The sequence below is a fragment of the Arthrobacter sp. RIT-PI-e genome (genome assembly GCF_001187915.1).
Taxonomy (GTDB): Bacteria; Actinomycetota; Actinomycetes; order Actinomycetales; family Micrococcaceae; genus Arthrobacter_D.
The window spans coordinates 1-41344 of the sequence record NZ_LGIU01000062.1; the positions used below are offsets into that span (position 1 = coordinate 1).

The following is a 41344-nucleotide window of genomic DNA, read 5'->3' on the forward strand; positions in this document are numbered from 1 at the left end:
CAGCGCACCAACGCGATTACCACCTGGAACATCCACTACAACTACCATCGAGCACATACTGCGATCGGGAACCAACCCCCAGCCACACGCCTGCACGACAGCGTCGCCAACGTCATGACACAGAACATCTAGCCGCGGTCGGCGTACTCCTGCCGCAGCTCACTGGTCTTCGCGATGTACTTGTGCCACACCAGCAGCGCCGGCGGGAAGGCGAGCTCCACGACCATGAGAATGATCAGCAGGTAGTTCGGGGTGCCGGAGAACGCCCAGGACAGCACGCGCCCGATGCCCCCGATGAACACCATGAGGCAGACGAGCCACAGCATGTTGGCCCACTGGAACTTGATGGCGATGGTGATGAACGCCGCCCCCACCCCCACCATCATGGCCGAGAAGAAACGGAACTGGTTCTCGAGCGTCGGGTTGACCGGGGTGGCGTCCGTGTCGGGAAGGCCGGCGGTGCCGAGGATCAGGTAGTAGGCGCCGAAACCGGCGATCACGAGCCCGACGAGGACGACGACGGTGCGGAACACGTTCCAGTCCCCGCCGGTGCCGCGTGCCGCGCCCTTGCCGGAGGTACCGGAGGCGACTCCCGCGGGGCCGGACTGCTTCTGCGCGGCCTTCGTGCTCCTGCCCGCCGCGGGCGTGGTAGCGGGAGCCCTGCCCGGCGCGGAGGAGGACCGCCCGCCCTGCACGCTCGGCCGTCCGGCCGGCTCGGGGCCCCGCACCGGGGTGCCCGGAGCACCGGCGGGCGGTGCGGCCTTCGACGGACGGCCGGTGCCGCGCTCGGCCGGATCGGTGTTCTCGGGGCTGTTGCTGGTCATGTCGCTCCCTGGTGCAGGCCGTGATCTCTAGCTTCCAGCGTCATACTCTCACGCCTCGTGGCACGGTGACCGCCGATCTCCCGCCCGGCCCCCGGGACCCCACCTCGCAGGGGCTCGGCCCGCAGGACCACGCCCCCGGGAGACGGGTGGGCGCCGTCAGGTCCGCGAGGGCCGGTTCCGGCGGAGCCACAGGAATCCGAGGATCGGGAGGACCAGGGGCACGAACCCGTATCCCCTGCCGAACCCGGACCAGACGGTGTCGTGCGGGAAGGCCTCCGCGTCGAGGACGCTGAGCAGGCCCACCGTCAGCACGCCCACGAACTCCACCGAGACAGCCACGAGCGACACCCGGAAGGCGCGCACCCCGGGCCTCGCGAGGGAGAAGGTGGCCACCACGTAGACCACCGCGGCGACGGCGGAGAGGAGGTAGGCGACGGGCGCCTCGGAGAACTTCGTGGTGATCTGGAACGCCGCCCGCGCGGTGGCGGCCAGGGCGAAGACCCCGTACACCGCGATGAGGAGCCGCCCGGGCCCCGTGGCCCGGCTGGAGACGCCCTGCTCCGACGTCGCGTGGGAGGTCCCGGGCTCCCGGCGTCGCGCGGCGCCCTCCCCGCGGTGCTCCCCGCTGTTGCTCCTGCTGTCATTCCGGCTCACAGGCCCGCCACCCCGTCCCAGATCTGTTCCATGCGGAAGAGCATCACGAACACCGTGAGCCCGGCTGCCGCCAGCACGAAGTTGCTCCAGCGCGTCCGCTCCAGCAGCGCCCACCAGCAGGCGCCCACGGGCACCAGGAGCGCGGTGACGAGGTAGCCCCAGAACTCCCAGGCCTCCCCGAGCACCGGCTCCCCCGTGAGCTGGCGCACGGCGGCGGCCACCGTGTACACGAGGAGGAAGAGCTCGACGGCGGCCACCGAGAGGATCGTGATGTCGTTCGGCGGCCGGCGGAGGACGCCCGCACCGACGCACAGGACCGCCGAGAGCACGCACACCACGGTACCGGTCAGCAGGAACGGGTCCACGGTTACTCCCCGCCCGGGGCGAACACGAGCGCGGTCCGCGCTGCGCCACCGCGGTTCTCCAGCAGTGCCACGAGCGTACCGTCCGGCGAGAACGCCGCGACGGGCGTCCCCGCGCCCTCGGTGGGGGCGATCCTGCGGCCGTGCGAGACGTCGGTGGCCTCGGCGTCCGTCAGCTCGCGGACGGGGAACAGCGCCCGGCCGGCGTCGTCGAGGGAGAGGATCCGGAGGTCCCCGGCGAGCTGCTCGAGGGTGCTCGCCTGCTCGATCGAGTACGGACCCACCCGGGTGCGGCGGAGCGCGGTGAGGTGACCCCCCACGCCCAGGGCGTCCCCGAGATCCCGTGCCAGCGCCCGGACGTACGTGCCGGAGCTGCACTCGACCGTGACGTCCACGTCCTGCAGCCTGCCCCCGTTGACCCGCCGGATGCCGTGGACCTCGAAGCGGTGGACGGTCACGGGGCGTGCCGGGAGGTCCACCTCCTCCCCGGACCGCACGCGTGCGTAGGACCGCTCGCCCTTGACCTTGATGGCGCTCACGCTGCTGGGGACCTGCTGGATCTCGCCGGTGAGCGCGGTGATCGCCGTCCGGATCTCCTGCTCGGTGACGGCGGCGGCGATGCTCCCGCCCGTGACCTCGCCCTCGGCGTCGTCCGTGAGCGTCGACTCGCCGAGGCGGATGGTGGCGGTGTAGGTCTTCGAGGTGCCCACAATGAAGGTCAGCAGCCGCGTCGCGCGGTTCACGCCGACCACCAGCACGCCCGTGGCCATAGGGTCCAGGGTGCCCGCGTGACCCACTTTCCGCGTTCCTGCGAGGCGGCGCATGCGCCCGACGACGTCGTGGCTCGTCCAGCCCTGCGGCTTGTCCACGATGATCAGCCCGGAGTGGACCTGCCCTGAATTCACGCCTCCCAGTATATGGGCTCGGGCCCCGGCGTCCCGGCGCACGGGGACGCCGGGAGGAACGGGACGGGCGGGCGCGATAGCATCTCACCCATGCCCTCCGTCCCCGCCCACGTGGTGAACCTGCCGGTCAACCAGATCCGCGAGATCACCCAGGCGGCCTGGGCGACGCCGGACTCGATCGTCCTCAGCATCGGCGAACCGGCGTTCCCGGTGGCGCGCCACGTCCTCGAGGCGGCGATGGCCGCGTACGACCGCGACGACACGAACTACACCCCGAACGCCGGCATCGCTCCCCTGCGGGCCGCGTTCGCCGAACGGTTCGCCCGGCGCGCGGGCGTGGCGGAGGATCCCTCGCGCGTGTTCGTGGTGGCGGGCGCCCAGCAGGGCCTGCACCTCGCCCTCAGCACCCTGATCGGCGCGGGCGACGAGGTGCTGGTCCCGGATCCCGGGTATCCCACGTTCCCCATGACGGTGGGTCTGCTCGGCGGTGTCCCGGTGACCTATCCGCTGGTACCGGGGCACGGCTTCCAGCCCCGCATCGAGGACCTGGAGCGGCTCGTCACACCGCGGACCAGGGTGCTGATGCTGAACTCGCCGTCGAACCCGCTGGGGTCCGTGTTCGACGCGCCGCTCACCCGGGACCTGGTGGCCTTCGCCCACGAGCACGAGCTGTGGGTTCTCTCCGACGAGTGCTACGAGGCCTTCACCTACGACGTCCCGCACGTCAGCCCGGCCCGGTTCGACGCCGGCGGGCCGGAGGCCGTCCCCGGGGCCCGGGACGCCCGGGTCATCACGTCCCTGACCCTCTCGAAGACCTACGGCCTGACCGGACTGCGGATCGGGGCACTGATCACCCCGCCGGGCATGGAACTGCTGCTGAGCAACGTGATGGAGGCCTCCGTCTCCTGCGTCTCCGCGGCATCGCAGTACGCCGGGCTGGCAGCCCTCACGGGTCCGCAGGACTACGTGGACACGGCGGTGCAGCACTACCGTGCCAACCGGGACGCGGCCACGGCCGTGCTCCGCGACCTCGGCATCCCCTACCTCGATGCCCGCGGCGCCTTCTACCTGTGGGCCGATCTCTCCCATGCCACGGGCGGGGACGTCCGGGCGTGGACCCGGGCGTTCCTCGCGGAGAGCGGCGTGGCGCTCGCTCCCGGCACGGCGTTCGGGTCCGAGGGCGAGGGGTGGGTGCGGATAGCCCTGTGCGGGGACACGTCCGAGCTGGTGGAGGGCCTCACCCGTCTCCCACGGCCCTGACTCCCACCCGCCGATCTTCCCGCTCCCCCGGCGTCACGTCGTCGCCGAGCAGGGCCCCGGGGGTGGGATCGGGTCGAGGCACCCGGTTCGACGACGACGGCAGCCGCCCCGCAGGGACGGCTGCCGTCGACGATCGCTGCTCCGTAGGGAGCGCGGGCTCAGCGCTCCGCGTCCTCCGAGGAACGGTACGGGTCCGCGTCGCCGGCGAAGTCGGCACCCTGGGCGATCGCCGCCACCTCGGCGTCACGCTCCCGTGCCTTCTGCAGCAGCTCCTCGAGGTGGCTCGCGTTCACGGGCACCTCGTCGGGGACGAACTCGAGGGTGGGGGTCAGGCGGGCGGTGATGTTCTTGCCCACCTCCGAGCGCAGTACTCCACGGGCGGACTCCAGGGCCACGCGGGTGGCCTGCTGCTCCTCGGGGTCGCCGAGCACCGTGTAGTAGAGCGTGGCGTGCTGGAGGTCGTTGGTGACGCGCGCGTCCGTGATGGTCACGGCTTCCAGCCGCGGGTCCTTGACCCGCCGCCGGAGTGCCTCGGCCACGATGTCTTTGATGCGCTGCGCGAGCCGCGCTGCGCGGGCCGGATCTGCCATGACTGATACTCCTACTGGTCCTGATTCGGTGGGGCCCGGTGCCGGGTCCCTGGTCGGACAGCTCAGGCGCCCCGGAGGACCGGGGCGCCTGAGCTGGACTACCGCCTAGACGCGGGGCTTCTCCCGCATCTCGAAGGTCTCGACGATGTCGCCTTCCTTGACGTCGTTGAAGGACCCGAGGCCGATACCGCACTCGAAGTCCGTACGGACCTCGGTGGCGTCGTCCTTGAACCGCTTGAGCGAGTCCACGGAGAGGTTGTCCCCGATGACCTTGCCGTCGCGCAGGACACGTGCCCTGGAGTTACGTCGGATGATGCCCGATCGCACGATCGACCCGGCGATGTTGCCGAACTTCGAGGAACGGAACACCTCGCGGATCTCCGCGGTACCCAGCTGCACCTCCTCGTACTCCGGCTTGAGCATGCCCTTGAGGGCGAGCTCGATGTCGTCGATCGCCGCGTAGATGACCGAGTAGAAGCGCATGTCCACGCCCTCGCGCTCCGCGAGGTCGGCGACGCGCTCGGCCGGCTTGACGTTGAACCCGATGATGATCGCGTTGTCCACGGTCGCCAGGTTGACGTCGTTCTGCGTGATCGCACCCACGCCGCGGTGGATGACGCGCAGCTGCACGCCCTCGCCCACGTCGATCTTGAGGAGCGAGTCCTCGAGGGCCTCCACGGCACCGGAGACGTCACCCTTCAGGATGAGGTTCAGGGTGTCCACCTTGCCGTCGGCGACGGCCTGGTCGAAGTCCTCCAGGCTGATGCGCTTGCGGCGCTTGGCGAGGGCCGCGTTGCGGTCGGCCGCCTCACGCTTCTCGGCGATCTGGCGGGCGGTGCGCTCGTCGTCGGTGACGAAGAACGTGTCACCGGCACGGGGCACGTTGGACAGACCGAGGACCTGGACCGGGCGGGACGGCTCGGCCGTGGTGACCACGTCGCCGTTCTCGTCGAACATGGCGCGGACGCGTCCGTGGGCCGTACCGGCCACGATCGTGTCACCGACGTTCAGTGTTCCCGACTGCACCAGCACCGTGGCCACCGCACCGCGACCGCGGTCCAGGTTGGCCTCGATGGCGATACCGCGGGCGTCCTTGTTCGGGTTGGCCCGCATGTCCAGGGCAGCGTCCGCCGTGAGCAGGACGGCCTCGAGGAGTTCGTCGATGCCCATGCCCTGGAGTGCGGAGACGTGCACGAACATGGTATCGCCGCCGTACTCCTCGGGCACCAGTCCGTACTCGGTGAGCTGCCCCTTGACCTTGTCCGGGTTGGCGCCCTCCTTGTCCATCTTGTTCACGGCCACGACGATCGGCACGTTCGCCGCCTGCGCGTGGTTCAGCGCCTCGACGGTCTGCGGCATCACGCCGTCGTCCGCCGCGACCACGAGCACCGCGATGTCGGTGACCTTCGCACCACGGGCACGCATGGCGGTGAACGCCTCGTGACCGGGGGTGTCGATGAAGGTGATGGCACGCGTGCTGTCCTCGTGGACGTGCTGGATCTGGTAGGCACCGATGTGCTGCGTGATGCCTCCGTGCTCGCCCTCGACCACCTTGGTGTTGCGGACGGCGTCGAGCAGCCGCGTCTTACCGTGGTCCACGTGGCCCATGACGGTGACCACGGGAGGACGCGCCTCGAGGTCGTCGTCACCCTCGGCCTGGAGCTCGGCATCGAAGTCGATGTCGAAGCTGCTGAGGAGCTCGCGCTCCTCGTCCTCGGGCGAGACCACCTGGATCTTGTAGCCGAGCTCGGTGCCGAGCACCTCGAAGGTGTCCTCGTCCAGCGACTGGGTGGCCGTGGCCATCTCGCCGAGGTGGAAGAGCACGGTGACCAGTGCTGCGGGGTTCGCCTCGATCTTGTCGGCGAAGTCCGTGATGGACGAGCCGCGGCGCATGGTCACGACCGTGTTGCCGTCGCCGCGGGGTACGCTCACGCCGCCCAGCGACGGAGCCGACATCTGCTCCAGTTCCTGCCGCTTCGCGCGCTTCGACTTGCGCTGCTTGCCGCGACCGGCGCCGCCCTTGCCGAAGGCACCGGCGGTGCCGCCGCGTCCGCGGCCGCCCTTGCCGAAGCCTCCGCCCGCGGGTGCTCCGCTCGGGCTGTTCGGCGCTCCGCCGGGACCGCGGCGCGGCCCTGCACCCGCACCCGGTGCGCCGCGGCCGGGGGCTGCGGGACGCTCGGTTCGGTTGGGCATCATGCCGGGGGTGGGACGGGAGCCCGGTGCCCCGGCGGGACGCGGGGCGCCCGGACGAGGTGCACCCGGACGGGGACCACCGGCGCCGGCTGCGGGGCGGGGGCCGCCTGCACCTGCTGCGGGGCGGGGGCCGCCCGCACCTGCTGCGGGACGCTGGGGGGTCTCGTCACGACGCCCCGGACGCGGCATGCCCTGGGAGGGGGCGAACGGGTTGTTGCCGGGACGCGCCGGGCGCTCGGCACCGCGATCGGTCTCGCCGCGCCGTGAGCCCATGCCCTGGGAGGGGGCGAACGGGTTGTTGCCCGGACGCGGTGCGCCACCGGGACGTGCGCCCGAGGGACGCGTGGTCCCGGCCGAAGGGGCGGCCGGCGGGGTCGCGGGCCTCGGCGCGGGACGAGCACCGGGCGTGGCTCCGCCGGTGGTCTCCTGGGCCGGGGTGTCGGCCTCCCGCGGCGCGGGCGTCGGGTTCTCCGCGGGCGCCGAGGCGTCCGAGAAGGGCGATGCCTGGGGTGCAGCCGGGGCGGCCGGCGCTGCCGGCGCCGCGGAGGGCTCCGGTGCCGCAGGAGCCGCTGATGGTGCCTGGGCTCCGGGCTTGGGACCCGCGGGGGTCGGGGCGGACGGCGCCGGAGCGGCAGGCCGTGCGGGGGCAGCCTTGGGGGTGGCTGCATCGGGGAAGGCGCCGCGGAGTTTCTTCACGACGGGCGCTTCGATGGTGGATGAGGCGGACCGGACGAACTCGCCCAGTTCCTGCAGTTTCGCAACTGCGTCTTTCGAGGTGATACCGAGCTCCTTGGCGAGCTCATGTACGCGGACCTTGGCCACTTGTCTCCTGTCTCGGTCCGCACCGAGTCAGGCACGAACCATCTATTTCCTACTGCTGATCCCGGTTGCCGGAGCGTCCGGAAGATCGAATGCAGAGCACCACGGATCAATCATCGTGATGCACTCATCGCTGGGTTCTCATCGGGTTTCCATGAGGGTACTGACCCGCTTTCAGGGAGGACGATGGTGGTTCGGGACGTCACTGTCGACGTCCCAGGTATGCCGGGAAGTCCACTGCCAGCTGCTCAGTGTCCACCGGCCGGCGGAAGGCCCGGTTGAAGGCTTTCCGTTTGACGGCCGCTCCCAGGCATGCCGGGTCGGGGTGCAACCAGGCGCCCCGTCCGGACAGCCGGCGCCGCTCGTCGATGACGGCGTGGTCCTGCCCGTCGATCGTCCGTGCGACAACCCGCATCACATGTGACTGGCGATCCTTCCGCCGGCACCCCACGCAGGTTCGTTCCGGCGGGGATGCCGCGCGAGCGTCCCCGGGATGTTCCGGGCGCGGCGTCGCAGCAGTCCGTTCCATTCTACCCCTTCCGCTACCGGCCACCGACCCGTGGCTCAGTCCTTCGCGGGCTGGGCAGCGGCGTCGGAGGCGATGTCGATGCGCCAGCCCGTCAGCTTCGCGGCGAGACGGGCGTTCTGCCCCTCCTTGCCGATCGCGAGCGAGAGCTGGTAGTCCGGCACCACCACACGGGCCGAGCGGGTGGTCTCGTCCGTGATGGTCACCGACGTGACACGTGAGGGCGAGAGCGAGGAGGCGATGAACGCGGCGGGGTCGTCGTTGTAGTCGACGATGTCGATCTTCTCGTCGTTCAGTTCGTTCATCACCGCACGCACCCGCGTGCCCATCTCACCGATGCAGGCGCCCTTGGCGTTGACCCCGGGGATGTTCGCGCGGACGGCGATCTTGGTGCGATGACCGGCTTCCCGCGCCATGGCCACGATCTCCACCGTGCCGTCGGCGATCTCGGGCACCTCGAGCTCGAACAGCTTCCGCACGAGTCCCGGGTGCGAGCGGGACAGCGTGATGGAGGGGCCCTTCATGCCGCGCTGCACGCTTACCACGAAGGCCCGCAGCCTGGTGCCGTGCAGGTACTTCTCGCCCGGGACCTGCTCGGGGGGCGGGAGGACCGCCTCCACGGAGCCGAGGTTGACCTGGATCATGTGCGGGTTGGTGCCCTGCTGGATCATCCCGGCGATGAGCTCGCCCTCCCGCCCGCGGAACTCCCCGAGGATGTTCTCGTCCTCGGCGTCGCGCAGGCGCTGGAGGATGATCTGACGGGCGGTGCTGGCCGCGATCCGTCCGAACCCGCTCGGGGTGTCGTCGAACTCACCGGCGGGTTCGCCGTCGTCGTCCTTCTCCGTGGCCCAGATGGTCACGTGACCGTTCCGGCGGTCCAGCTCGGCGCGCGCGGTCTCCTGCGCGCCCGGGCTGCGGTGGTAGGCGATCAGCAGTGCCTGCTCGATCGTGGGGATCAGCTTGTCGAGCGGGATCTCGCGTTCCTGCTCGAGGAGTCTCAGCGCACTCATGTCGATGTCCATGTGGGCCTCTCTTAGGCGTGGTGCCCGGCGCGCAGGGCGTCCGGGGCGTCGTCGTGGCCGGCGTCGTCGGAGTCCTCGGGATGAGCGAACTCGACCTGCACGGTCCCCTTGCGGATCCTGGCGAACTCCAGGGTGAGCGGCTCGCCCTGCTTCGGCTTCATGCCCTTCTTCACGGGCAGCTGGGGGATCAGCCGGATCCCGGTCCCCGTCACGGTGTCCAGTCGCCCCAGGACCGCATCGCCGCTCTCGGGCTTCACCTCCACCATGCGCCCGAGGTTGCGGCGCCAGTGCCGGGGCTCGGTGAGAGGCCGGGAGACGCCGGGTGAGGAGATCTCGAGGTCGTACGGGCGGTCGTCGTCGTCGGGGTCCTCGTCCATCGCGGTGGAGAGGTCGCGGGAGAGGGCCGAGATCATCTCGAGGCCCACGCTGCCGGTAGCGTCCTCGGGCAGGTCCACGATCACGCTGATGGTGCGGTGCGGACCGGCGGTGCGGACCTCCACCTCCTCGAGGAAGAGTTCGTGCCGCTGGACCACGGGCTGCAACCGGATCCTCAGACGCTGCGCCTCGGCCTGTAGCTCGGCCTCCTGCGCCGACCCGCGGGTCGAGGCCTGATCGTGGTTCCCGGACCGGACCGCCATGGATGCCTCCTCCTCGATGATGTTGTCCATCAAGAGTACCGACATTCGCGGGTGCGGATGCATGGGGGCCGGAAGCCGGACACCTTCGTGGCATCATCGGTTCCTGTGGGATCACGGTGGCCGGCGGGCGGCACGCAGGAGCCCCGGGGCGCCACCGCGGCACAGGTGCTCCGGGGGTCGCTCGGGGCGCTCGGAGCCGTGGTGACCCCGCTGCTGATCACGTGGATCGCGGCCGATGCGCTGCCCGGGGCCCCCGTGGTGCCGGCACCCTCCCGCGCGGGGCAGGCCCAGCGCGACGCCGAGGAACGCTACCGCGCGCTCGCGGGCGATGCCCGGATCGTGGCGGGAAGCCCGACCGCGGCCGATCCGGCACTCGCCGTACGGCTCGGTGACCTCGCCGCGGACCTCGAGGCTCAGGCGGACGCCGTGGCGCCGCCCCGACCGGTGGAGCCCTCCGCGACGGAGGTTCCGGACGACGCCGCTCAGGCAGCTCCTGCGCCCTCCGTGGCCGACGTGCTGCAGCGCCTCGGCGACAGTGCGCCGATCAGCCTGCTCCCCGCCGCCGACGCCGATCCGGGCCCCCCCGGCGTCCTCGCCGCCGCCGGGGCGCACCCGCGGCGGCACCCCGCGCCCCTCGCCGAGGCCCTCGGGACAGCACCGCCCCTGACGCCGGCCGGGGTGTTCCCCGCGGATCACCTCCTCACCGGCACCGGGATGTTCGCGGATGCGGCCGCTCGCCTCGCGGCGGACCGGACGGACAGCGCGGACCAGGAGGACGACGGTACGGCGGACGGGGCGGCCGGCACCGCTCCTGCCGATGAATCCCTACCCGATGGCTCGCGGTCCGACGCCGGTACGGTCTCCGGGAAGTGCGCCGACGCCGATCGGCACGCCCTGCGGACGGTCCGGCTGGCCGAGGAGGGGGCCCGGTACGCGTACGAGGTGGCTGCCGCACGCCTGCCCGGTGAGCGGGACGCACTTCTCGGGCGTTCGGCCACCCACGCCGCGGCCGCCGAGGAGGCCGGCCGCCGGCTCGCAGCCCTGTGCGCCTCCTCGGACCCGGTGCCGCCGGGATTCGCCCTGGACGCGGGCTTCGACACGGATGCGCCGGCAGCGCTCGGACGGCTCGAGCAGCAGCACGTGGAGCTCTACGCGGGTTCGGTCCCGTCCGCGGGCCGGGAGACCCGGGCCTGGGTGATCGCCGAGCTGACGGCGGCGGTGCAGTGGACCGCTGCGGCGGGCTCCCCGCTGGAGACCTTCCCGGGTCTCGGTGCCCCCGCGACGGACACCCCGGAGGCCGCGGTGGGGGGCACCGATGGGTGAGCGTACGGGGAGCGGGGCGGGGGTCCCGGTGCTCCCGGAGCGGTTCGTCGCCGACGCCAGGGGCATCCCGGGCGGCGCGCGCTGGGTGCGGGACTGGCCGGGGCGCCTCCGTGAACGCCTCACGGCGTGGGAACTCGACCTCGACCTGCTCCCGGGTCGGGCACCGTGGGCCGGGCACTGCGCCGTCGTGCTCCCGGTCCGCCGGCGGCACCACGGCGGGCAGCCGGCCGTGCTCAAGCTCACCGTCCCCCACGACGAGGCGCTCACCGAACCGGACGCCCTCGAACTCTGGGACGGCCACGGGGCCGTGCGGCTGCTGGCGGCCTCCCGCGGTGACTTCGCCCTGCTCCTGGAACGGCTCGACGGCGATCGTTCCCTGCTCGACGTCCCACTCGACCGGACCCCCGCACCCTGGGCGGAGGTGTTCCGGGAACTCTGCATCCCCGCCGGGACCACCGCGGCATGGGCCGGCATGCCGCAGCTGGCGGCCGAGGCGGAGCAGTGGACGGACACCCTCCCGGAGCGGTGGCAGCACCTCGGCGAGCCCTTCCCCCGCTGGCTGCTCGAGGCGGCCCTGGATGTCTGCTCCGGACGCGGAATGGTGGGGCGCCGCTGGGACCGCGACGTCCTGGTCCACTCCGATCTCCACTACGCGAACCTGCTCCCCGTATCCCCCGGTGCGCTCGGCGGGTTCGTCGCGATCGACCCGAAACCGGTGGTGGGTGACGCCGAGTACGGGCTCGCACCGCTGCTCTGGAACCGGCTGGACGAGCTCGACGCCGCGGACCCCGCCGGGCACCTCGTGGCGCATGCCGCCGCGCTCGCTGCGGCGGCGGGGCTCGACCAGGAGCTGGCCATCGGGTGGACCGTGGTGCGCGAGGTGCGCAACGCGCTGTCCTACCTCCGCGACGGGGCGCGCGGCGACGCCGAGCGTTCCCTGTGGGTGGCGAGCTCCGTGCTCGGGCGCACGCTGGACGGGCTGCCGCCGGCAGGAGAGCTGACCGGGCTCTCAGACGCCTCCCTCCACCACCGGCTCCGACCGCGCTCCGCCTAGGAGCGGGAGAGGAGCGGGCGGAGGTTCTCCCCCCAGACGTCGTACCCGAGCCGGAGGACCAGCGCGCCCACCACCACCAGGAACACGATCCGGATGACCCTGCTCCCTGCGCTGATGGCCATGCGTGAGCCGGTGTACCCGCCGGCCATGTTTGCCACACCGAGCAGGAGCCCGAGTCCCCACAGCGCGGAGCCGCTCGGCAGGAAGAACATCAGGGCGCCGACGTTGGTGGCCACGTTCACGATCTTCGCCTTCGCGCTGGCCGCCAGGAGGGCGTAACCGAGCAGGGTGACCATCGCGATGAGGAGGACCGAGCCGGTACCGGGGCCGATCAGGCCGTCGTAGAAGCCGATCACCAGCCCGATGGTGGCCGCCGTGCCGTAGTGCCGCGCACCCCGGTGGCGGAGCTGCGTCAGGGTGCCCACGGAGGGCTTCAGTGCCGTGAAGAGCGCGACGGCGACCAGCGCCACCACGATGACCGGCTTGAACACCGAGGACGGCAGGGACGCCGCGAGGACGGCCCCGCCGAAGCTCCCCGCCAGGGCGATCCCCGCCATCGGCAGTGCCGTCCGGAGATCCGGGCGGGTGCGCCGGTAGAAGGTGGCCGCGCTGGTGGTGGGCCCGAAGATGGATCCCAGCTTATTGGTGGCCAGGGCCTGGACCGGCGTGATGCCCGGGACCAGCAGCAGCACGGGCAGCTGCAGCAACCCGCCCCCGCCCACGACGGCGTCCACCCAGCCGGCCGCGAACCCCGCCACCAGGACCAGCAGGAGGGTGGCGAGATGCAGCTCCTCGAGCCCGGAACCCACCGTCCTAGTGCTCGACGAGCCCGCGCAGCAGGCCCACGACGTCGTCCACCGCGACGTTCTGCGCCTGCCCCGTGCGGCGGTCCTTCACCTCGAGCACGCCCTCGGCGAGGCCGCGTCCCACGACCACGATGGTGGGGACCCCGATGAGCTCGGCGTCACCGAACTTCACCCCCGGGGACACCTTCGGGCGGTCGTCGTACAGCACCTCCAGGCCTGCCGCCTCCAGCTCCGCGGTCAGGGCCTCAGCGGCCTCGAAGATCTCCGCGCCCTTGCCGGTGGCCACGACGTGCACGTCGGCGGGGGCGACGTTGCGGGGCCAGATGATCCCGCGGTCGTCGTGGTTGGACTCCGCGAGGGCCGCGATGGCGCGGGGGACCCCCACGCCGTAGGAGCCCATGGTCACCGTGGCGAGCTTGCCGTTGGCGTCCAGGACCTTCAGCCCGAGCGCGTCCGCGTACTTGCGGCCGAGCTGGAAGATGTGACCCATCTCGATCCCGCGGGCGGCCACGAGGGGCCCGGAGCCGTCGGGGGCCTCGTCCCCCTCGCGCCCCTCCACGGCCTCGATCCCGCCGTCCCAGCCGAAGTCGCGCCCCGCCACGAGCCCGAACACGTGCGTGCCGTGCTCGTTGGCGCCCGTGATCCACGACGTGCCGGGAACCACGCGGGGGTCCACGAGGTACGTCAGGCCGGTGGTGGCCTCGGCGCCCAGCACGGCGGCGTCGAGCGAGAGCCCGGGGCCGATGTAGCCCTTCACCAGACCGGGGTGCTTCTCGAGGTCCTCCTCGGTGGCGGCCTCGACGGCCACCTCACCGCCGGTCCCCACGTGCCCGGCGATGGTCGCCTCGATGCGCTTGAGGTCCACCGAGCGGTCCCCGGGAACGCCGATGACGACGATCTCGCGCTCGCCGGCGGGCAGGACGGCGGCGAGCACCACGTTCTTCAGGGTGTCCGCAGCGGCCCAGGCACGGTCCTCGCGCGGCGCCGAGGCGTTGGCGTGGTCCACGAGCGTGACGATGGTGGGGGTGTCCGGGGTGTCCCGGACCTCCGCGGCGGGGGCATCGGGGAAGCCGACGGCGTCGGGCCCCACCGGGGTGACGGCCCCCCCGTTCGCCGTGGCCCCGCGGGCGGGGCGCACGAGGGGGTCCTCGCCGAGGGGCGTGGGGTGGAGGAACTCCTCGCTCCTGGACCCGCCCATGGCACCGGCGGTGGCGGGCGCGGGGACCACCCCGAGGCCGAGCCGTTCGAAGATCCGCAGGTACGCCCCGCGGTGCGCCTGATAGCTGGCCTCCAGGCCGGCGTCGTCGATGTCGAAGGAGTAGGAGTCCTTCATGATGAACTCGCGGCCGCGGAGCAGACCGGCGCGGGGGCGTGCCTCGTCGCGGTACTTGGTCTGGATCTGGAACAGGCTGACGGGGAGGTCCTTGTACGAGGCGTACAGGTCCTTCACGAGCAGTGTGAACATCTCCTCGTGGGTGGGTGCCAGGAGGTAGTCCGCATCCTTGCGGTCCTTGAGCCGGAAGATGCCGTCGCCGTACTCGGTCCAGCGGTTGGTGGCCTCGTAGGGCTCCTTGGGCAGCAGCGCCGGGAAGTGGACCTCCTGAGCGCCGATGGCCTCCATCTCCTCGCGGACGATCCGCTCCACCCGCCCGAGGACCTTCAGTCCCAGCGGCAGCCAGCTGTAGATGCCCGGGGCGGCCCGCCGGATGTAGCCGGCGCGGACCAGGAGCCGGTGGCTCGCGACCTCGGCGTCGGCCGGGTCTTCGCGCAGGGTGCGCAGGAAAAGGGTGGAGAGTCGTAGGACCACGCGGGCTTCCGTTCGTATTCGTCGTGCTCTGCTGTTCGTCCCTGCGGGCGGCGGGGAACCTGTACCAATCTAGCGGGTCCCTACACTGCTCCCGGCGCTGCTTCCGCACCTCGGAGCATGCGGGTGCGGATCAGAACAGGATGGTGGCGAAGGTGTCCACCTGGCGGAAACCGACCCGCTCGTAGGAGGCGATGGCCCGGGCGTTGTAGGAGTTCACGTACAGGCTCACCGTGGGGGCGAGGTTCCGGGCCGCCTCGGCCACACCGGCCATGTACCCGGCGCTCAGGCCCTTGCCGCGGTGGTCCGGGTTCATCCACACGCCCTGGATCTGCACCGCCTGGGAGCTCACCGTCCCGAGCTCGGCCTTGAAGATCACCGCGCCGTCGTCGTCGAACGCGGCGAGCGAGTGCCGGCGGCCGATCAGCGAGGCGACGCGGCGGCGGTAGTGCTCCGAGCCGCCGGTGAACGGCGAGTAGCCCACCTCCTCCTCGAACATCGCCGCGCAGGCGGGCAGCACGCGCTCGAGGTCCTCCGGGCGGCTGAACCGCAGATCGGGTGCAGGGGGGACGGCCGGATCGGCGTCGATCACCAGCAGCGGCTGGTTCGGGCGGACGTCGAAGGGATCGGCGCTGAAGTCCTCCAGGGTGGACCACAGGTCCATGACCCCCTCGGAGAGTCCGAAGATCGAGGAGAACGTCCTCCCGGAGCGTCCGAGGTGGTCACCGAAGATGGCACCCGTCTCGTCCGTCACGCCGATGGGCACCAGGTTCCCCCCGGCCCAGCAGGCGGCCCGGAGCTCGTGGTGACGGAACATCCCGACGATCTCCCCGCCGGCGAACGACGGCGCCGCGCTGCCCGAGGCCTCGAGGTGGGAGGCCACGAAGACGTTGGCCACGGGGTCCTCGTCCACGATGGACCACAGGTCCCGGGTGTCCTGCTCGCCGAGGACCCGGAAGGACCACGGCCCCTCCGGATCGGCCTGTGCTCTAGCTGACGGTAACCATGGGGCCACCTTGGCCAGCAGTTTCGCCATCGGACTCACCCATCTCCTCTGCGAGCCGCATCGCTTCCTCGATCAGCGTCTCCACGATCTGGTCCTCGGGGACGGTCTTGATGACCTCGCCGCGGACGAAGATCTGGCCCTTGCCGTTGCCGGACGCCACACCCAGATCCGCCTCGCGGGCCTCACCCGGTCCGTTGACCACGCAGCCCATGACGGCCACGCGCAGCGGCACCTCCATGCCCTCGAGCCCGGCGGTCACTTCCTCGGCCAGGGTGTAGACGTCCACCTGGGCCCGTCCGCAGGACGGGCAGGAGACGATCTCGAGCTTGCGCGGGCGCAGGTTGAGGGACTGCAGGATCTGGTTGCCCACCTTGATCTCCTCGACCGGGGGCGCGGAGAGCGAGACGCGGATGGTGTCGCCGATGCCCTTGGCGAGCAGCGCACCGAAGGCGGTGGCGGACTTGATGGTCCCCTGGAAGGCGGGGCCGGCCTCGGTGACGCCGAGGTGCAGGGGCCAGTCGCCCCGCTCGGCGAGGAGCTCGTAGGCGCGCACCATGATCACCGGATCGTTGTGCTTCACGGAGATCTTGAAGTCGTGGAAGTCGTGCTCCTCGAAGAGGGAGGCCTCCCACACCGCGGACTCCACGAGGGCCTCGGGGGTGGCCTTGCCGTACTTCTCCAGGAGGCGGGGGTCCAGCGATCCGGCATTGACGCCGATCCGGATCGAGGTTCCCGCGGCCTTGGCGGCGTCGGCGATCTGCTTGACCTGGTCGTCGAACTTCCGGATGTTGCCCGGGTTCACGCGGACCGCGGCGCAGCCGGCGTCGATCGCGGCGAACACGTACTTGGGCTGGAAGTGGATGTCCGCGATCACCGGGATCTGGGACTTCTTCGCGATGATGGGCAACGCCTCGGCGTCGTCCGAGGTGGGGCACGCGACGCGCACGATGTCGCACCCCGTGGCGGTCAGCTCGGCGATCTGCTGCAGGGTGGCGTTGATGTCCGTGGTGGGGGTGGTGGTCATCGACTGGATGCTGATGGGCGAATCGGATCCGACACCCACCGATCCCACCTTGATCTGGCGGGTCTTGCGCCGTGGTGCGAGGACGGGCGGTGGTGCTGCTGGCATTCCTAGATTGACCGAGGTCAAGACATTCTCCCTTGGTGGCGGCCCTGGGCCGCACGTCTGACGAAACTTCCCGTCCCATTATCCACCTGCCCCACGATCGGTGGATGCGAGGAGCGGGGGACGATCACACCAGGTCGCGGAAGGCCCCCACCAGGGCGTTCCACTCCGTGGTCCGCACCCCCGAGATGGCGCCCTCGCGGGCGAAGGGGTCCTGACCGACGAGCTGCGTGAGGTCCGCCTCCGTGTCCGCCGTGAAGATCAGGAGGGCGCCGCTGCCGTCGGCGAACGGCCCGGACGCCAGTACCCTCCCCTGCTCCACGAGTCCCTGGAGCCATTCACGGTGCTCGGGGCGGTGCTCCGTGCGGAGCTCCTCGGAATCGGGGTTGTACACGTACTCGACGGCGAAGATGCTCATGCGCTCACCCTACGTGAATCAGATCAGGTAGGTCCGGACCACGGCGCCCACGATCGCCGCCCACAGGAGGGAGGTGAGGGTGCCGATGATGAACCGCTCCGAGGCCGCCGGGGTCTCCTTGAGCTCCGCGTACCGGCCCAGGGCCTTCACGGCCACCACGTAGGCGATGCCCACGGGCTCCCCGGTGAGGATGGCCAGCGTCACCGCGATCCGCTCGAGCACCCCGATCACCAGACCACCGCGTAGCACCCCGGGAGGGAGGGTGCCCGCCGTGACGGAGGGTGGGGTGCGGGGAGGGTCGGGCAGATCGATGCGCGGGTTCCCGGGAGGTTCCGGGGCATCCTCCCGACGGCGCTGGGCGGTGTCCACCGAGCGTGCCAGGCGCAGCACGAGGAGGGTCACGGGCGAGCCGAGCCCTCCCGCCACGAGCAGGGCGAGCACCGTCCAGAGCGCGTCCACGGCACCCCTCCTCGTCGTCGTGCACCGACCGTGCGGATCCGGCACAATCGGTCCGCTCCATGTCTACCGCACCTCGCCCCCACGGTAGCGCGTGCCCGCGTCCGCCCAGGTCAGCAGGCGGACGACCGCCGGGCGGACGGCGAGCTCCTCGTGCCAGGCCGCACGTGCCGCCGCCTTGCTGACCGCCTGCGGGCTGATGCCGAGGGTGCGTGCCACGGCGGTCTGCGTACCCCGGACCCCCGGCTCGAGGAGGTCGAGGATCCGCCACTCGGCCGCCGACCGGCCCAGCACATGCCGCCCCAGCAGCGCGAGCACACCCTCCGCCTCGGCCGCCCCGTCCGGTCCTTCGACGGCCAGCGGGGCCCGTTCCCCGGTCCGCTTGGCGCGTTCCACCGCCGCGCGGGCAGCCACGAAGGCCGGGCCGCGGGCCTCCCGCGGGGAGGCCGGGAGCGGCTGCTCCACCTCGCCGATCCCCACGCCCACGTACCAGCCACCTGCCCGCAGGCAGGCGAGGACGACGTCGACCACGCCCTCCGCGTCCTGGAGTGCACCCTGTGCCTCGTCCCCCACCGAGCGTTCCCAGGGCAGGACGGCGTCGATGGGCCCGAGGAGGCGGAGCAGCTCGGGGACGCGGTCCCCGGAGGACCTGCTGCCGGCCTGGTCGATGGTGAGGACGAACATTCATCAACCGTATGAGGTTGACAATGCGATTACAACCGATTCAGAACAGGCTCACGGGCTTCACGATGTCCGCGTAGATCAGCAGCACTCCCATGCCCATGAACAGGATCGCCGCCACGTAGGTGAGCGGGAGGAGCTTGGCCATGTCGAACGGTCCCGGATCGGGCCACTTGAACAGTCGGGCCACCCCGCGGCGCAGCCCTTCCCAGAGGGCGCCGGCCACGTGCCCGCCGTCCAGTGGCAGGAGCGGGATCAGGTTGAACACGAACAGTGCCAGGTTCACGCTGCCCACCAGCCCGACCAGGGTCGCGGCACGGGAGGCGAGGGGGATCTCCTCCATCGCGGAGATCTCCCCCGCGATCCTGCCGACGCCCACCACGCTGATGGGTCCGTCAGGATCACGTGGGGCGTCCGAGAAGGCCGCCTGCCCCACCTCGTACAGGCGCTGCGGGAGCCGGATCACCACACCCGCCACGCGGACCAGCGAGTCGCCCACCGCGGGGAGCACCTCGGTGGCCGGCTGCCGCTGGAGCTCCTGGAGCGACGCCACGCCGATGAAGCCGACGTCCTGGGTGACCACCACGCCGTCGTCGTCCAGTGCGGGTACGCCGGCGTCGGTGATGACGGGGCGGGCGGTCAGCAGCGGGGTGATCGTCGAGTCGATCGTCTCGCCGTCGCGCACGTAGGAGAGGGGGACCTCACGGCCGGCGGCCTCCCGGATCCGGCCGGACAGCTGGTCCCAGTCGGTGACGTCCGAGCCGTCGAAGGTGACGATCCGGTCCCCGGGCAGGAGCCCGGCGTCGAAGGCGGGGGCGGCGGGATCGCCGGGCATGCACTCCTTCTGCCCGGTGGCAGCGCCCTGGGTCGCCGTCACCACGCACCGGTCCACGGCGGCCAGCGTGGTGGTGGCCTGCGCGGTACCGAACCCCATGATCAGCACGGCGAACAGGATCACGCCGATCAGCAGGTTCATCAGCGGCCCGCCCAGCATGATGACGATGCGCTTCCAGACGGGCAGCCTGTAGAACACGCGATTCTCGTCCCCGGGCAGCAGCTGCTCCGCCGCCACCTGCCGGGCGTCGTTGCTCAGCTGCTGGAACACCCCGGTGCTGGACTGCCGCACGGCATCCGTGTCGGACGTGGCGGGCGGGAACATCCCCACCATGGACACGTAGCCCCCGGCCGGGATCGCCTTGATCCCGTACTCGGTCTCGCCGCGCTGCCGGGACCACACGGTGCGGCCGAACCCCACCATGTACTGCGTGACGCGCACCTTGAACAGCTTCGCGGGGACCAGGTGGCCCACCTCGTGCAGGGCGATGGAGAGGAGGATGCCGACGACGACGAAGAGCACGCCGGCGATGAACAACAGGACTGTCACGATGTTTCCTTCGAGCCTTCCGGGCCGCCGGCCGTGCCCGGCCGCGATGATTCCCCGGAGCCACAACGCGCACGGGCACGGTTCCGTGCCCAGCGTTCGGCCTCGAGCACTCCGGCGAGATCGAGGCCCTGCCGGCCGGCACCCAGTGCGCGGTGGTCCTCCACCACCGCGGCCACGGTGTCCACGATGTCGGTGAAGCCGATGACGCCGTCGTGGAAGGCGTCCACCGCCTCCTCGTTGGCCGCGTTGAACACCGCCATGCGGGTGCCGCCGTCGCCCGCGGCCCGCTTCGCGAGCGCGATGGCGGGGAAGGCGTCCTCGTCCAGCGGCTCGAACGTCCAGGTCTCCGGAGTGCTCCAGTCGCAGGGGCGCGCGGACCCGGGCACCCGGAACGGCCAGCCGATGCCGAGCGCGATGGGCAGGCGCATGTCCGGGGGTGAGGCCTGCGCGAGGGTGGAGCCGTCCACGAACTGCACCATGGAGTGGATCATGGACTGCGGGTGCACCACCACGTCGATCCGCTCGAGGGGGACGTCGAAGAGCAGGTGCGCCTCGATCACCTCCAGCGCCTTGTTGACCATGGAGGCGGAGTTGGTGCTGATCACCCGGCCCATGTCCCAGGTGGGGTGGGCCAGGGCCTGGGCCGGGGTGACGTGCCGCAGCTCCTCGCGGCCCATCCCGCGGAAGGGTCCGCCGGAGGCCGTGAGCACCAGCCGGTCCACCTCGTCGGGGGTACCGCCGCGGAGCGCCTGGGCGATCGCGGAGTGCTCGGAGTCCACGGGGACCAGCTGCCCCGGGGCGGCCGCGGCGCGGACCAGCGCTCCCCCGGCGATGAGCGACTCCTTGTTGGCGAGGGCCAGCAGGCGGCCGGCGGCGAGCGCGGCGAGGGTGGGTTCCAGGCCGATGGACCCGGTGATCCCGTTGAGGACGACGTCGGCGTCCGGCCAGGCGGCGATGTCAGCCGCAGCACCGGGACCCACGAAGAGCTCGGGCGCGTACCCGGTGACGTGTGCCTCGTCGGCTGCCGCGGCGATCGCGCCGTCGAGCTCCTCCTCCGTCCCGGAGGCCACCCCGACGGCGGGGGCGCGGACGGCCACGGCCCGCCGGGCGAGGAGTTCGAGGTTGCGGCCGCCGGCGCTGAGACCGGCGACGCCGAAGCGGTCCGGGGCGGCGGCGGTCCCGTCGAGGGCCTGCGTGCCGATGGAGCCCGTGGACCCGAGGATCGAGACGCGCCGGTACCCGCGGGAGGGGTTGCTGAAGTCCATGGCCCCAGTATCGCGCAGTCGTTCCGCACGGGATGCCCGGTCCGCACCGGGTCGCGCCCGCACGTGGTCAGGATCGGCGCCCCGGGTCGGCGAGCACCCGCCGGGCGAAGCCGACCACCGCGATCGCCAGGCCGAGTCCCAGGGCGCCGATGGTGAGGGCACTGGGACCCGCCCCCCAGGAGAACGCCACCAGGCTGAACCCGAACGCCAGCCCGGCCAGGCAGAGTCCCGCGGTCATGGTGCGCGTTCCCGGTTTCCGCGGAGGTCCCGCCGGCTCGCTCATCTCCCGAGCATAGCCACGAACGTGCCGGGGTCGACGACGCGGTGCACGGGACGTCCGCCGGCCCGCTCAGTCGCGTGCCCGGGCCACCACGCTGCGGGCGTGCCGGAGGATCGGCTCGTCCACCATCCGCCCCTCGTGGACGAAGACGCCGCCCTGGTGCTCCGCGGCCGCGAGCAGGGCGCGTGCCCGCTCCACCTCCTGCTCGTCGGGCGCGAAGGCGGAGCGGACGGCGGCCACCTGGCCGGGGTGGATGCAGGCCTTGGCGGCGAAACCGGACGCCGCCGCGTCGGCCGCCTCCTCGGTGAGACCCCGGACGTCGGCGATGTCCACGTACACGGCGTCGACGGCGGCGATCCCGGCCGCCCCGGCGGCGAGCAGCCCCTGCGAGCGCGCTTGGAGGGCCACGGCGCGGTAGGCGCCGTCCGGCCCGCGGCTCGAGGTCCCGCCCAGGGAGGCGAGGAGGTCCTCGGCGCCCCACATGAGGGCACTGACCCCCGGGGTCCGAGCGATCTCGAGCGCGCTGACCACGCCGAGCGCCGTCTCGAGGAGCGCGACGACGGCCACCTGGCCCAGTTCCCGGCGGACGGCGTCGAGCTGCTCGGGTGACTCCGTCTTGGCGAGCATCACCGTGCGGTAGTCGGTGCGTGCCAGGGCCGCGCAGTCCAGGGCGAAGTCCGGTGTGCCCACCGCGTTCACCCGCACGACGGTGCGGGCGGGATCCAGCCGCGTGGCGAGGAGCGCCTCGCGGGCGGCGGTCCTCGCGCCCGGGGCGACGGCGTCCTCGAGGTCGAGGATCACGGCGTCCGACCGGTCGGCTGCCTTCGCGTACCGTTCGGGGCGATCGGCGGGGCAGAACAGCAGTGAGGGGCCGAACGGGAAGGGGGTCACGGCGGATCCTCCTGGGTGGACGTGGTGTCCCGGGCCGCGGCCTCCCGGGAGGACGCGGAGGACCACATCAGCACCGTACGGGTGGCTTGCGCCACCACGTCCCCGTGCTGGTTGCGGCCCGTGTGGGTCAGGGTCACCACGGACCGGCCGGGCCGCGAGCCGGAGGCCCTGACGGCGGTGACCTCCGTCTCCGTGGTGAGGGTGTCCCCGTGGAAGAGCGGGTGCGGGAAGGAGACGTCGGTGAGCCCGAGCTGCGCCACGAGGGTGCCCTGGGTCAGCTGGGTTACGGACTGCCCCACGAGGGTGGCCAGGGTGAGCATCGAGTTGACGAGCCGTTGACCGAAGGGCTGCCCGGCCGAGAACGCGGCGTCCAGGTGGAGGGCCTGGGTGTTCATGGTGAGCGTGGTGAACAGCACGTTGTCCGCCTCGGTGAGGGTGCGGCCCGGACGGTGCGCGTACACCACCCCGGGCTCGAGCTCCTTCGCGTAGAGCCCGCGCTGCTCGATCACCCGGCGCCCACCCGGTCCCGCGGACCCGCTGCGGGAGCCCGCCGGGCCGATCGCCTCGTCCGTCATCACGCCCCTCCTCGTGCCGTCGCCGTCGTCGTCCCGATCATCACGGGCTACAGTCCCAGCTCCCTCGCGATGAGCATGAGCTGCACCTCGGTGGTGCCCTCGCCGATCTCGAGGATCTTCGAGTCACGGTAGTGCCTGGACACCACGAACTCGTTGACGAAGCCGTAGCCGCCGAAGATCTGCGTGGCGTCCCGCGCGTTGTCCATGGCGGCCTCGCCGGCCACGAGCTTCGCGATGGAGGCCTGCGTCTTAAAGGGCCTGCCCGCGAGCATGCGTGCAGCGGCGTCGTAGTAGGCCAGGCGTGCGGTGTACACGCGGAGATGCATGCGGGCGATCTTGAACTGGATCGACTGGTTGCTGCCGATCGCGCTGCCGAACGTGCGGCGCTCCCCCGCGTAGCGGATGGACTGCTCCACGCAGCCCTGCGCGGCCCCGGTGGCGAGCGCCGCGATGGCGATCCGGCCCTCGTCGAGGATCTGGAGGAAGTTCGCGTACCCGCGGCCCCGTTCCCCGAGCAGGTTCGCTTCGGGGACGCGGACGTCCCTGAGGGTCAGCGGGTGGGTGTCCGAGGCGTTCCAGCCCACCTTGTCGTACGCCTTCTCCACCGTCAGGCCGGGGGTGCCCGCGGGCACCAGGAGGGTGGAGATCTCCTTCTTCACCGTGCCGTCCGGGCGCTCGGAGGTCCCGGTCACGGCCGTGACGGTGACCAGCGAGGTGATGTCCGTGCCGGAGTTCGTGATGAACTCCTTCGTGCCGTCGATCACCCACTCCGGCCCGCCGGCCCCGGCCTCGAGGGTCGCCGTGGTCCTCGTGCCCCCGGCGTCGGAACCGGCCTCGGACTCGGTGAGGCCGAAGGCGCCGAGTGCGGCACCGGAGGCCAGCGAGGGCAGCCACTGCTGCTTCTGCTCCTCGGTGCCGAACCGGTACACCGGCATGGCCCCGAGGGACACCCCGGCCTCGAGCGTGATGGCGACGGACTGGTCCACGCGCGCCAGCTGCTCGATGGCCAGGCACAGTGCGAAGTAGTCACCCCCCATGCCGCCGTACTCCTCCGGGAACGGCAGACCGAACAGGCCCATGTCCCCCATCTGCTTCACCACCGCGTAGGGGAAGCTGTGCGCGGCGTCGTGCTCGGCGGCCACGGGGGCCACCACCTCGTCGGCGAACTCGCGGACGGTGTCCGCGAGGTCCTGGTACTCCTCGCTCAGTTCGGTGTTCATGCTGGGTCCCCTTCCGAGGGCTGGTCCCCGGGATCGGCCGGAGAATCGGGTGTGGCAGTGCCGGGTGGGTCGATGCTCGCGACGACCTGCTGGGCGCGGACGAGGTCCCCGGGCCGCAGGGACAGGTGCACGATGCCGGACACGGCGGCCGTGAGGCGGTGCTCCATCTTCATGGCCTCGACGGTGAGCAGCACGTCGCCGTCGCGGACGGCCGCGCCGTCCTCGACGGCCACGGACACGACCGTGCCGGGCATGGGGCTGCGGACCAGGGGGTCCGCCGCGCCCTCCTCACGGCTGATGCGGGCGAGGTCGGCCTCGAGGAGGTCGCGGCGCGAGAGGCGCCGTAGCCGGGTGGACCACCCGGCGTCTCCCAGCCACACGGTGTCGCCGTCGACGGCGTGGGTGCGGGGGCGGCGGAGGCCGTCGATCGTCGCACCCCGGGCACCGACCTCCACGACGACGCCCGTGTCCCCGACCGTCGCCTGCCAGCCGGTGGCGGTCGGCAGCAGCTCCACCGTCGCCGTCCCGCCGTCGTGCTCGAGGACCAGTCCGCGGGGTCTCGGTACGCCGAGGCGGAAGCCGTCCGCGCGGTGCCAGGGGGAGCCACCGCGGGCCGGCTCGGCCCCGACCAGCAGGACGGCGGCGAGCGCCAGGTCCTCGGTACTCACGCGGCGGAAGGCGAGGCCGGGGAGCTTCCGCTCGATCAGGGTGGTGTCGAGGCGCCCGGCCCGGACGTCGTCGTCGGTGACCAGCAGGCGCAGGTACTCGAGGTTCGTGTGCACGCCGAGCACCACGGTGCCGGCGAGCGCGGCGTCGAGGCGGTCGAGCGCCTGTCCGCGGTCCGTGCCCCAGGCGATCACCTTGGCGAGCATCGGGTCGTACGACGCCGATACGGTGCCTCCCGCGAGCAGGGAGCCGTCCACGCGGACACCCTCCCCCGCAGGCTCGGCGAGCGCCAGGACGGTGCCGGTGGAGGGCAGGAACCCTGCCTCGGGGTTCTCCGCGTAGACGCGTGCCTCCACGGCGTGGCCGGTGAGGACGACGTCGTCCTGCGTGAGCGCGAGCTCCTCGCCGGCCGCGATGCGGAGCTGCCAGGCCACGAGGTCCACGCCGGTGACGAGCTCCGTGACGGGGTGCTCCACCTGCAGGCGCGTGTTCATCTCCATGAAGAAGAACTCCTCCGGGGCGGTGTCGGAAACCAGGAACTCGACCGTGCCGGCGCCGGTGTAGTCGACGCTGCGGGCGGCCTCGCACGCGGCCGCACCGATGCGCCGGCGGGTCGAGTCGTCGAGCAGCGGTGAGGGCGACTCCTCGATGACCTTCTGGTGCCTGCGCTGCAGCGAGCACTCGCGTTCCCCGAGGTGGATCACGGTCCCGTGCGCGTCGGCTAGCACCTGGACCTCGATGTGGCGGGGCCGCTCGATCAGCCGTTCCAGGAACAGGGTGTCGTCGCCGAAGGCGCGGGGGGCGCCCCGCCGCGCGGTGGTGAGCGCGTCGGGGAGGTCCTCGGGCGGGTGGACGGCGTGCATGCCCTTGCCGCCGCCGCCCGCCGAGGGCTTGATGAGCAGGGGGAAACCCACCCGGTCCGCCGCGGCCAGGAGCGCCTCGTCCGTCAGTCCCGGCTCGGCGATCCCCGGCACCACCGGCACGCCGGAGCCCGCGACGTGGTTCTTGGCGCGGATCTTGTCCCCCATGACCTCCAGCGCGTGGACGCCCGGCCCGACGAAGACGATGCCCTCGGCGGCGAGCGCCCCGGCGAGGGCGGCGTTCTCGCTGAGGAAGCCGTACCCCGGGTGCACGGCGCCGGCGCCCGTGCGGCGGCAGGCCTCGAGCACCGCGGGGATCGAGAGGTAGCTCTCCGCGGGCGCCGCTCCCCCGATCCGCACCGCGAGATCGGCCTCGAGCACGTGACGTGCCCCGGCATCGGCGTCGCTGTGCACGGCGACGGAGCGCAGGCCCAGGGCGCGGACGGAGCGGATGACGCGGCAGGCGATCTCGCCGCGGTTGGCCACGAGCACGGTGTCGAAGGGCCGGCGAGCGGGGTGGACGGGGAGGGTCATCGGGTTCACATCCGGAAGAGGCCGAAGGAGGTCTCGGGCAGGGGCGTGAGAGCGCACACGTCGAGGGCCAGGCCGAGGACCCTCCGGGTGTCGGCGGGGTCGATCACGCCGTCGTCCCAGAGACGCGCGGTGGAGTAGTAGGGGTTGCCCTGCGCCTCGTACTGCTCGCGGATCGGGGCTCGGAAGGACTCCTCGGCCTCCGCGGACCAGTCCTCGCCCCGGGCCTCCGCCCGGTCGCGCCTGACGGTCGCGAGGACAGAAGAGGCCTGGGCACCGCCCATCACCGAGATCCGGGCGGCCGGCCACATCCACAGGAAGCGCGGTGAGAACGCCCGCCCGCACATCGAGTAGTTCCCGGCCCCGAAGGACCCGCCGATGACGACGGTGAGCTTGGGGACACGGCACGTGGCGACGGCGGTGACCATCTTCGCGCCGTGCTTGGCGATCCCCGCGGCCTCGTAGTCCCTGCCCACCATGAAGCCCGAGAGGTTCTGCAGGAACACGAGCGGGACGCCCCGCTGGTCGCAGAGCTCGATGAAGTGCGCCCCCTTGAGCGCCGACTCGCCGAACAGCACGCCGTTGTTGGCCACGATGCCCACCCGGTGACCGTGGATCGTGGCGAAGCCGGTGACGAGCGTGGTGCCGTACTCGCGCTTGAACTCGTGGAAGAGCGAGCCGTCGACGATCCGGGCGATCACCTCGCGGGCGTCGTAGGCGGCGTTCACGTCCGTGGGGACGGCGCCGTACAGCTCCTCGGGGGCGACCGCGGGTTCCACGGGTCCCGTGGTCGCCGCGGAGGCGCGGGCAGGTGGCAGGGTCGCGATGATGTCCCGCACGATCTCGAGGGCGTGCCGGTCGTTCTCGGCCAGGTGGTCGGTGACCCCGGAGACACGGGAGTGGACCTCGCCGCCGCCGAGCTCCTCGGCGCTCACCACCTCGCCGATCGCGGCCTTCACCAGGGGCGGGCCGCCGAGGAAGATGGTGCCCTGGTTCCGGACGATCACGGTCTCGTCGCTCATGGCCGGGACGTAGGCACCGCCCGCGGTGCAGCTGCCGAGCACGGCGGCGAGCTGCGGGATCCCCCGTGCGGACATGGTGGCCTGGTTGTAGAAGATGCGCCCGAAGTGCTCGCGGTCCGGGAAGACCTCGTCCTGCCGCGGGAGGAAGGCGCCGCCGGAGTCCACCAGGTACACGCACGGCAGGGCGTTCTCGAGGGCGATCTCCTGCGCGCGGAGGTGCTTCTTCACCGTCATGGGGTAGTAGGTGCCCCCCTTGACGGTGGCGTCGTTGCAGATCACGAGCACGTGGCGCCCGTGGACCAGGCCGATCCCCGCGATCACGCCCGCACCCGGGCACTCGCCGTCGTACATGCCCTCCGCCGCCAACGGCGCGATCTCCAGGAAGGGGCTTCCGTCGTCGAGCAGGTGGTCGATGCGCTCCCGCGGGAGCAGCTTGCCGCGGGAGAGGTGACGCTGCCGGGACACCTCGGGCCCGCCCAGGGCCGCGACGGCGAGTCGACGGCGCAGCTCGGCGACCAGCTCCCGCTGGGCATCCTGGTTGGCGGTGAACACGGGCGACCCCGGATCCACCTTCGACGTCAGAGTCTCCATCGACTTCTTCCTCGCACACGGCTCGGTTAGTACTCACTAACCGATCCTCAGGTTAGTGGTCATTAACCGGCAAGTCCAGCACAATGGGAGGCACACCGCCCCGGCCCGCGAGGAGGACAGGCATGACCACGCGTCCCGTCGGGGCCCCCCTCACCGGCCGGAGCCTCGCCAAGGCCACCCGGCGCGCCATCCTGCTCGACGCCGCGGCCCAGCTGTTCGCGGAGCGCGGCTACAACGGGGTGTCGATCGAGGACCTCGGCGCCGCGGCAGGGGTGAGCGGGCCGGCCGTCTACCGGCACTTCCCGGGCAAGCCCTCCGTCCTCGCGGCACTGCTCACGGGTGTGAGCGAGGAACTGCTCGACGGCGGCAGGGCGGTGGTGGAGCACGCCGCCACCGCGGAGGCGGCACTGCGGGCACTGATCGCTTTCCACGTGGAGTTCGCCCTGCACAACGCGAACGTGATCCGGGTCCACGACCGGGACCTCGGCGCCCTGCCCGCCGCCGACGGCCGCATCGTGCGCTCCCTGCAGCGCACCTACGTGCAGCTCTGGGTGGACCAGCTCGCACGCCACCTGCCGCAGGCCGACCGGGCGCTGCTCCTCGGACGCGTCCACGCCGTCCTCGGGCTCATCAACTCCACCCCGCACACCACGCCCCGCGGACACCGGACCCCGGAGGCCCGCGGCGTGGGTGAGCTGCTGCAGGGGATGGCCTGGGCGGCCCTCGTGGTCGCCGACCCGGTCCGCCCGACGGGGTCGTCCGGCGGTGCGTCCGGCCCACCGAGTACGCTGAACTCTCGAGAAGTACCGGCCGAGCTCGCCGCCCGGCCGTCCGCCGACTGAAAGTACCGCCGTGATCACGCTACGTCCCGTTGAAGCCACCGATGTCGACGAGTTCTTCTCGCACCAGCTGGATCCCGGGGCGAACCACATGGCGGCCTTCGGCGCCAAGAATCCCGCCGACCGCGCCGTATTCGACCACCACTGGCAGGAGATCCTGAACGACACCCGGATCACCGTGCGCACCATCCTCTCCGACGGCGACGTGGTGGGCAGCATCCTCGCCTACCACCACGGCGAGGTCCCCGAGATCAGCTACTGGATCGACCGCCCCCGGTGGGGCCAGGGCATCCCCCCGGCCGCCGTGGGACAGTTCCTCGGCGAGGTGACGGCACGTCCGCTGCGGGCACGCGCCGTCGCCGACAACACGAGTTCCATCCGGATCCTCGAACGCTGGGGCTTCCGGCACATCGGCGAGGAGCAGGGCTTCTCACCCGCCCGTGGCGCGGTGGTGAAGGAACTCGTGCTCGAGCTGTCCTAGCCCGACCGGCCCGGGGCAGGGCTCCTTCCACCACGGAACCGTTCCGGGCGGTGTCCGGACTGCTCAGACCATCGCGAGGACCATGGCCGGCCTGCTGAGGATCGTCCCGACGTCGGCGAGGAAGTGCGAGCCCTGCTCACCGTCCACGAGCCGGTGGTCGAAGGACAGGCTGAGGGTGAGCACGGAGCGCAGGGCGACGGCGTCCCGGTACTCCCAGGGCATGCGCCGAACCGCCCCCACGGCCAGGATCGCGGCCTCACCCGGGGTCAGGATCGGTGTCCCGGCGTCGATCCCGAACACCCCGATGTTGGTGATCGAGAGGGTCCCGCCGGCGAGCGCGGCGGGCGTGGTCCGTCCGGAGCGCGCCGTCTCGGTCAGGGCGGCGAGCGCCCGGGCGAGCTCCAGGAGCGTCAGCCGTTCGGCCCCCTTGATGTTCGGCACCACCAGCCCCCGCGGGGTGGCGGCCGCGATGCCCAGGTTGACGCCCGCGTACTGCACGATCTCCTGGGCTCGTTCGTCCCAGGAGGAGTTCAGCGAGGGGTTCCGGGCGGCGGCGATGCACACCGCCTTGGCGACCACGCTCAGCATCGTGATGCGGGTCCCCGTGGAGGCGGGGTTCCTGCGCACCTCCTCCAGCAGCTCCAGGGTGGGGGTGACGTCGATGGTGAGGAACTCCGTGGCGTGCGGCGCGGTGAAGGCACTGGACACCATCGCGGCGGCGGTGAGCTTGCGGATCCCGCGGATGGGCAGCCGGGCCTCGCCGGGCGGGGTCGCGCGGCCGGCCGGCGCCTCCCGCGGGGTTCCCGGCCCCGCCGGGTCCACGTGCCGCGGGCCGTCCGCCTCCCGCGGCGTCGGTGGCTGCGTGAGTGCGGCGAGGACGTCCTCGCGCGTGATCAGTGCGCCCGGCCCGCTGCCGGTCAGGGTGTCGAGGGCGATCCCGAGGTCGCGGGCGAGTTTCCGCACCGGTGGGGTGGAGCGCGGCCGCTCCGCGGGGTGCGGCACCGCGGAGCCGGTGACGGGCGGCGCGGGAGGTCCCGCCGCGGGCGGCACGTCCGGCGTGGGCCGCGCTCGGGGCCCGGAGAGCGGCGCCCGCCGTTCCGCGAGGGGAGGTCCCTCGGGTTCCGGGAGCTGCGGCGCGGACCCGGGACACGCTCGGCCGACGCTCCGGCTCCGGCGTCGGGGGCGGCCCTCCTGCTCCGGGGTGGCCCCGTAGCCCACCAGGGTCGGTTCGCGCCGCCGGGGTGCTCCTCCGGCGTCGGGGGTCCCGGGTTCTCCCCCGGCCACCGCCGTCGGTCCCTGCGGCGCACCGGGTGACGCTCCGGGCACCGGGAGGGTGAAGGAGATGATGGGCGTGCCGACCTCCACCACGGTCCCCGCGCCCTCGAGCAACCGCAGCACCACCCCGGCGCAGGGCGACGGGAGTTCCACCACCGCTTTGGCCGTCTCGACGTCGGCGATGACCTGGTTCAGTTCCACCACCTCCCCCTCGGCCACGTGCCACCGCAGGATCTCCGACTCGGTGAGGCCCTCACCGAGGTCCGGGAGACGGAACTCGCGTACGCGCCCCGACGCTGCGGGGTCGCCGGGCGCCTCGTCGGTGGTGTGCGGGTCGGCGGGCATGGTCATCGTGCTCCTCCGGGGGTCGCACCGGTCAGTGAGTTCGGTCGGCGCAGCGCCCGGTCCACGCCGTCCAGGATGCGGTCCAGATCCGGCAGGTGGTGGGACTCGAGCTTGGAGCAGGGGTACGGGATGTCGAAGCCGGTCACCCGTACCGGGGCGTGCTCGAGGTGCTCGAAGCACCGCTCGGTGATGCCGGCGGCGAGCTCCGCGCCGAGCCCCCCGGACTGCGCGGCCTCGTGCGTGATCACCAGCCTGCCGGTCTTCCGCACCGAGGCCTCCACCGTGCCGTAGTCGATCGGCGCGAGGGAGCGCAGGTCGATCACCTCGATCGAGATGCCGTCGTCGGAGGCCGCGAGCGCAGCATCGCGCGCCGTCGTCACGAGCGGTCCGTAGGTGACGAGCGTGACGTCGGTACCCTCCGTCACCACCCGGGCCGCACCGAGGTCCGGCGTCCCCGTGCCCACACTCTCGTCCACCTCGCCCTTGACGTGGTAGCGGCGCTTGGGTTCGAAGTAGAGCACGGGATCATCGCAGGCGATGGCCTGCCGGATCATGGTGTACGCATCCTGCGGGGTGGACGGGCTGACCACGCGCAGACCCGAGGTGTGCGTGAAGTACGCCTCCGGGGACTCGGAGTGGTGCTCGGGGGAGCCGATGCCGCCTCCGAACGGGACCCGGACGGTGATCGGCATCCTCACCGCTCCCTGCGTGCGGTAGTGCAGCTTGGCCACCTGGCAGACGATCTGGTCGAACGCCGGGTAGATGAAGCCGTCGAACTGGATCTCCACCACCGGCCGGTACCCCCGGTAGGCCAGGCCCACGGCCGTGCCCATGATGCCGGCCTCGGCGAGGGGGCTGTCCAGCACGCGGTGCGACCCGAAGTCCTTCTGCAGCCCGTCCGTGATGCGGAAGACCCCGCCGAGCTGCCCGATGTCCTCCCCCATGAGCACCACCTTCGGGTCCTCGTCCAGGGCGCGGCGGAGGCCCGCGGTGATCGCACGGCCGAAGGTGGTGACGGACATCAGCGGGGTCCTTCCGCGGAGGTGGCGCCGAACAGGGCGAGGTAGCGCTCGTAGTGGTCCTGCTGGCGCTCCAGCCACGAGTTCGGTTCGCTGTAGACGTGCTCGAACAGGGCCGACGGCGCGGGTTCGGGCATGGAGATGCAGGCTTCCCGCAGCTCGGCGGCGACGGCGTCGGCCCGGGACCTCACGGCGTCCGCGTACTCGGCCGGGAGGAGGCCGAGGGAGTCCAGGTGCGCCGCCAGCCGCGCCAGCGGGTCCCGGGCGGCCCAGTGCTCCAGCTCGTGGGCCTCCCGGTAGCGCGTGGGGTCGTCCGCGGTGGTGTGGGGGCCCATCCGGTACGTGACGGCCTCGATGTAGGTGGGGCCGCCGCCCGAGCGCGCCCTGGCCAGTGCTTCACGGGTGACGGCGAGGCAGGCCAGGACGTCGTTGCCGTCCACCCGCACCGAGGGGATCCCGAAGCCGGGGGCGCGGCGAGCGATCGGCACCCGGGCCTGGAGACCCACGGGTTCGGAAATGGCCCAGTGGTTGTTCTGGCAGAAGAAGACCACCGGCGCCTGGTAGCTGGCGGCGAAGACCATGGCCTCGTTCACATCCCCCTGGGTGGTGGCGCCGTCCCCGAAGTAGGCCACCGCCACGGAGTCCGCGCCGTCCGCGGTGATCCCCATCGCGTACCCCGTGGCGTGCAGGGCCTGGGCGCCGATGATGATCTGGGGTGTGGCCATGTTCACCGTGTAGGGGTCCCACCCCGAGGAGGCGCTCCCCCGCCACACCCGCAGGAGGTCGGCGAGCCCCACGCCACGGCAGTAGGCCACCGCGTTCTCCCGGTAGCTCGAGAACACGAAGTCGTCCGGCCGCAGGGCCCGCCCCGAGCCGATCTGCGCGGCCTCCTGACCCAGGAGCGGGGGCCACAGGGCCAGCTCGCCCTGCCGCTGCAGTGCGGTGGCCTCGGCGTCGATCCGCCGTACCACCACCAGGTCCTCGTAGAGCCGCTGCAGGGCGGCGCCGTCCACGTCCGCCACGAGGGGGTCGTAGGACGCGTGCGGATGACGCACGCCGTCCGGGTCCACCAGGTGCACGGGCACATCCGCGTCGGGGTGCGCCGGTCCGGGGAACACGGTGGCACCAGCTGTCGTCCTGGAGCCGGACACGGCACCGTCAGAGGACATTCCACACGACCTTCACCTTCGCAGGAGAACCTCCTGCCCGCCGTTCCCGGCGGCCAGGAGGCCCCGGGCGCCGTTGCCCGGAATGTCTGTGACCCTACTCACAGGGCGCATGGAGCACAACAGAACGGCCTGGGACGGTGCAGGATGCACTGTTGCGGGGTGGGGAGGGCTGTTAGCGTTTCGCAGTATGCATATGGTGGACACCACCGACACCAGACTCCTGCGGGCCATCGCGCAGGATCCGCGCCGCACCGTCGTCGCCCTCGCGCAGAAGCTCGGACTGTCCCGCAACACCGTCCAGGCGAGGATGTCCCGGCTCGAGCGCAAGGGCGTGTTCCTGTCCTTCGAGCGGCGCATCAGCACGGCCGCCCTGGGCTACCCGCTGACCGCCTTCATCCACGTGCACGTGCAGCAGCAGAAGCTCGCGGACATCACCCGCAGCATCGCCGCCGTGCCCGAGGTGGTGGAGGCCGTGGGTCTGAGCGGTCAGGCCGACATCCTGGTCCGGGTGGTGGCCGTCGACGCCGAGGACCTCTTCAGGGTCAACGGGACGATCCTCGCGTGCGAGGGTGTGGAGCGGTGCGACACCTCCCTGGTGATGAGTGAGCTGGTCCCCTTCCGGGTGGATCCGCTCCTGGCCCGCGGCCCCCGGACACCTGAGGCCTGACACGACGGCGGCCGCCCTCCCGTGCGGAGGACGGCCGTCGTCGTGATCGATGGGGTGGATCGTGCGGGGGTGCGCCGGATCAGTGGTCGGTGGCCTTCTCGGCCCCGACGCCGGTGAGCGAGCGCACCTCCATCTCGGCCTGCTTCATCGGGTCCTCCGTGGTCCTCGAGAGCACGGTGCCCAGCCAGCCGAGGAAGAACGCCAGCGGGATCGAGACGATCCCCGGGTTGCTGAGCGGGAACACCGAGAAGTCGGCGCCCTGGATCATGGACCGCTCACTGCCGGAGACCACCGGCGAGAGCGCGATCAGCAGGATCGCGGAACCGAGCCCCCCGTACATGCTCCAGACGGCACCCTGCGTGTTGAAGCGCTTCCAGAACAGCGAGTAGAGGATGGTGGGCAGGTTCGCGCTGGCGGCCACCGCGAAGGCGAGCGCCACGAGGAACGCCACGTTCTGGCCCTGGGCGCCGATGCCGCCGGCGATCGAGAGCAGCCCGATCACGATCACGGTGCGGCGTGCCACCTTAACCTCCCCGTCGGGGTTGACCTTGCCCTTGCGGATCACGCTCGCGTAGATGTCGTGCGCGAAGGAGGCCGCCGCCGTGATGGTGAGGCCCGCGACCACCGCGAGGATCGTCGCGAAGGCCACCGCGGAGATCAGGCCGAGGAGGATCGAGCCACCGAGCTCGAACGCGAGCAGCGGGGCCGCCGAGTTCACGCCGCCCGGGGCGGCGAGGATGCGCTCGGAGCCGATCAGCGCGCTGGCACCGTAGCCCAGCACCAGCGTGAAGAGGTAGAACGCGCCGATCAGCCAGATGGCCCAGACCACGGAGCGGCGGGCCTCCTTCGCCGTGGGCACGGTGTAGAAGCGCATGAGCACGTGCGGCAGGGCCGCGGTGCCGAGCACGAGCGCCAGGGCCAGGGAGAGGAAGTCCAGGCGCGTGACCGAGGTGAGCCCGTACTGCAGGCCCGGGCTGGTGATGGCGGCGTTGCCGGAGGTCTCGATCGCGGCGCCGAGCAGCGTGGAGAGGTTGAAGCCGTGGAGGGCCAGGACCCACACGGTCATGATGAACGCCCCCGCGATGAGCAGGCACGCCTTGATGATCTGCACCCACGTGGTGCCCTTCATGCCGCCGATCAGCACGTACATGATCATGAGCACGCCGACCACCGTGATGACGATCGACTGCCCCAGGCGGTCGTTGATGCCGAGCAGCAGCGACACGAGCCCGCCGGCGCCGGCCATCTGGGCGAGGAGGTAGAAGAAGCAGACGGCGAGGGTGGTGATGGCCGCCGCGATCCGCACGGGCCGCTGCTTCAGGCGGAAGGAGAGCACGTCCGCCATGGTGAACTTGCCCGTGTTGCGCAGCAGTTCGGCGACCAGCAGCAGCGCCACCAGCCAGGCCACCAGGAACCCGATGGAGTACAGGAAGCCGTCGTACCCGTTGATCGCGATGGCTCCCACGATGCCGAGGAACGACGCCGCCGAGAGGTAGTCACCGGCGATCGCCGTGCCGTTCTGACCGCCCGTGAACGAGCGACCCGCGGCGTAGTAGTCGGCTGCCGTCTTGTTGTTGCGGCTGGCCCGCAGCACCACCACGAGGGTGATGGCCACGAACACGCCGAAGATGGCCATGTTCAGCAGGGGCGAGCCGACGTTGGTGGTCTCGGCGGTCTGCAGCGGCACACGGAGCGCCGCACTGTGGACGGGGATCATTTCTTACCACCTGCGGGGTCGATGAACACGTCGGGGGCTGCTTCCTCGAGCTCGTGCCGGATGCTGCTCGCGATCGGGTCGAGACGCCGGTTGGCGTAGCTGACGTACCACATGGTGATCCCGAAGGTGCTCACGAACTGCAGCAGCCCGAGGAGGATGCCGATGTTGATGTTGCCGAGCACCGGGGTGGCCATGAAGTCGTGGGCGTAGTCCGCCAGCAGGACGTACGCGAAGTACCAGAGCAGGAAGAACACCGCCATGGGGAAGACGAAGCTGCGGTGGCGCTTGCGCAGTTCCTTGAACTGTTCGGTCTGCTGGACTTCGGTGAAGTCCACGGCAGCACCGGGGCCGGGATCCGGCTCCACTGGGTGCGAACCCATCGTTCCTCCTTCGATCGGGACGTCCCTGACCTCGTGCGCGGCATCATCGCCGGGACACGGGACAGGCACGTCGATGTGACTCCCATCACTGTGCGTGACGCCCTCCGCCACCACCAGCGCGCCGTCACCGCGTATCGGCGAGCGCACCGCCCGGTGCGGTGAACGGTCACGCCTGGATCCCCGCGACGCTAGGGTGGTGCCATGTTCAGCGCCGCCGTCGACACCGCCCTGGTGTGCGCGGTGGCGGTGATCACCCTCGCCGTGGTGGGGTTCCTCGGTTTCCGCCTCTCACGCTCCTACCGCGACCTCGGGTCCGACGCCGATCGCGCCACCTACGCCACCCTGCACACGGCGACCCTGGCCTCGGAGCACCTCCGTGAGGGTCTCACCCCCGCCGGTGCCACCCGCGCCGCCCGGCACCTGCGCGGACTGCTGCGCTGCGACGTGCTGATCATCAGCGACGACACCGCCGTCCTCGCCCGGGAGGGCGCGCGCGGCGACCACCCCGACCTGATGCCCCTGGTCACGCAGGTCCTCGCGACCGGACGTACGCAGATCGTCCGGCGGCAGCGCCTGGACGCGCTGGGCGTGGCGGAGCCCGGCGAGCTCGTCCTCTCCCCCATCCGCGTGGGCAAGCACGTGGTGGGCACGGTCGGGGCCTTCACCCGGCACGTGGACGCCGGACTGGTGCGGGCCACCACCGAGCTGGCCGGATGGGTGTCCACACAGGTGGGACTCGCGGAGCTCGACTCCTCCCGACGACTGCTCGCGGAGGCCGAGGTGCGCGCCCTACGGGCCCAGATCAGCCCCCACTTCATCTACAACTCCCTGAACGCCATCGCCTCCTTCATCACCACGGACCCGCAGCGTGCCCGGGAGCTCGTGGTGGAGTTCGCGGACTTCACGCGGTACTCCTTCCGCCGTCACGGCGAGTTCACCACGGTGGCCGAGGAGCTGCGCAGCATCGACCGCTACCTGCTCCTGGAGCGCGCCCGGTTCGGTGACCGGCTGCGGGTGCGGCTGGAGATCGGCCCGGAGGTGCTCAGCACCGTGATCCCGTTCCTCAGTCTCCAGCCCCTCGTGGAGAACGCCGTGCGCCACGGACTCGAGTCCAAGGACGGCACGGGGAACATCACCATCACCGCCCACGACGCCGGCGCGTTCGCGGAGGTGACGGTGGAGGACGACGGCGTGGGGATCGATCCGGAGCACCTGCGCTCCGTGCTCGCCGGGCACACGGAGGACATCCACGTGGGCCTGCGCAACGTCGATGCACGCCTGCGCCAGGTGTACGGGGACGAGCACGGCCTGGTCATCGACACGGCGCCGGGCGCCGGGACGCTCATCACCCTGCGGGTGCCGAAGTCGCAGCCGGGGCACCGGGCGTGAGGCGCGTACTCTATGAGCCATGCTCACTGTTGTCATCGTCGACGATGAACCCCCCGCCGTCGAGGAGCTCGCCTTCCTGCTCGGGAAGGACGCCCGGATCGGGACCATCCACCGCGCGTCGAGCGGTGCCGCGGCGCTGAAGGTGGTGGAGCAGCACAGCGTGGACGCCCTGTTCCTCGACATCCACATGCCCTCGCTCTCCGGCGTCGACATCGCGCGCAGCCTCGGGCGCCTGGGCAGGCCCCCCGCCGTCGTCTTCGTGACCGCGGACGAGGACCGCGCCGTCGAGGCCTTCGAGCTCAGGGCGGTGGACTACCTCCTGAAACCGGTGCGCCCCGAACGCCTCACCGAATCGGTGCGCCGGGTGGACGAGCTCGTGGAGGGCTCGGGGGGAACGCCGGAGATGATCACGGTGGACCAGGGCGGGGTGAGCCGGATGATCCGGCGCGACGACGTCCGCTACGTGCAGGCCCAGGGCGACTACGCGCGCCTGCACACCGCGGAGGCCAGCTACCTCATCCGCATCCCGCTGAGCGATCTGGAGCGGCAGTGGGCGGACGCCGGGTTCCTGCGGACGCACCGCTCCTACCTCGTGGCGATGGACCGGGTACGGAAGGTGCGCATGCTCGCCGGCCGCACCAGTCTCTTCGTGGGCGACGCCGAGCTTCCGGTGAGCCGACGTCACCTGCCCGACGTCCGGGACAGGCTCGAGGCCTCCCGGCTGCGCCCGGGGTCCTGACCGGTGACGCACCCCGCAGCGCCGTCCCGCTCACCCCAGGTGGACCCCCGCCGCGCGAGCCGGATGCACCCGCGGTCCTCTCCGCATCCGGGCCCCCGGCCCGGGGCCCGCGCATGAGCCCGGAGGACGAGCTCCCCCGCCGCGTCCGCGTCACGGCGCCGCGCACCACCGGTCGGGGCAGCGGAGCCACGTTCCCGGTGGCACGGGAGCTGGCCGAGCAGTCTGAGGTGGGCCGGGTCTTCGTCGCCTCGCTCATCCGCTCGCAGCTGCGCCTCGCCCTCGTGGTGGCGGGCGGGTTCCTGGTGATCCTCGTCTCCATCCCGGTGCTGCTCAGCCTGTTCCCGGACATCCACGGCGTCACCGTGCTCCCGGTGCCGGTCTCCTGGCTGCTGCTCGGGCTCGGGGTGTATCCCCTGGTGTTCGGCTGCGCCCTGCTCTACGTCCGCAGCGCCACCCGCAACGAGCACCGGTTCCAGGACCTCGTGGACGATGAGTGAGACCCTGCTGGAGGGCGGACTGCGCCTGGACCCGGTGATCGGCTACGCCGCCCTCGGCCTCGTGGCGCTCACCACCGTGCTGATCGGGATCTACGGGCTGCGCATCTCCCGGACCACGGGGGACTTCTACGTGGCGTCCCGCACCGTGCGGCCGTGGTGGAACGCCTCCGCCATCGGCGGGGAGTACCTCTCGGCCGCGAGCTTCCTCGGCATCGCGGGCCTGATCCTGGTCTCGGGCGCCGATGCCCTGTGGTTCCCCATCGGGTACACCGCCGGCTACCTGATGCTCCTGCTCTTCGTCGCCGCACCGCTGCGCCGCTCCGGCGCGTACACCGTGCCGGACTTCGCGCACTCCCGCCTGGACTCGCTCCTGGTCCGCCGGGTGACCGGTCTGCTGGTGGTGCTCATCGGCTGGCTCTACATCGTCCCGCAGCTCCACGGTGCCGCGCTCACCGTGCGCATCACCACGGACCTGCCCGCCTGGGCAGGCCCGCTCGCCGTCGTCGTCGTCGTGTGCCTCAGCGTGATGACCGGGGGCATGCGCTCCATCACGTTCGTCCAGGCGTTCCAGTACTGGCTGAAGCTCACCGCCCTGGCCCTGCCCGTGGCCTTCGTGGTCCTCCGCCTCGCCGCGGACCGCGCACCGGTCACCGCCGGCGGGAGCGCCTTCGCCCCGGAGCTCGACACCGTCCCGGACGCCCCCCTGTACGCGACGCTCTCGCTGGTCGTCGCGCTGCTGTTCGGCACGCTCGGGCTGCCGCACGTCCTGGTCCGCTTCTACACGAACCCGGACGGCCCCTCCGCCCGGCGCACCACGCTGATCGTCCTCGGCCTGCTCTCCGTGTTCTACCTCTTCCCCACGGTCTACGGGATCCTCGGGCGGATCCACACGCCCGAGCTCGCGGCCGCCGGGACCGCGGACGCCACGGTGCTCCTGCTGCCCGGGCGGATCCTCGGCGGCACCGCCGGCGACCTGCTCTCCGCCCTGGTGACCGCGGGGGCGTTCGCCGCGTTCCTCTCCACCACCAGCGGCCTGGTGGTCTCCCTCGCCGGGGTGATCAGTCAGGAGTTCTTCGCCGGGACCGTGCGGGGGTTCCGGCGTGCCGCCCTGGTCTCCGCGTGCGTGCCCCTCCTGCTGGCGCTGCTGACGGACAGCCTGGCGCTGGCCGGCAGCGTGGGCTCCGTGTTCGCGTTCACGGCCTCCACCCTCTGCCCGCTGCTGCTGCTCGGCATCTGGTGGCGCGGGCTGACGGACGCGGGCGCCGTCGCGGGCATGCTCACCGGGGCGGTGCTGTGCGGCGGGGCGATCGCCACGGCCGGTCTCCTCGGCGCGGGCGGGGGGCCCGGCCGGGTGGTGCTCGCCTACCCCGCGCTGTGGACCGTCCCCGTGGCGTTCGGCACCATGGCGCTCGTCTCACGGGCGCGCCGGGCCGTGCACCCGCCTCCGCCTGGCGGGTGCTGGCCCGGCTGCCCCCCCCCGAGCCCCGCTGGGCGGCGCCACCCGGGCACCCCCGGGCCTAGTCGATGCCCGCCATGAGGTCCACCACGCGGTCCAGGAAGGCGTCCACCTGGTTCTCCCCGTACCCCTCGCTCCCGCGCACCTCGCGGAACACCGCGTGCCGCACCATGGTCACGCTCAGGGGTGCGTCGCTCTCGAGGTACCCGAGGACGGCGTCGCACAGGCGGTCCACGTCCTCGACGTCGTAGCTCCTGCTGCGTACGCGGGCGGGCCGCCGGAACCGTTCTCCCGCGGGTCGCCCGAGCCGCCGCCGGAGGATCGCCGCGGTGCGCCCGACGCTGCGCAGCCAGGCCTCCTCGCCCTTCTCCTCGATGAAGCGCTCCCGCTCGCGCCGGGCGAACACGTCCTCGAGCCGGTCCAGCGCGGCGTCGACGCTCCGGGGGTCGTACCCGCCCCGTGAGCGGCTGAACGCGACGGCGCGGATCTCGGCGCCGGTCAGCTGCTCCCCGCCGGGGTCGTCGAGGTTGTAGCAGCGGCGCGCCCGGGTGATGAAGCGGTCCACCTGCCGTACGTGGTACCCGGTGACGCGGCGGCCCACGCGTGGGAACGGGGTGTCCGAGCGAGCCACGTCCATGCTGCTGGGATCCTCCTGCTGAGACCTACCGGGACGGTGCGGGAGCACCATCCCTCCCGGGATCCCGGGTGCCGGTCAGGCGCCTACAGCAATCCCGGTACCAATGTAGCGGAGAGCAGGTACGCGACCGGGGAGGCGAAGACGATCGAGTCGAGCCGGTCCATGACCCCGCCGTGCCCGGGGAGGATGGTCCCCATGTCCTTCACGCCGAGCTCTCGCTTGATCATCGACTCCGCGAGGTCCCCGGCGGTGGCCGCGGCCACGATGGCGACGGCGAGGGCCAGTCCCAGCCACACCGGCTGCTGCAGCAGGAGCACGGAGCAGAGCCCGCCCACCACGAAGGCCCCGCCGATGGAGCCGCCGAATCCCTCCCAGGACTTCTTGGGGCTGATCCTCGGCGCCATGGCGTGCTTGCCGAAGAAGGCACCCACCAGGTACCCGAAGGTGTCGTTCGCCACCACGAGCAGCAGGAGCGTGATGATCACGCGGTACCCGCCGTCGGCACGCATCAGCACCATGGCGAAGCTGAGCATGAAGGGGATCCACAGGACGGTGAACGCACCGGCCATGATGCTCCTGGCCGGGTCCGGTGCCGGGTCAAGGGAACGCCAGAGGAACAGGGCCAGCACGGCGAAGGTGGTGGCCGCGGCGAGACCGCCGGTGCCGGCGAAGTAGGCGGCGAAGGGCAGCACCAGCGTGGCGGCGAGCGTGGGGACCAGCGGTACGTGGATGTGCCGGATCGCCAGCGCCCGTGCCACCTCCCACACACCGACGGCGGCGAAGAGCGCCACCACGGCCACGAAGGCCACCGGGAAGAACAGCAGGCCCACCAGCACCGGTGCCAGGAGGGCCGCGCCCACGCCGATCGCGGCCGGGAGGTTCCGGCCGGCCCGGGACGGCGCACCGGGTTCCCGGCGGGTGCGACGGCGCAGGGGCCCCCGCGGGGGCGTGCGGTCGCGGGGCGGGGGGGGGGGGCGGCGGG

At 71.9% G+C, this 41344-nt stretch carries 40 protein-coding genes and 2 pseudogenes; 11 read left to right on the forward strand and 31 right to left on the reverse strand.

Going from position 1 to position 41344, the window contains the following annotated elements; genetic code table 11:
* A pseudogene (locus AC792_RS17445) lies at nucleotides 1-132 on the forward strand (IS481 family transposase); the annotation flags it as partial.
* Here the strand turns inward: AC792_RS17445 and AC792_RS08740 are convergent.
* The 4 genes from AC792_RS08740 to truB all read right to left on the reverse strand — a co-directional run bounded on the left by AC792_RS08740 (nucleotide 129) and on the right by truB (nucleotide 2745).
* The gene (locus AC792_RS08740; protein ID WP_049830157.1) at nucleotides 129-824 is read right to left on the reverse strand and encodes a DUF4345 domain-containing protein; all 696 of its coding nucleotides are present in this window, start codon (nucleotides 822-824) and stop codon (nucleotides 129-131) included. The pseudogene AC792_RS17445 and the gene AC792_RS08740 overlap by 4 nt on opposite strands.
* Before the next feature lie 156 nt (nucleotides 825-980).
* Nucleotides 981-1340, reverse strand: coding sequence for a hypothetical protein (locus AC792_RS08745; protein WP_049830187.1), 360 nt, complete (start codon nucleotides 1338-1340; stop codon nucleotides 981-983).
* 134 nt (nucleotides 1341-1474) lie between these two features.
* Nucleotides 1475-1843 (reverse strand): hypothetical protein, encoded by a 369-nt coding sequence (locus AC792_RS08750; RefSeq protein ID WP_049830158.1) that lies wholly within the window; start codon nucleotides 1841-1843, stop codon nucleotides 1475-1477.
* A gap of 2 nt (nucleotides 1844-1845) precedes the next feature.
* A complete protein-coding gene (gene truB / locus AC792_RS08755; RefSeq protein WP_082177601.1) occupies nucleotides 1846-2745 on the reverse strand; it encodes a tRNA pseudouridine(55) synthase TruB in 900 nt (299 codons plus the stop codon).
* Between the two features lie 90 nt (nucleotides 2746-2835).
* On the opposite strand from truB, the gene AC792_RS08760 reads away from it, so the two are divergent.
* Nucleotides 2836-4005, forward strand: coding sequence for a pyridoxal phosphate-dependent aminotransferase (locus AC792_RS08760; RefSeq protein WP_200903390.1), 1170 nt, complete (start codon nucleotides 2836-2838; stop codon nucleotides 4003-4005).
* Nucleotides 4006-4163: 158 nt separating this feature from the next.
* Here AC792_RS08760 and rbfA read toward each other — a convergent pair whose 3' ends face one another.
* The 5 genes from rbfA to rimP all read right to left on the reverse strand — a co-directional run bounded on the left by rbfA (nucleotide 4164) and on the right by rimP (nucleotide 9823).
* A complete protein-coding gene (gene rbfA / locus AC792_RS08765) occupies nucleotides 4164-4595 on the reverse strand; it encodes a 30S ribosome-binding factor RbfA (protein WP_049830159.1) in 432 nt (143 codons plus the stop codon).
* Between the two features lie 105 nt (nucleotides 4596-4700).
* Nucleotides 4701-7610 carry a translation initiation factor IF-2 gene (gene infB, locus AC792_RS08770; RefSeq protein WP_049830160.1) on the reverse strand — a complete coding sequence of 970 codons (2910 nt, stop codon included), beginning with the start codon at nucleotides 7608-7610 and terminating at the stop codon, nucleotides 4701-4703.
* A gap of 199 nt (nucleotides 7611-7809) precedes the next feature.
* A complete protein-coding gene (locus tag AC792_RS16410; RefSeq protein WP_235436572.1) occupies nucleotides 7810-8022 on the reverse strand; it encodes a YlxR family protein in 213 nt (70 codons plus the stop codon).
* A 149-nt stretch (nucleotides 8023-8171) separates the two neighbouring features.
* Nucleotides 8172-9155, reverse strand: a complete 984-nt coding sequence (nusA, locus tag AC792_RS08780) for a transcription termination factor NusA (protein ID WP_049830161.1) — start codon at nucleotides 9153-9155, stop codon at nucleotides 8172-8174.
* An 11-nt stretch (nucleotides 9156-9166) separates the two neighbouring features.
* Entirely contained in the window at nucleotides 9167-9823 is a 657-nt protein-coding gene (gene rimP, locus AC792_RS08785) for a ribosome maturation factor RimP (protein WP_235436568.1), read from the reverse strand.
* A gap of 57 nt (nucleotides 9824-9880) precedes the next feature.
* Here rimP and AC792_RS08790 point away from each other — a divergent pair, with 57 nt between their 5' ends.
* Nucleotides 9881-11116 carry a DUF4439 domain-containing protein gene (locus tag AC792_RS08790; protein ID WP_160317627.1) on the forward strand — a complete coding sequence of 412 codons (1236 nt, stop codon included), beginning with the start codon at nucleotides 9881-9883 and terminating at the stop codon, nucleotides 11114-11116.
* Nucleotides 11109-12170 carry an aminoglycoside phosphotransferase family protein gene (locus tag AC792_RS08795; protein WP_049830163.1) on the forward strand — a complete coding sequence of 354 codons (1062 nt, stop codon included), beginning with the start codon at nucleotides 11109-11111 and terminating at the stop codon, nucleotides 12168-12170. The genes AC792_RS08790 and AC792_RS08795 overlap by 8 nt, the downstream gene beginning before the upstream one ends.
* On the opposite strand, the gene AC792_RS08800 is transcribed toward AC792_RS08795, so the two are convergent.
* The 15 genes from AC792_RS08800 to AC792_RS08865 all read right to left on the reverse strand — a co-directional run bounded on the left by AC792_RS08800 (nucleotide 12167) and on the right by AC792_RS08865 (nucleotide 27752).
* Complete coding sequence (locus AC792_RS08800) at nucleotides 12167-12979, reverse strand: sulfite exporter TauE/SafE family protein (RefSeq protein ID WP_049830164.1); 813 nt, start codon at nucleotides 12977-12979, stop codon at nucleotides 12167-12169. The two genes, AC792_RS08795 and AC792_RS08800, sit on opposite strands and share 4 nt — an antisense overlap.
* 4 nt (nucleotides 12980-12983) lie before the next feature.
* Complete coding sequence (locus AC792_RS08805) at nucleotides 12984-14783, reverse strand: proline--tRNA ligase (RefSeq protein ID WP_049830165.1); 1800 nt, start codon at nucleotides 14781-14783, stop codon at nucleotides 12984-12986.
* Nucleotides 14784-14913: 130 nt separating this feature from the next.
* On the reverse strand, nucleotides 14914-15816 hold the full coding sequence (locus tag AC792_RS08810; protein ID WP_200903391.1) for a GNAT family N-acetyltransferase: 903 nt from the start codon (nucleotides 15814-15816) through the stop codon (nucleotides 14914-14916).
* The gene (gene ispG / locus AC792_RS08815; protein WP_049830166.1) at nucleotides 15770-16936 is read right to left on the reverse strand and encodes a flavodoxin-dependent (E)-4-hydroxy-3-methylbut-2-enyl-diphosphate synthase; all 1167 of its coding nucleotides are present in this window, start codon (nucleotides 16934-16936) and stop codon (nucleotides 15770-15772) included. The genes AC792_RS08810 and ispG overlap by 47 nt, the downstream gene beginning before the upstream one ends.
* 103 nt (nucleotides 16937-17039) lie before the next feature.
* Nucleotides 17040-17330, reverse strand: coding sequence for a YciI family protein (locus tag AC792_RS08820; RefSeq protein WP_049830167.1), 291 nt, complete (start codon nucleotides 17328-17330; stop codon nucleotides 17040-17042).
* An 18-nt stretch (nucleotides 17331-17348) separates the two neighbouring features.
* Complete coding sequence (locus AC792_RS08825) at nucleotides 17349-17789, reverse strand: hypothetical protein (RefSeq protein WP_049830168.1); 441 nt, start codon at nucleotides 17787-17789, stop codon at nucleotides 17349-17351.
* A 63-nt stretch (nucleotides 17790-17852) separates the two neighbouring features.
* A complete protein-coding gene (locus AC792_RS08830; RefSeq protein WP_049830169.1) occupies nucleotides 17853-18470 on the reverse strand; it encodes a MarR family transcriptional regulator in 618 nt (205 codons plus the stop codon).
* A gap of 40 nt (nucleotides 18471-18510) precedes the next feature.
* Nucleotides 18511-19854: a M50 family metallopeptidase gene (locus tag AC792_RS08835; protein WP_152916118.1), complete on the reverse strand. Its 1344-nt coding sequence runs from the start codon at nucleotides 19852-19854 to the stop codon at nucleotides 18511-18513.
* Nucleotides 19848-21116, reverse strand: coding sequence for a 1-deoxy-D-xylulose-5-phosphate reductoisomerase (dxr, locus tag AC792_RS08840; protein WP_082177603.1), 1269 nt, complete (start codon nucleotides 21114-21116; stop codon nucleotides 19848-19850). The genes AC792_RS08835 and dxr overlap by 7 nt, the downstream gene beginning before the upstream one ends.
* 67 nt (nucleotides 21117-21183) lie before the next feature.
* Nucleotides 21184-21399 carry a hypothetical protein gene (locus AC792_RS16980; RefSeq protein ID WP_152916117.1) on the reverse strand — a complete coding sequence of 72 codons (216 nt, stop codon included), beginning with the start codon at nucleotides 21397-21399 and terminating at the stop codon, nucleotides 21184-21186.
* 66 nt (nucleotides 21400-21465) lie between these two features.
* On the reverse strand, nucleotides 21466-22287 hold the full coding sequence (locus tag AC792_RS08845) for an HpcH/HpaI aldolase/citrate lyase family protein (RefSeq protein ID WP_049830171.1): 822 nt from the start codon (nucleotides 22285-22287) through the stop codon (nucleotides 21466-21468).
* Nucleotides 22284-22862, reverse strand: coding sequence for a MaoC family dehydratase (locus tag AC792_RS08850; RefSeq protein ID WP_082177604.1), 579 nt, complete (start codon nucleotides 22860-22862; stop codon nucleotides 22284-22286). Before AC792_RS08850 ends, AC792_RS08845 begins: the two co-directional genes overlap by 4 nt.
* Nucleotides 22863-22909: 47 nt before the next feature.
* Nucleotides 22910-24082, reverse strand: coding sequence for an acyl-CoA dehydrogenase family protein (locus AC792_RS08855; protein ID WP_049830172.1), 1173 nt, complete (start codon nucleotides 24080-24082; stop codon nucleotides 22910-22912).
* A complete protein-coding gene (locus AC792_RS08860; protein ID WP_049830173.1) occupies nucleotides 24079-26142 on the reverse strand; it encodes an acetyl/propionyl/methylcrotonyl-CoA carboxylase subunit alpha in 2064 nt (687 codons plus the stop codon). Before AC792_RS08860 ends, AC792_RS08855 begins: the two co-directional genes overlap by 4 nt.
* Nucleotides 26143-26147: 5 nt before the next feature.
* A complete protein-coding gene (locus tag AC792_RS08865) occupies nucleotides 26148-27752 on the reverse strand; it encodes a carboxyl transferase domain-containing protein (protein WP_049830174.1) in 1605 nt (534 codons plus the stop codon).
* Between the two features lie 122 nt (nucleotides 27753-27874).
* Here AC792_RS08865 and AC792_RS08870 point away from each other — a divergent pair, with 122 nt between their 5' ends.
* Both AC792_RS08870 and AC792_RS08875 read left to right on the forward strand, forming a co-directional pair.
* A complete protein-coding gene (locus AC792_RS08870) occupies nucleotides 27875-28594 on the forward strand; it encodes a TetR/AcrR family transcriptional regulator (protein ID WP_049830175.1) in 720 nt (239 codons plus the stop codon).
* A 10-nt stretch (nucleotides 28595-28604) separates the two neighbouring features.
* Complete coding sequence (locus tag AC792_RS08875; RefSeq protein WP_049830176.1) at nucleotides 28605-29072, forward strand: GNAT family N-acetyltransferase; 468 nt, start codon at nucleotides 28605-28607, stop codon at nucleotides 29070-29072.
* Nucleotides 29073-29135: 63 nt separating this feature from the next.
* Here the strand turns inward: AC792_RS08875 and AC792_RS08880 are convergent, their stop codons facing one another.
* The 3 genes from AC792_RS08880 to pdhA are packed head-to-tail and all read right to left on the reverse strand — an operon-like array spanning nucleotide 29136 to nucleotide 32880.
* Nucleotides 29136-30692 carry a dihydrolipoamide acetyltransferase family protein gene (locus AC792_RS08880; protein ID WP_049830193.1) on the reverse strand — a complete coding sequence of 519 codons (1557 nt, stop codon included), beginning with the start codon at nucleotides 30690-30692 and terminating at the stop codon, nucleotides 29136-29138.
* Between the two features lie 2 nt (nucleotides 30693-30694).
* A complete protein-coding gene (locus AC792_RS08885; protein ID WP_049830177.1) occupies nucleotides 30695-31714 on the reverse strand; it encodes an alpha-ketoacid dehydrogenase subunit beta in 1020 nt (339 codons plus the stop codon).
* Nucleotides 31714-32880: a pyruvate dehydrogenase (acetyl-transferring) E1 component subunit alpha gene (pdhA, locus tag AC792_RS08890; RefSeq protein ID WP_049830178.1), complete on the reverse strand. Its 1167-nt coding sequence runs from the start codon at nucleotides 32878-32880 to the stop codon at nucleotides 31714-31716. The genes AC792_RS08885 and pdhA overlap by 1 nt, the downstream gene beginning before the upstream one ends.
* Nucleotides 32881-33067: 187 nt before the next feature.
* On the opposite strand from pdhA, the gene AC792_RS08895 reads away from it, so the two are divergent.
* Complete coding sequence (locus AC792_RS08895; RefSeq protein WP_049830179.1) at nucleotides 33068-33547, forward strand: Lrp/AsnC family transcriptional regulator; 480 nt, start codon at nucleotides 33068-33070, stop codon at nucleotides 33545-33547.
* 79 nt (nucleotides 33548-33626) lie between these two features.
* Here AC792_RS08895 and AC792_RS08900 read toward each other — a convergent pair whose 3' ends face one another.
* Both AC792_RS08900 and AC792_RS08905 read right to left on the reverse strand, forming a co-directional pair.
* Entirely contained in the window at nucleotides 33627-35264 is a 1638-nt protein-coding gene (locus tag AC792_RS08900) for a solute symporter family protein (RefSeq protein WP_049830180.1), read from the reverse strand.
* Nucleotides 35261-35644, reverse strand: a complete 384-nt coding sequence (locus tag AC792_RS08905; protein WP_049830181.1) for a DUF485 domain-containing protein — start codon at nucleotides 35642-35644, stop codon at nucleotides 35261-35263. Before AC792_RS08905 ends, AC792_RS08900 begins: the two co-directional genes overlap by 4 nt.
* A gap of 201 nt (nucleotides 35645-35845) precedes the next feature.
* Between AC792_RS08905 and AC792_RS08910 the strand changes: the two genes are divergently transcribed.
* The 4 genes and pseudogenes from AC792_RS08910 (at nucleotide 35846) to AC792_RS08925 (ending at nucleotide 39790) form a co-directional block, all read left to right on the forward strand.
* Nucleotides 35846-37033, forward strand: a complete 1188-nt coding sequence (locus AC792_RS08910; RefSeq protein ID WP_049830182.1) for a histidine kinase — start codon at nucleotides 35846-35848, stop codon at nucleotides 37031-37033.
* A gap of 19 nt (nucleotides 37034-37052) precedes the next feature.
* Nucleotides 37053-37772 carry a LytR/AlgR family response regulator transcription factor gene (locus tag AC792_RS08915; protein ID WP_049830183.1) on the forward strand — a complete coding sequence of 240 codons (720 nt, stop codon included), beginning with the start codon at nucleotides 37053-37055 and terminating at the stop codon, nucleotides 37770-37772.
* Between the two features lie 113 nt (nucleotides 37773-37885).
* Nucleotides 37886-38269: a hypothetical protein gene (locus AC792_RS08920; protein WP_049830184.1), complete on the forward strand. Its 384-nt coding sequence runs from the start codon at nucleotides 37886-37888 to the stop codon at nucleotides 38267-38269.
* A 25-nt stretch (nucleotides 38270-38294) separates the two neighbouring features.
* Nucleotides 38295-39790 (forward strand): annotated as a pseudogene (locus AC792_RS08925) (sodium/solute symporter).
* Here the strand turns inward: AC792_RS08925 and AC792_RS08930 are convergent.
* Together AC792_RS08930 and AC792_RS08935 are read right to left on the reverse strand one after the other, a co-directional pair.
* Complete coding sequence (locus AC792_RS08930; RefSeq protein WP_049830185.1) at nucleotides 39787-40362, reverse strand: DivIVA domain-containing protein; 576 nt, start codon at nucleotides 40360-40362, stop codon at nucleotides 39787-39789. The pseudogene AC792_RS08925 and the gene AC792_RS08930 sit on opposite strands and share 4 nt — an antisense overlap.
* An 83-nt stretch (nucleotides 40363-40445) precedes the next feature.
* The coding region (locus tag AC792_RS08935; protein WP_442853610.1) for a phosphatidate cytidylyltransferase at nucleotides 40446-41344 on the reverse strand (899 nt) is incomplete at its 5' end.

What these genes read in the sequence shown, in the direction of transcription:
- rimP (WP_235436568.1), bottom strand. Translation starts at nt 9,823, where the DNA reads ATGGACAACATCATCGAGGAGGAGGCATCCATGGCGGTCCGGTCCGGG.
- AC792_RS08865 (WP_049830174.1), bottom strand. Translation starts at nt 27,752, where the DNA reads ATGGAGACTCTGACGTCGAAGGTGGATCCGGGGTCGCCCGTGTTCACC.
- AC792_RS08930 (WP_049830185.1), bottom strand. Translation starts at nt 40,362, where the DNA reads ATGGACGTGGCTCGCTCGGACACCCCGTTCCCACGCGTGGGCCGCCGC.
- AC792_RS16980 (WP_152916117.1), bottom strand. Translation starts at nt 21,399, where the DNA reads ATGAGCGAGCCGGCGGGACCTCCGCGGAAACCGGGAACGCGCACCATG.
- AC792_RS08795 (WP_049830163.1), top strand. Translation starts at nt 11,109, where the DNA reads ATGGGTGAGCGTACGGGGAGCGGGGCGGGGGTCCCGGTGCTCCCGGAG.
- AC792_RS08920 (WP_049830184.1), top strand. Translation starts at nt 37,886, where the DNA reads ATGAGCCCGGAGGACGAGCTCCCCCGCCGCGTCCGCGTCACGGCGCCG.
- dxr (WP_082177603.1), bottom strand. Translation starts at nt 21,116, where the DNA reads ATGGACTTCAGCAACCCCTCCCGCGGGTACCGGCGCGTCTCGATCCTC.
- AC792_RS08855 (WP_049830172.1), bottom strand. Translation starts at nt 24,082, where the DNA reads ATGAACACCGAACTGAGCGAGGAGTACCAGGACCTCGCGGACACCGTC.
- AC792_RS08910 (WP_049830182.1), top strand. Translation starts at nt 35,846, where the DNA reads ATGTTCAGCGCCGCCGTCGACACCGCCCTGGTGTGCGCGGTGGCGGTG.
- AC792_RS08870 (WP_049830175.1), top strand. Translation starts at nt 27,875, where the DNA reads ATGACCACGCGTCCCGTCGGGGCCCCCCTCACCGGCCGGAGCCTCGCC.
- AC792_RS08880 (WP_049830193.1), bottom strand. Translation starts at nt 30,692, where the DNA reads ATGCCCGCCGACCCGCACACCACCGACGAGGCGCCCGGCGACCCCGCA.
- nusA (WP_049830161.1), bottom strand. Translation starts at nt 9,155, where the DNA reads ATGGACATCGACATGAGTGCGCTGAGACTCCTCGAGCAGGAACGCGAG.
- AC792_RS08740 (WP_049830157.1), bottom strand. Translation starts at nt 824, where the DNA reads ATGACCAGCAACAGCCCCGAGAACACCGATCCGGCCGAGCGCGGCACC.
- rbfA (WP_049830159.1), bottom strand. Translation starts at nt 4,595, where the DNA reads ATGGCAGATCCGGCCCGCGCAGCGCGGCTCGCGCAGCGCATCAAAGAC.
- AC792_RS08820 (WP_049830167.1), bottom strand. Translation starts at nt 17,330, where the DNA reads ATGAGCATCTTCGCCGTCGAGTACGTGTACAACCCCGATTCCGAGGAG.
- AC792_RS08915 (WP_049830183.1), top strand. Translation starts at nt 37,053, where the DNA reads ATGCTCACTGTTGTCATCGTCGACGATGAACCCCCCGCCGTCGAGGAG.
- AC792_RS16410 (WP_235436572.1), bottom strand. Translation starts at nt 8,022, where the DNA reads ATGCGGGTTGTCGCACGGACGATCGACGGGCAGGACCACGCCGTCATC.
- AC792_RS08885 (WP_049830177.1), bottom strand. Translation starts at nt 31,714, where the DNA reads ATGTCCGTCACCACCTTCGGCCGTGCGATCACCGCGGGCCTCCGCCGC.
- AC792_RS08895 (WP_049830179.1), top strand. Translation starts at nt 33,068, where the DNA reads ATGCATATGGTGGACACCACCGACACCAGACTCCTGCGGGCCATCGCG.
- AC792_RS08850 (WP_082177604.1), bottom strand. Translation starts at nt 22,862, where the DNA reads ATGACGGACGAGGCGATCGGCCCGGCGGGCTCCCGCAGCGGGTCCGCG.
- AC792_RS08760 (WP_200903390.1), top strand. Translation starts at nt 2,836, where the DNA reads ATGCCCTCCGTCCCCGCCCACGTGGTGAACCTGCCGGTCAACCAGATC.
- AC792_RS08860 (WP_049830173.1), bottom strand. Translation starts at nt 26,142, where the DNA reads ATGACCCTCCCCGTCCACCCCGCTCGCCGGCCCTTCGACACCGTGCTC.
- AC792_RS08830 (WP_049830169.1), bottom strand. Translation starts at nt 18,470, where the DNA reads ATGTTCGTCCTCACCATCGACCAGGCCGGCAGCAGGTCCTCCGGGGAC.
- AC792_RS08905 (WP_049830181.1), bottom strand. Translation starts at nt 35,644, where the DNA reads ATGGGTTCGCACCCAGTGGAGCCGGATCCCGGCCCCGGTGCTGCCGTG.
- AC792_RS08900 (WP_049830180.1), bottom strand. Translation starts at nt 35,264, where the DNA reads ATGATCCCCGTCCACAGTGCGGCGCTCCGTGTGCCGCTGCAGACCGCC.
- AC792_RS08810 (WP_200903391.1), bottom strand. Translation starts at nt 15,816, where the DNA reads ATGGCGAAACTGCTGGCCAAGGTGGCCCCATGGTTACCGTCAGCTAGA.
- pdhA (WP_049830178.1), bottom strand. Translation starts at nt 32,880, where the DNA reads ATGTCCTCTGACGGTGCCGTGTCCGGCTCCAGGACGACAGCTGGTGCC.